Origin of the sequence: Corynebacterium riegelii, from assembly GCF_001263755.1 — a bacterium.
Lineage (GTDB): Bacteria > Actinomycetota > Actinomycetes > Mycobacteriales > Mycobacteriaceae > Corynebacterium > Corynebacterium riegelii.
Genome location: NZ_CP012342.1, coordinates 1515846 through 1573516 on the forward strand (window position 1 = coordinate 1515846; position 57671 = coordinate 1573516).

Annotated in this window: 46 protein-coding genes and 2 pseudogenes (2 of these 48 cut by a window edge); 23 read left to right on the forward strand and 25 right to left on the reverse strand. The window is 62.0% G+C overall.

Annotated features, from left to right (window positions below; translation table 11 throughout):
• From AK829_RS07380 to acpS, 3 genes are all read right to left on the reverse strand, one after another.
• Nucleotides 1-275, reverse strand: partial view of a YhjD/YihY/BrkB family envelope integrity protein gene (locus AK829_RS07380; protein WP_052205276.1) — the 5' end (the start) only. Its footprint begins 811 nt before the window's first position; the window shows 275 of its 1086 coding nt (coding positions 1-275); it begins with the start codon at nucleotides 273-275; the stop codon falls past the left edge of the window.
• A 127-nt stretch (nucleotides 276-402) separates the two neighbouring features.
• Complete coding sequence (trpS, locus tag AK829_RS07385; protein ID WP_052205277.1) at nucleotides 403-1410, reverse strand: tryptophan--tRNA ligase; 1008 nt, start codon at nucleotides 1408-1410, stop codon at nucleotides 403-405.
• Nucleotides 1411-1749: 339 nt separating this feature from the next.
• Nucleotides 1750-2148, reverse strand: coding sequence for a holo-ACP synthase AcpS (gene acpS / locus AK829_RS07390; protein ID WP_052206445.1), 399 nt, complete (start codon nucleotides 2146-2148; stop codon nucleotides 1750-1752).
• 109 nt (nucleotides 2149-2257) lie between these two features.
• On the opposite strand from acpS, the gene AK829_RS07395 reads away from it, so the two are divergent.
• From AK829_RS07395 to AK829_RS07420, 7 genes are all read left to right on the forward strand, one after another.
• The gene (locus tag AK829_RS07395) at nucleotides 2258-3889 is read left to right on the forward strand and encodes an acyl-CoA carboxylase subunit beta (protein ID WP_052205278.1); all 1632 of its coding nucleotides are present in this window, start codon (nucleotides 2258-2260) and stop codon (nucleotides 3887-3889) included.
• 31 nt (nucleotides 3890-3920) lie between these two features.
• Nucleotides 3921-12974 (forward strand): type I polyketide synthase, encoded by a 9054-nt coding sequence (locus tag AK829_RS07400; RefSeq protein ID WP_052205279.1) that lies wholly within the window; start codon nucleotides 3921-3923, stop codon nucleotides 12972-12974.
• A gap of 34 nt (nucleotides 12975-13008) precedes the next feature.
• Nucleotides 13009-13182, forward strand: coding sequence for a hypothetical protein (locus tag AK829_RS12490; RefSeq protein ID WP_157045323.1), 174 nt, complete (start codon nucleotides 13009-13011; stop codon nucleotides 13180-13182).
• A 16-nt stretch (nucleotides 13183-13198) separates the two neighbouring features.
• The gene (locus AK829_RS07405) at nucleotides 13199-14989 is read left to right on the forward strand and encodes an acetyl/propionyl/methylcrotonyl-CoA carboxylase subunit alpha (protein ID WP_052205280.1); all 1791 of its coding nucleotides are present in this window, start codon (nucleotides 13199-13201) and stop codon (nucleotides 14987-14989) included.
• An 83-nt stretch (nucleotides 14990-15072) separates the two neighbouring features.
• Nucleotides 15073-15426 carry a GntR family transcriptional regulator gene (locus AK829_RS07410; RefSeq protein WP_052205281.1) on the forward strand — a complete coding sequence of 118 codons (354 nt, stop codon included), beginning with the start codon at nucleotides 15073-15075 and terminating at the stop codon, nucleotides 15424-15426.
• Complete coding sequence (locus AK829_RS07415; RefSeq protein WP_052205282.1) at nucleotides 15423-16097, forward strand: ATP-binding cassette domain-containing protein; 675 nt, start codon at nucleotides 15423-15425, stop codon at nucleotides 16095-16097. Before AK829_RS07410 ends, AK829_RS07415 begins: the two co-directional genes overlap by 4 nt.
• Nucleotides 16094-16777: a hypothetical protein gene (locus AK829_RS07420; RefSeq protein WP_052205283.1), complete on the forward strand. Its 684-nt coding sequence runs from the start codon at nucleotides 16094-16096 to the stop codon at nucleotides 16775-16777. The genes AK829_RS07415 and AK829_RS07420 overlap by 4 nt, the downstream gene beginning before the upstream one ends.
• Here the strand turns inward: AK829_RS07420 and bsaP are convergent.
• The 3 genes from bsaP to AK829_RS07435 all read right to left on the reverse strand — a co-directional run bounded on the left by bsaP (nucleotide 16774) and on the right by AK829_RS07435 (nucleotide 19399).
• Nucleotides 16774-16977 carry a biotin synthase auxiliary protein BsaP gene (bsaP, locus tag AK829_RS07425; RefSeq protein WP_052205284.1) on the reverse strand — a complete coding sequence of 68 codons (204 nt, stop codon included), beginning with the start codon at nucleotides 16975-16977 and terminating at the stop codon, nucleotides 16774-16776. The two genes, AK829_RS07420 and bsaP, sit on opposite strands and share 4 nt — an antisense overlap.
• A gap of 12 nt (nucleotides 16978-16989) precedes the next feature.
• On the reverse strand, nucleotides 16990-18084 hold the full coding sequence (gene bioB / locus AK829_RS07430; protein ID WP_052205285.1) for a biotin synthase BioB: 1095 nt from the start codon (nucleotides 18082-18084) through the stop codon (nucleotides 16990-16992).
• 412 nt (nucleotides 18085-18496) lie between these two features.
• Nucleotides 18497-19399 (reverse strand): exodeoxyribonuclease III, encoded by a 903-nt coding sequence (locus tag AK829_RS07435; RefSeq protein WP_052206446.1) that lies wholly within the window; start codon nucleotides 19397-19399, stop codon nucleotides 18497-18499.
• Between the two features lie 81 nt (nucleotides 19400-19480).
• Here AK829_RS07435 and AK829_RS07440 point away from each other — a divergent pair, with 81 nt between their 5' ends.
• Nucleotides 19481-21658: an NADP-dependent isocitrate dehydrogenase gene (locus tag AK829_RS07440; protein WP_052205286.1), complete on the forward strand. Its 2178-nt coding sequence runs from the start codon at nucleotides 19481-19483 to the stop codon at nucleotides 21656-21658.
• A 287-nt stretch (nucleotides 21659-21945) separates the two neighbouring features.
• On the opposite strand, the gene AK829_RS07445 is transcribed toward AK829_RS07440, so the two are convergent.
• Both AK829_RS07445 and ppc read right to left on the reverse strand, forming a co-directional pair.
• Nucleotides 21946-22881, reverse strand: coding sequence for a hypothetical protein (locus AK829_RS07445; RefSeq protein WP_052205287.1), 936 nt, complete (start codon nucleotides 22879-22881; stop codon nucleotides 21946-21948).
• Between the two features lie 62 nt (nucleotides 22882-22943).
• A complete protein-coding gene (ppc, locus tag AK829_RS07450; protein ID WP_052205288.1) occupies nucleotides 22944-25592 on the reverse strand; it encodes a phosphoenolpyruvate carboxylase in 2649 nt (882 codons plus the stop codon).
• Between the two features lie 204 nt (nucleotides 25593-25796).
• Here ppc and AK829_RS07455 point away from each other — a divergent pair, with 204 nt between their 5' ends.
• Nucleotides 25797-27128, forward strand: a complete 1332-nt coding sequence (locus tag AK829_RS07455; protein ID WP_052205289.1) for an O-acetylhomoserine/O-acetylserine sulfhydrylase — start codon at nucleotides 25797-25799, stop codon at nucleotides 27126-27128.
• Nucleotides 27129-28265 carry a homoserine O-acetyltransferase MetX gene (metX, locus tag AK829_RS07460; RefSeq protein ID WP_052205290.1) on the forward strand — a complete coding sequence of 379 codons (1137 nt, stop codon included), beginning with the start codon at nucleotides 27129-27131 and terminating at the stop codon, nucleotides 28263-28265.
• Between the two features lie 14 nt (nucleotides 28266-28279).
• On the opposite strand, the gene AK829_RS07465 is transcribed toward metX, so the two are convergent.
• Nucleotides 28280-28600, reverse strand: a complete 321-nt coding sequence (locus AK829_RS07465) for a DUF3017 domain-containing protein (RefSeq protein ID WP_232305692.1) — start codon at nucleotides 28598-28600, stop codon at nucleotides 28280-28282.
• Between the two features lie 7 nt (nucleotides 28601-28607).
• On the reverse strand, nucleotides 28608-29465 hold the full coding sequence (locus tag AK829_RS07470) for a bifunctional methylenetetrahydrofolate dehydrogenase/methenyltetrahydrofolate cyclohydrolase (protein WP_052205291.1): 858 nt from the start codon (nucleotides 29463-29465) through the stop codon (nucleotides 28608-28610).
• A 35-nt stretch (nucleotides 29466-29500) separates the two neighbouring features.
• Between AK829_RS07470 and AK829_RS07475 the strand changes: the two genes are divergently transcribed.
• The 4 genes from AK829_RS07475 (at nucleotide 29501) to AK829_RS12780 (ending at nucleotide 31922) form a co-directional block, all read left to right on the forward strand.
• Nucleotides 29501-29974, forward strand: coding sequence for a tRNA (cytidine(34)-2'-O)-methyltransferase (locus tag AK829_RS07475; RefSeq protein ID WP_052206448.1), 474 nt, complete (start codon nucleotides 29501-29503; stop codon nucleotides 29972-29974).
• Nucleotides 29975-30270: 296 nt separating this feature from the next.
• On the forward strand, nucleotides 30271-31038 hold the full coding sequence (locus tag AK829_RS07480; protein WP_052205292.1) for a halocin C8-like domain-containing protein: 768 nt from the start codon (nucleotides 30271-30273) through the stop codon (nucleotides 31036-31038).
• Nucleotides 31039-31093: 55 nt separating this feature from the next.
• On the forward strand, nucleotides 31094-31417 hold the full coding sequence (locus AK829_RS07485) for a hypothetical protein (protein WP_052205293.1): 324 nt from the start codon (nucleotides 31094-31096) through the stop codon (nucleotides 31415-31417).
• Nucleotides 31418-31793: 376 nt separating this feature from the next.
• Nucleotides 31794-31922, forward strand: coding sequence for an ATP-binding protein (locus AK829_RS12780; protein ID WP_232305693.1), 129 nt, complete (start codon nucleotides 31794-31796; stop codon nucleotides 31920-31922).
• Nucleotides 31923-32082: 160 nt separating this feature from the next.
• Here the strand turns inward: AK829_RS12780 and AK829_RS12225 are convergent, their stop codons facing one another.
• The 4 genes from AK829_RS12225 to AK829_RS07500 are packed head-to-tail and all read right to left on the reverse strand — an operon-like array spanning nucleotide 32083 to nucleotide 34983.
• Nucleotides 32083-32349, reverse strand: a complete 267-nt coding sequence (locus AK829_RS12225) for an AbrB/MazE/SpoVT family DNA-binding domain-containing protein (RefSeq protein ID WP_083439787.1) — start codon at nucleotides 32347-32349, stop codon at nucleotides 32083-32085.
• 9 nt (nucleotides 32350-32358) lie between these two features.
• On the reverse strand, nucleotides 32359-33009 hold the full coding sequence (locus AK829_RS07490; RefSeq protein ID WP_083439788.1) for an MOSC domain-containing protein: 651 nt from the start codon (nucleotides 33007-33009) through the stop codon (nucleotides 32359-32361).
• Entirely contained in the window at nucleotides 32927-34405 is a 1479-nt protein-coding gene (locus tag AK829_RS07495; RefSeq protein WP_157045325.1) for a PH domain-containing protein, read from the reverse strand. Before AK829_RS07495 ends, AK829_RS07490 begins: the two co-directional genes overlap by 83 nt.
• The gene (locus AK829_RS07500; RefSeq protein ID WP_232305694.1) at nucleotides 34402-34983 is read right to left on the reverse strand and encodes a PH domain-containing protein; all 582 of its coding nucleotides are present in this window, start codon (nucleotides 34981-34983) and stop codon (nucleotides 34402-34404) included. The genes AK829_RS07495 and AK829_RS07500 overlap by 4 nt, the downstream gene beginning before the upstream one ends.
• Nucleotides 34984-35203: 220 nt before the next feature.
• Between AK829_RS07500 and AK829_RS07505 the strand changes: the two genes are divergently transcribed.
• Together AK829_RS07505 and AK829_RS12500 are read left to right on the forward strand one after the other, a co-directional pair.
• Nucleotides 35204-36430 carry an IS1249 family transposase gene (locus tag AK829_RS07505; protein WP_083439789.1) on the forward strand — a complete coding sequence of 409 codons (1227 nt, stop codon included), beginning with the start codon at nucleotides 35204-35206 and terminating at the stop codon, nucleotides 36428-36430.
• A gap of 114 nt (nucleotides 36431-36544) precedes the next feature.
• Complete coding sequence (locus AK829_RS12500) at nucleotides 36545-37504, forward strand: hypothetical protein (protein WP_157045326.1); 960 nt, start codon at nucleotides 36545-36547, stop codon at nucleotides 37502-37504.
• Nucleotides 37505-37552: 48 nt separating this feature from the next.
• Here AK829_RS12500 and AK829_RS07510 read toward each other — a convergent pair whose 3' ends face one another.
• Complete coding sequence (locus AK829_RS07510) at nucleotides 37553-40714, reverse strand: error-prone DNA polymerase (RefSeq protein WP_052205297.1); 3162 nt, start codon at nucleotides 40712-40714, stop codon at nucleotides 37553-37555.
• Between the two features lie 169 nt (nucleotides 40715-40883).
• Between AK829_RS07510 and AK829_RS07515 the strand changes: the two genes are divergently transcribed.
• The 4 genes from AK829_RS07515 to AK829_RS07530 are packed head-to-tail and all read left to right on the forward strand — an operon-like array spanning nucleotide 40884 to nucleotide 44325.
• Entirely contained in the window at nucleotides 40884-41780 is an 897-nt protein-coding gene (locus AK829_RS07515) for a MetQ/NlpA family ABC transporter substrate-binding protein (protein WP_052205298.1), read from the forward strand.
• A 12-nt stretch (nucleotides 41781-41792) separates the two neighbouring features.
• Nucleotides 41793-42824, forward strand: coding sequence for a methionine ABC transporter ATP-binding protein (locus AK829_RS07520; RefSeq protein WP_052205299.1), 1032 nt, complete (start codon nucleotides 41793-41795; stop codon nucleotides 42822-42824).
• On the forward strand, nucleotides 42821-43525 hold the full coding sequence (locus AK829_RS07525; RefSeq protein ID WP_052205300.1) for a methionine ABC transporter permease: 705 nt from the start codon (nucleotides 42821-42823) through the stop codon (nucleotides 43523-43525). Before AK829_RS07520 ends, AK829_RS07525 begins: the two co-directional genes overlap by 4 nt.
• Nucleotides 43526-43542: 17 nt before the next feature.
• Complete coding sequence (locus AK829_RS07530) at nucleotides 43543-44325, forward strand: HAD family hydrolase (RefSeq protein ID WP_232305695.1); 783 nt, start codon at nucleotides 43543-43545, stop codon at nucleotides 44323-44325.
• Here the strand turns inward: AK829_RS07530 and AK829_RS07535 are convergent.
• Nucleotides 44309-45199 carry a sucrase ferredoxin gene (locus AK829_RS07535; RefSeq protein ID WP_052205302.1) on the reverse strand — a complete coding sequence of 297 codons (891 nt, stop codon included), beginning with the start codon at nucleotides 45197-45199 and terminating at the stop codon, nucleotides 44309-44311. The genes AK829_RS07530 and AK829_RS07535 overlap by 17 nt on opposite strands.
• 93 nt (nucleotides 45200-45292) lie before the next feature.
• Between AK829_RS07535 and AK829_RS07540 the strand changes: the two genes are divergently transcribed.
• On the forward strand, nucleotides 45293-45940 hold the full coding sequence (locus AK829_RS07540) for an AMIN-like domain-containing (lipo)protein (RefSeq protein ID WP_052205303.1): 648 nt from the start codon (nucleotides 45293-45295) through the stop codon (nucleotides 45938-45940).
• Nucleotides 45941-45955: 15 nt separating this feature from the next.
• Here AK829_RS07540 and AK829_RS07545 read toward each other — a convergent pair whose 3' ends face one another.
• From AK829_RS07545 to AK829_RS07575, 7 genes and pseudogenes are all read right to left on the reverse strand, one after another.
• Nucleotides 45956-47521, reverse strand: a complete 1566-nt coding sequence (locus AK829_RS07545; RefSeq protein WP_052205304.1) for a DNA polymerase Y family protein — start codon at nucleotides 47519-47521, stop codon at nucleotides 45956-45958.
• 3 nt (nucleotides 47522-47524) lie between these two features.
• Nucleotides 47525-48277 (reverse strand): hypothetical protein, encoded by a 753-nt coding sequence (locus AK829_RS07550; protein WP_198147755.1) that lies wholly within the window; start codon nucleotides 48275-48277, stop codon nucleotides 47525-47527.
• A 58-nt stretch (nucleotides 48278-48335) separates the two neighbouring features.
• Nucleotides 48336-49052, reverse strand: coding sequence for a GIY-YIG nuclease family protein (locus AK829_RS07555; protein ID WP_052205305.1), 717 nt, complete (start codon nucleotides 49050-49052; stop codon nucleotides 48336-48338).
• On the reverse strand, nucleotides 49004-49717 hold the full coding sequence (locus AK829_RS12785; RefSeq protein ID WP_232305696.1) for a hypothetical protein: 714 nt from the start codon (nucleotides 49715-49717) through the stop codon (nucleotides 49004-49006). The genes AK829_RS07555 and AK829_RS12785 overlap by 49 nt, the downstream gene beginning before the upstream one ends.
• 288 nt (nucleotides 49718-50005) lie before the next feature.
• Nucleotides 50006-51739: an ABC transporter ATP-binding protein gene (locus tag AK829_RS07565; protein WP_052205307.1), complete on the reverse strand. Its 1734-nt coding sequence runs from the start codon at nucleotides 51737-51739 to the stop codon at nucleotides 50006-50008.
• The gene (locus tag AK829_RS07570) at nucleotides 51736-54282 is read right to left on the reverse strand and encodes an ABC transporter ATP-binding protein/permease (RefSeq protein WP_052205308.1); all 2547 of its coding nucleotides are present in this window, start codon (nucleotides 54280-54282) and stop codon (nucleotides 51736-51738) included. The genes AK829_RS07565 and AK829_RS07570 overlap by 4 nt, the downstream gene beginning before the upstream one ends.
• A gap of 83 nt (nucleotides 54283-54365) precedes the next feature.
• Nucleotides 54366-54764, reverse strand: a pseudogene (locus AK829_RS07575) (arsenate reductase ArsC).
• 786 nt (nucleotides 54765-55550) lie between these two features.
• On the opposite strand from AK829_RS07575, the gene AK829_RS12790 reads away from it, so the two are divergent.
• Nucleotides 55551-55727 (forward strand): hypothetical protein, encoded by a 177-nt coding sequence (locus tag AK829_RS12790; protein WP_232305697.1) that lies wholly within the window; start codon nucleotides 55551-55553, stop codon nucleotides 55725-55727.
• Here AK829_RS12790 and AK829_RS12855 read toward each other — a convergent pair.
• Complete coding sequence (locus AK829_RS12855; protein ID WP_269745042.1) at nucleotides 55724-55852, reverse strand: hypothetical protein; 129 nt, start codon at nucleotides 55850-55852, stop codon at nucleotides 55724-55726. The two genes, AK829_RS12790 and AK829_RS12855, sit on opposite strands and share 4 nt — an antisense overlap.
• Nucleotides 55853-56251: 399 nt before the next feature.
• Here AK829_RS12855 and AK829_RS07590 point away from each other — a divergent pair, with 399 nt between their 5' ends.
• Nucleotides 56252-56881 carry a DUF4062 domain-containing protein gene (locus AK829_RS07590; RefSeq protein WP_232305698.1) on the forward strand — a complete coding sequence of 210 codons (630 nt, stop codon included), beginning with the start codon at nucleotides 56252-56254 and terminating at the stop codon, nucleotides 56879-56881.
• An 80-nt stretch (nucleotides 56882-56961) separates the two neighbouring features.
• Here the strand turns inward: AK829_RS07590 and AK829_RS12230 are convergent.
• A pseudogene (locus AK829_RS12230) lies at nucleotides 56962-57671 on the reverse strand (type IIL restriction-modification enzyme MmeI) (its annotated part continues 343 nt past the right edge of the window); the annotation flags it as partial.

A 57671-nucleotide genomic window follows, 5' to 3' on the forward strand; every position in this document is an offset into this window, starting at 1 on the left:
TGCATCAAATCAGGACGAGCGTTTAAGAAAAAGCCCATACCGGCAAACAGCAGCATCAACAGCGGAAACAGCGCAAGCACAGAGAAATACGTAATGCCCGCGGCGAACTGGTTACCGCCAGCAGCGCCGAAACGCTCCTGCATGCGCATCACATGGCCAACAGCCGGAGCCTTCTCCTCAATCTCTTCAACCTTGGAGTTGTGCTCCTGCTTTTTGGCGCGCTCAATGCCGAACTCGTCGGTGTATTCCTTACGCGTCGATGTCGATGTTGCCATCGGCGTCCCTTCCATCCTTTGACGTGTTTCTTCTGGCGTGTTTCTTGCCAAAGGACGATCGTAGAGGAAAACGCCGAAGTAGATCGGGTCAGACGGTCAGCGTGCTTGCCGTGTGCTAGCTTCGGCGCTAGCTGCGGGGTGCGAGGAAACCGACCTTCTCGTAGACGCTAGCCAACAATGGCTCCGCAATCTCTCGCGCGCGTTGCGCACCGCGAGCCAAGATTGACTCAAGCTCAGCGCGGTCGCCCATCAGCTCGTCATACCGAGCACGAAGCGGCGTAGTAAACGCCTCCAACGCATCCGCCGTATCCACCTTGAGCGCACCATAGCCCTGGCCCTCATATCCTGCGACAAGGTCCTCAATGGACTTGCCGGTCAGCGCCGACTGGATGACCAAGAGATTGGACACGCCAGGCTTGTTTTCCTTGTCGTAAGCAATGACCCCGTCAGTGTCAGTCACAGCGGAGCGGATGCGCTTTGCCGACGTCTTCGGCTCATCCAACAGGTTGATCAAACCCTTCGGATTCGCGCCAGACTTGCTCATCTTGGACGTGGGATCTTGCAAGTCATAAATCTTTGCCGCACCCTCCGGAATAAAACCATCCGGCACCACGAACGTCTCGCCGTACTTGGCGTTGAAACGCTCCGCCAGAGTGCGGGTGAGTTCCAGGTGCTGACGCTGGTCCTCCCCCACCGGCACCAGCTGCGGCGAGTACAGCAGAATGTCTGCAGCCATCAGCATCGGGTACGTAAACAATCCCACCGAGGTACGGTCCTGGCCCTGCTTGACGCTCTTGTCCTTGAATTGGGTCATGCGGCTGGCCTCACCGAAACCGGTCAGGCACTGCAACACCCACGTCAACTCCGCGTGAGCCGGCACGTGCGACTGCACAAACAAGGTGGACTTCTCCGGGTCAATGCCCAGCGCAATCAACTGCGCGCAACCAGCAATGGTGCGCTGGCGAAGTTCCTCCGGATCCTGCTCCACCGTGATCGCGTGCAGGTCCGGGATGAAGTAAAACGCGTCATAGTTTTCCTGCAGGTCAATCCACTGCTTCAACGCACCCAAGTAATTGCCCAGGTGGTAGGAGTCGGCGGTGGGTTGGATTCCAGAGAGAACGCGCTGTTGAGACATGCAAGCCAGTCTATCCCTCAGCACTTGCGCGGGTGCGGCAAGGCTGAAGGTGTGGCGAGGTGACCGTGCGAGCGCTTGTGACCTGCGCTAATCCCACGAGCCCCACCGGCCCCATTGCAAACAAATCGATTTGTTACGGATGGGACTTCAAAACCGCAGAACGCTGAAAGATTTCGCATTCATTTTCAGCGCCCCGTCGGCAAGCAGCCGCCCTGAGGCACCCCGACCTGCGCTAATCCCATGAGCCCCACCAGCCCCATTGCAAACAAATCGATTTGTTACGGACGGGACTACAAAACCGCAGGACGCTGAAAGATTTCGCATTCATTTTCAGCCCAGTCATCCAGCACCCCCGCCGGCACCGCCGACTAAAACGGTGGCCGTCGCGTAATCGCCGTCGTGACTCAAAGAAACGCTGGCAACCACAGGCCCCAACCGAGCAACCTCACCATGCAGCTCAATTGCAGGGCACGAAAAGGCATCCGCCACCACTTCGATCTCCGCAAAGTCCACCTCATCAACGGCAATAACCGGCGGCTGGCCATACAAACTCTGCGACCACGCCTTGATGTACGCCTCCTTCGCGGCCCACCGTGCGGCAAGTGACGCAAAACGGTCCGCCTTTGCCGCACAGGTTCGCAGTTCGCGGTCTGTAAACACCCGCGAAAACGTGGATCCTGGCTGCTCAAGCTGGGTGGCAAAGGTTGGGATATGGACAAGGTCGGTCCCTATATGCACTGAAAACATTCCTGAATACTCGGTTCCAAAGCTCAAATTAAGCTGCTCTTTTTCTGTGAATTTGGCTACGGATTCGGAACTTACGGTTCCGTAGGTTTAGTATGCCCGTATGCCAGATACTTTTGTAGGCAAAACTACTTTGCCGGAACCGCCCCCTTTGCCAACCACGTCGCAAAGAAACGAGGAATTGTTACAGCGCCGTGCCGAAGCTCAAGAGCCGGTAGGTACAAAACCGCTGGATAAAGTACGCGCAGCTGGCCGTCTGACGGCACGTGAGCGCCTTGACTACCTGCTGGATGAAGGCTCATTTGTAGAAACCGACCAGCTGGCCCGCCACCGCACGCACGAGTTCGGTATGCAGGCCAAACGTCCAGTTACGGACGGCATTGTCACCGGATTCGGCACCATCGACGGCCGCGAAGTCTGCATTTTCTCCCAGGACGGCACCGTCTTCGGCGGCGCACTCGGTGAGGTCTACGGCGAGAAGATGACCAAGATCCAGCAGCTTGCCGTGACCACCGGCCGCCCGCTGATCGGCCTGTACGAAGGCGCCGGCGCACGTATTCAGGATGGCGCCGTCTCCCTGGACTGGATTGCAAAGACCTTCCGCCACAACGTCGAGGCCTCCGGCGTGGTGCCGCAGATCTCCGTGATCATGGGCGCCTGCGCTGGCGGCAACGCCTACTCCCCCGCCCTGACGGATTTTGTGGTCATGGTCAATGAGACCTCCAAGATGTTTGTCACCGGCCCGGACGTGATCAAGACGGTCACGGGCGAGGAGATCACGCAGGATGAGCTCGGCGGCGCATGGATTCACATGCAGCAGGCGGGCAACTGCCACTACGTTGCGGAAAATGATCAGGATGCCCTCGATTGGGTGGCGGAGCTGTTGGAATACCTGCCGTCTAATAGCCGCCAGCGTGCAACGAGCGCGCAGCCGTTCGCACTCCCGGCAGAAGAGACCGAGGACCACACAGAACTCGATTCCCTGATCCCGGATTCCGCGAACTCGCCGTATGAGGTGCGCGAGGTCATCGCGGCGCTGACGGATGACGGCGAGTTCCTGGAGATCATGGAGCAGCGCGCCGAAAACGTGGTCACCGCGTTTGGCCACATCGAGGGCCAGGCGGTTGGCTTTGTTGCCAACCAGCCGATGGTGTTGGCCGGCTGCCTAGACATTGACTCGGCGGAAAAGGCCGCACGTTTTGTCCGCACCTGTGACAGCTTCAACATCCCGATTGTCATGTTGGTGGATGTCCCTGGCTTTTTGCCGGGTTCGGCGCAAGAGCACGATGGCATTTTGCGTCGTGGAGCAAAACTGCTCTATGCCTACGGCGAGGCCAGCGTGCCCAAGATCACGGTGACCATGCGTAAGGCCTACGGCGGCGCGTACTGCGTGATGGGGTCGAAGGGCCTGGGCGCCGATGTGAACTTGGCGTGGCCTACCGCGCAGATTGCGGTGATGGGTGCGGCTGGTGCCGTGGGCTTCATCAACCGCAAGGACATCGCGGCGGCCAAGGAATCCGGCATGGGCGATGAGGAGCTTGCCCAGCTGATCAAGGGCTTTGAGCGCGAGTACGAAGACGAGATGCTCAACCCGTATAAGGCGGCCGAGCGCGGGCTGGTGGATGCGGTGATTTTGCCGAGTGAAACCCGCGCTGCGATTGCCGCGAATTTGCGCCTGTACAAGGACAAAGTTGTTGCCCGTCCCGCTCGCAAGCACGGAAACATCCCGCTGTAACCCCCGCCTAAAAACAGAAAGATTTTTCACCATGACTCTTACCCCGATTCAGTCCCTCACCTCCCCTGCGATTGTGTTCCCTGGCCAGGGCAGCCCTTGGCAGCAGGCGTTGTTTGATGTGGGGGCATCGGCACCGTTAGCACGCAAGCGCATTGAGCAGTTGCTTGGAGACGCCGCGTTGATCACCGGCCCCGTCTCCCGCCCGCTGGCTTCCGTGGTGCCGGGTGTGGCGCAGCGGATTCGTGAGGCGTTGGACAATGAGCCGCACGTGGCGGCGATTGATGCGTTTCCTGCTGTGAGCGTGCCGGCGATCCTGCTCGCACAGGTTGCGGCGGCGGAGCACGTGGCGCAGCTTGGCCTGGATTTGGATAAGGTGCACTTCGGCGGGCACTCCCAAGGCATCATCGGCGCGGTGGCGATGGACCCCAAGGAGGGTGACAAGGCTGCGGAGAAGGCGCTGGCCTTTGCGTTTATCTTGGGCGCGGCTGCCACGAATGATTACGGCGCGACGGATGCTCGCAGCCGGATGCTGTCGGTGCGTGGGCTGACCGTTGAGCAGATCGAGGAGTTCGTGCCGGCAGAAACCGGCGCAGTGCTCAGTGTGATCAACGGCCGCAGGCACGTAGCACTTTCGGGTTCGCCGGAGGCCTTGGCGAAGGCGCAGGCCGCGATTGAGGCTAAGGCGAGTGACTACAACGCGCGCCTTGAGGTGGAGTTCGGCGGTGCTGAAATCCAGCCGACGTTTGATTACCTGGATGTGGCCTACCCCTTCCACGTGGCAAGCAACGCACAGGCTGTTGAGCAGGCGGCGACGTGGTCCGAGGAGTGCGGCATCACCTTTGCAACCACCACCCCGCGCGAGCTTGCGCAGGCAATTTTGGCAGACAAGTTTGACTTCACCGCTACCGTGCGCGGCCTGGTCGCCGATGGCGCAAGCCACCTGATCGCACTGGATAAGGCCACCGCCAACATCATGAAGGCGCTGGTCAGCGGTGTGGGCGTGCCGGTGGTGGAGGCGACGCAATCAAGCAAACGCGACTCGCTCGCACGACCGGGCGAGGCGCTACCTGCCGCAGCGGACTACTCCCAATATGCCCCACGCGTGATCACTCTGCCGGACGGCAAGACGTACACGCAGACGCGTTTTTCTGCCCTGACGGGCCTGTCCCCGATCATCCTGGGCGGCATGACGCCGACCTCGGCGGATGGCGAGATCGTCGCCGCGGCCGCCAACGCTGGTTACTGGGCAGAGCTGGCCGGCGGCGGCATGTACTCGGAGGAGGAGTTTTCCAAGCACAAGGACGCCCTTGTCAGCTTCCTACAGCCGGGTCGTACCGCTCAGTTCAACACCATGTTCTTTGACCGCTTCCTGTGGAACCTGCAGTTCGGCCAGACCCGCATGGTGCCCAAGGCGCGCGCAGCGGGCGCACCGTTTAGCGGCGTATGCATCTCCGCAGGCATCCCGGAGGTTGAGGAGGCAACGGAGCTGCTCGCGCAGCTGCATGCAGACGGCTTCCCGTACATCGCTTTCAAGCCCGGCACCACGCAGCAGGTTCGCGATGCCCTGAAGATTGCCAAGGCCAACCCGGATGATTCCGTGATTTTGATGGTGGAGGACGGCCACGCGGGCGGCCACCACTCGTGGGTTGACCTGGAAGAGATGCTGCTGGAGACCTACGCGGAGATCCGTGCGCACGACAACGCGGTGCTCACCGTCGGCGGTGGCGTGTACTCGCCTGAGCGCGCAGCTGAGTTCCTCACCGGTTCCTGGTCGGAGAAGTTCGGCCTGGCAAAGATGCCGGTAGACGGCGTATTTGTGGGTACGGTCGCCATGGCTACGAAGGAAGCGAAAGCCACCGATTCCGTCAAGCAGCTGCTAGTGGATACCCCGGGTCTTCCGCCGGAGCACAACGGCGGCTGGGTCGGCCGTGGCCAGGGGGTGAGCGGTGTGGCGTCTTCCCAGTCGCACCTGCTGGCGGACCTGCACGATCTGGATAACTCCTTCGCCAAGGCTTCCCGCCTGATCGCCTCACTGGATATTGAAGAGTATGAGGCGCACCGCGAGGAGATCATCGAGGCACTGTCGAAGACCTCGAAGCCCTACTTCGGCGACGTTGAGGACATGACGTACGCGCAGTGGGTGGAGCGCTTCGTTGAGCTGGCTGCGCCGTTTGTGGACAGCAGCTGGGATAAACGTTTCGTCGCGTTGCTGCAGCGCATCGAGGCACGCCTGAACGAGGCCGATCACGGCGAGATTGCCACGCTCTTCCCGGAGGGTGAAGAGGTGGAGCCGCAGCGGGGCGTGGATAAGCTGCTGGCTCAATATCCGCAGGCGCGCACGGTGAAGGTGTCCCCGCGCGACGCTGCCTGGTGGATTGGCCTGCACTACGCCTACCCGAAGCCGATGCCGTGGGTGCCGGCGCTGGATGGGGATCTGAAGATGTGGTTTGGCAAGGACACGCTGTGGCAGGCGCAAGATGAGCGCTACACGGCTGACCAGGTCCGCATCATCCCGGGCCCGGTGGCGGTTGCCGGCATTACCAAGAAGAACGAGCCGGTTGCAGAGCTGTTGGGCAGGTTTGAGGACGCCACGACGCAGATGCTTATAAGCGCCGGTGCAACCGCCGAGCCTCGCTTCTCCCGCCTGCGTGACGCCGAAGATGAGGCAGCGTACCTGCGCTCCTGCCCAACACTTGTGTGGCACGGTCACCTGATGGCAAACCCGGCGTACGCGCTGGATGATGACGCGTTTGAGCTGACCAGCGAGCTCAACCCGTACGGTGAGCGCGAGTGGACGATTCGCATCAACGCTGACTCCGCATGGGATCACCTGCCGGAGGACCAGCGCCCGTTCTACGTGCGCGAAGTGACCATTCCGGTGGACATTCCCGCGGGTGCCGCTACGGGTGCTTCGCCTGTGGTCTCGCGTGAGCGCCTGCCGCAGAGCGTGTTCGACCTGCTGGAGGGCCTGGCCGGTGTGGGCTCGGTGTCCGAAGCTGGCGACGCGATCATTGCCATGCCGGAGCTTGAAGCACCGACCAAGGACGCACCGTTTGGTGTGGCACGATCCTCCTTTACGCTGCCACCGTCGCTGCTCACGGCGCACTCCGCAGTCACCGGTGCGGCGCTTCCGACAAGCGGAAGCGCCGGGCAAAGCGGAAGCGGCCAGAACGTTGCCGGTACGCCCGACGTGTTGGTCGGTCCTTGCTGGCCGGCGATCTACACCGCACTTGGCTCCGGCCAACTGGCGGATGGCTACCCGGTGATTGAGGGCCTGCTCAACGCCGTGCACCTCGACCACGTGATTGATCTAAGCGTGCCGTTGGCCGAGCTCGCAGATGGCCGCACGATTGACGTAGTGTCGAAGTGCACCTCCATCGCAGAATCCGTCTCTGGCCGCATTGTCACTGTGGAGCTCGAACTCAGCTCTGATGGAAAGATCGTGGCGACCCAGATGCAGCGCTTCGCCATCCGCGGCCGCGCTACCGGCACCGCAGCACCGGTACCGGCCCCCGCGTACGGCGGCGGCAAGTCCAGCGACCGCATTGAGGCAACCCCGCGTTCCTTCGTGGACCGCGCAGTGGTCCACGCACCGTCCGACATGACGCCGTTTGCGCTGGTCTCCGGCGACTACAACCCGATCCACACCTCCTACAACGCCTCTGCGTTGGTGAACCTTAAGGCGCCGCTGGTGCACGGCATGTGGCTGTCTGCTACCGCCCAGCACCTGGCTGGCCGCCACGGCAAGGTTGTTGGCTGGTCCTACTCCATGTACGGCATGGTGCAGCTGGAAGATGAGGTGGAGATCACCGCAGAGCGCGTGGGCCGCAAGGGCATCCACCAGGCACTTGAGGTGATCTGCCGCATTAACGGCGATGTGGTTTCCCGCGGCCAGGCGCTTCTGGCGCAGCCGAAGACTGCCTACGTTTACCCGGGCCAGGGCATCCAGACCGAGGGCATGGGCAAGGGCGACCGCGAGGCGTCCGCTGCCGCACGCGAGGTGTGGCGCCGTGCGGACCGCCACACGCGCACCAACCACGGTTTCTCCATCCAGCGGATTGTGGATGAAAACCCGGCGCGCCTTATCGTCCGCGGCGAGGAGTTCAAGCACCCGGACGGCGTGCTGCACCTGACCCAGTTCACGCAGGTTGCACTCGCTGTGGTGGCATACGCACAGACGGAGCGTCTGCGTGAGGCGGACGCATTGGGCTCTGGCGCGTACTACGCGGGCCACTCGCTTGGTGAGTACACGGCGCTTGCTTCCCTGGGCAACATCTTTGAGCTGGAGGCCGTGATTGACATTGTGTACTCGCGTGGCTCTGCCATGGGCTCGCTGGTGCCGAGGGACGCTGACGGCAACTCCAACTACGGCATGGGTGCGCTGCGCCCGAACATGATTGGCGTAGGCCCCGAGGAGGTTGAGGCCTACGTTGCCCAGCTTTCGGAGGACACGGGTGAGTTCCTTGAGATTGTGAACTACAACATCAAGGGCCAGCAGTACTCCATCGCCGGCACCAAGCGTGGTCTGGCTGCGCTGAAGGAGAAGGCAAACGCGATTACCCCGCGTGCGTACGTGACGGTGCCGGGTGTGGACGTGCCGTTCCACTCGCGTGTGCTGCGCAGCGGTGTGGCGGACTTCGCCGAGAAGCTCGACGAGCTGCTGCCTGCTGAAATTGATGTGGACACGCTGGTTGACCGCTACATTCCGAACCTGGTTGCTCGCCCCTTCGAGCTGACGCAGGACTTCATCGACGCCGTCTTGGCGGAGGTGCCGTCTGAGCGCCTCCAGGGGCTGACCCCGGAGAACACGGACCGCAACACGCTTGCACGCACGCTGCTGATTGAGCTTTTGGCGTGGCAGTTTGCCTCCCCGGTGCGCTGGATTGAGACGCAGGACTTCCTGCTGCCGCGCGTGGAGCAGATCATTGAGGTTGGCCTGGCGTCCTCCCCGACGCTGACCAACTTGGCCAAGCGTGAGATGGACGTGGTGGGTATCCACGTGCCGGTGTTCAACGTGGAGTCCAGCCAGGACGCGGTCATGCTCAATGACGTGGTTGCGGCGCCTGAGCCGGAGGTTGAGGCCGAGGAGGCAGCACCGGCAGACTCCGCAGCTGAGACTGCTGAGGGCCAGGCCGCACAGGCAGCTGCTCCTTCCGCACCGGCAGCTGAAGCCCCAGCCGCTGCCCCGGCACCGGCGGCCGCCGCTTCCGGCCCGGCCGAGGACCTGGCCTTTGCCGCTGCGGACGCTATCACCGTGCTCTTTGCCGTGCAGAACAAGATCCGCCCGGAACAGATCAACGATTCTGACACGATTGAAGAGCTCACTGGTGGTGTTTCTTCCCGACGCAACCAGCTGCTCATGGACATGTCCGCAGAACTCGGCGTACCCGCCATCGATGGCGCGGCGGAAGCGGATGTGGCAACGCTGTACCAGCGCGTCAACACCGCTGCCCCGGGCTACACCCCGTTTGGCACCGTCTTGTCTGAGGCCGTGGGTACGCGTTTGCGCCAGCTGCTTGGCGGCGCTGGCCTGAAGCCGGTGTTCGTTGCAGATCACCTAGCTTCCGCGTGGGGTCTGCCGGCATCGTGGACGCCGCACGTTGAGGCGGAGATCCTGCTTGGCACGCGTACCGAGGATTCTGTCCGCGGTGGCACGCTTGCCACCCTGCCAGCAGCCGCAGGTTCCAAGGCGGAGATCAGCGCCCTGATTGATCAGGCTGTGCAAAATGTTGCGGCACGGCATGGGGTGGCGGTGAGCCAGGCGCAGGCAGGCGGCAGCTCCAGCGGCGGCGTGGTTGATTCCGCAGCCCTGGATGCCTACAAGGATGAGGTCACCGACACCCTGGTGGCAACGGCGCGCACGCTGCTTGCCAAGCTGGGTGTTGAGGACGAGGCTGCAGAGATCATCGCGCCGGACAACACGATTGTGGAGACCATCGAGGCAGAGCTTGGCTCAAGCTGGGTCAAGCAGGTCACCCCGGTGTTTGATGAGCGCAAGGCTGTGCTTTTCGACGACCGCTGGGCCCAAGCCCGCGAAGACCTCGTACGCGTGGCCCTTGGCCAGTGCGAGCTGGACCCGGCGCGCTTTGCTGGCACCGGCGAAACCATCGCTCAGCAGGCCGAGTGGTACGCGCAGAACACCGGCGCGAACCGTGCAGACGTGCTGCGTGCAATCGCCGAAGCCGCACAGGGAAAGGCCGATGAGCCCTATGCCAACGACGTGGCGCTGGTAACCGGTGCCGCGCCGGGCTCGATCGCAACCGCCCTGGTGGAGCGACTGCTGGCTGGCGGTGCGACCGTGATCATGACCGCCTCCAACGTTGGGCAGGCGCGCAAGGAGTTTGCGCGCAAGCTCTACGCCGAGCACGCCTCGGTGGGCGCGAGCCTGTGGCTGGTGCCGGCGAACCTGTCGTCCTACCGCGACATTGACGCGCTGATCGCCTGGATTGGCGCGGAGCAGAAGGAGACGGTGGGCAAGGACGTCAAGGTGATCAAGCCTGCGCTCACCCCGACGCTTGCGTTCCCGTTCGCCGCACCGTCCGTGTCTGGCTCGCTGGCAGAGGTCGGCGGCAACGCGGAGACCCAGGCGCGTCTTTTGCTGTGGTCGGTGGAGCGCACCATCGCTGGTCTGTCTGAGCTGGCGCAGCGCGGTGACCACTACCCGGCGACGCGTACGCACGTGGTGCTACCGGGTTCGCCGAACCGCGGCACCTTTGGTGGCGACGGCGCCTACGGCGAGGTCAAGGCCGCACTCGATGCGATTGTGAACAAGTGGTCCGCCGAAACCGGCTGGCCAGATGGCGTCACCCTGGCTCAGGCGCGTATCGGCTGGGTTGCCGGCACCCACCTGATGGGCGGCAACGACGCCCTCGTGCCGGCCGCAAAGGCTGCAGGTATTCACGTGTGGAGCCCGGAGGAGATCTCCACGCAGCTGATGGGCTTGGCATCAGCAGAGTCCCGCGAGCAGGCGAAGCAGGCTCCGCTTGACTTGGATCTGACCGGTGGTCTGGCGGACGCTGGGGTCTCCATTGCGGAGTTGGCGCGTTCGGTGCGTGGTGGGGAGGTCACGGAGGCGTCGGCAAGCGAAAGCCCCGCAACCGTCCGAGCTCTGCCGAATGTGTCGAACCCGCTGCAACCGGCACCTGCCAATGTTGGGGATGTGACCTGCTCCCTGGATGACATGGTGGTCATCGTGGGCGTGGGCGAGATCTCCAGCTGGGGCTCGGGCCGCACGCGCCGCGAAGCTGAGTACGGCATCGAGCGCACCGGGGGCGTGGAGCTGACCGCCGCGGGCGTGCTGGAGCTGGCCTGGATGATGGGCCTGATCACCTGGTCCGAGGACCCGAACCCGGGCTGGTATGACGCCGACGGTGCCGAGGTTGCGGAGGAAGACATCTACGAGCGCTTCCGCGCCGAAGTAGTGGCCCGCTGTGGCGTTCGCACCCTGACGGACAAGTACTTCCTGACGGACCAGGGCTCCGTGGACCTGGAGCAGGTCTACCTGGACCGCGACATCACGTTTAGCGTGGCAACGGAAGCCGAGGCCCGCGACCACGAGGCTGCCGATCCGGACAAGACTGTGGTCAAGCAGGTTGGCGGCGAATGGACCGTGACCCGCCTGGCTGGTGCAAACGCGTACGTGCCGAAGAAGGCGACGTTGTCTCGCACCGTTGCGGGCCAGATCCCGGATGATTTTGACCCGACCAAGTGGGGTATTCCGGCGCAGATGGCCGACGGTATGGACCGCATGGCCGCCTGGAACCTGGTCACTGCTGTGGACGCGTTCATCACCGCGGGCTTTACCCCGGGCGAGCTGATGCAGGCGGTGCACCCCTCCTTTGTGGCAACCACCCAGGGCACGGGTATCGGTGGCATGGAGTCACTGCACAAGGTGTTCGTCTCCCGCTTCATTGGTGAGGAACGTCAGAGCGACATCCTGCAGGAAGCACTGCCCAACGTGGTGGCTGCGCACACCATGCAGGCTCTGGTTGGCGGCTACGGCTCCATGATTCACCCGGTCGGCGCGTGTGCCACTGCCGCGGTGAGTGTTGAGGAGGCTGTGGACAAGATCGCGCTGGGCAAGGCGGACTTTGTCATCGCTGGTGGTATTGATGACGTGCAGGTGGAGTCCCTCCAGGGCTTCGGCGACATGAACGCCACCGCCGAGACCGCCAAGATGACCGCCCAGGGCATTGATGATCGCTTCATCTCGCGTGCGAATGACCGTCGTCGCGGCGGCTTCCTTGAGGCCGAAGGTGGCGGCACCCTGCTGCTTGCCCGCGGCTCCCTTGCCGCCAAGCTGGGTCTGCCGGTGCATGCGGTAGTGGCGTACGCCTCCAGCTTTGGCGACGGCGCGCACACCTCCATCCCGGCGCCTGGCCTGGGTGTGCTGGCTGCCGCATGTGGCGGCGAGTCCTCCCGCTTGGCTCGTAATTTGGCTTCGCTGGGCCTTTCGCCTGACGACGTCAACGTGTTGTCCAAGCACGACACCTCCACCAATGCCAACGACCCGAATGAGTCCGAGCTGCACTCGCTTCTGTGGCCGGCCATTGGGCGTAACGAGCATGCGCCGATGTACGTGATCTCCCAGAAGACGCTGACGGGCCACGCCAAGGCTGGCGCTGCCCTGTTCCAGATCGGCGGGCTGATTGACGTGCTGGCAAGCGGTGCGCTGCCGCCGAACGCGGCGCTGGACTGCGTGGATCCGCTGATCGCACCGAAGGCGAAGAACCTGGTGTGGCTGCGCTCCCCGCTTGCGCTGGGTGCAGGCCAGGTGAAGGCGGCGGCGCTGACCTCGCTTGGCTTCGGCCACGTCGGCGCGCTGGTTGTGCTCGGCCACCCAGGCGTGTTCGAGGCCGCGCTGGTGCGTGAGGGTATCGACGCAGATGCCTGGCGCGCCCAAGCCACCAAGCGCCGTGTGGACGGCGCTGGCCGCCTGGAGGCCGGCATGCTCGGCCGCGCGGAGCTCTTCGCCCCGGTGGAGAACCGTCGCTTTGCTGGCGCGAACGACCACGACGATGAGATTGCCCTGTTGCTCAACCCCGACGCCCGTCTCAACGCTGACGGCACCTACCCAACTGTTTAAGGCCCTGTTTCAAGGCCGGTAAAGGAGAGACACCATGACACCGTTGTTTCACACCAATGACGCTTCGCTTTCCAATGACGAGCTGGCGGCGCTGAGCGCTGTCATTGCAGACGCGCAGACCCGCTACCTCGCCGAAGCTAGTGGCAGTGCCGATGAGGGCTACGGCGCTGGTTTTGGCTCTGGTTTCGGAAACGTCACGCACTACTAAAGAAAGGAGCGCACGTATGAAGCATGACTTCCCATTCAACAAAGTGCTGATTGCTAACCGCGGCGAGATCGCGGTGCGCATCATCCGCGCGGCGCGTGACGTCGGGCTTTCCTCCGTGGCTATCTACGCGGACCCGGATAAGGGCGCCCCGTTTACGGAGATGGCCGATGAGGCCGTGGCTATCGGCGGCGAGACGTCCGCGCAGAGCTACCTGGATATTGAGAAGGTGCTGCAGGCGTGCCGGGATACCGGTGCGGATGCGGTCCACCCGGGCTATGGGTTTTTGAGTGAGAACGCCGAGTTTGCCCGGCGCGTGATTGCAGAGGGTTTGACCTGGATCGGCCCGCCGCCGCGCGCGATTGAGAACTTGGGTGACAAGGTCACGGCGCGCACACTGGCGGAAGCGGTGGATGCGCCGCTTGCCCCGGGTACCAAGGACCCGGTGGCCAGTGCCGATGACGTGGTTGCCTTTGCGGATGAGCACGGCCTGCCGGTGGCTATCAAGGCGGCGTTTGGCGGCGGTGGTCGCGGCATGAAGGTTGCCCGCACCCGCGGCGAGATCCGTGAGCTCTACGAGTCCGCTACCCGCGAGGCCCAGGCCGCGTTTGGGCGTGGCGAGTGCTTCGTGGAGCGCTACCTGGACCGCGCCCGCCACGTTGAGGCCCAGGTGTTGGTTGATCAGCACGGCAACGTCATTGTTGGCGGCACCCGCGACTGCTCGCTGCAGCGCCGTTTCCAGAAGCTCATCGAGGAGGCTCCGGCACCATTTCTTACCGACGAGCAGCGCGAACGCATCCACTCCTCCGCCAAGGCGATTGCCAAGAAAGCCGGCTACGTGGGCGTGGGTACGGTGGAGTACCTCGTGGGCGAGGACGGGCTGATTTCCTTCCTGGAGGTCAACACCCGCCTGCAGGTGGAGCACCCCGTAACCGAGGAGACCACCGGCGTGGACATGGTCATTGAGCAGTTCCGCATCGCCGCCGGCGAGCCTTTGCGTTACCAGGAGGACCTGGAGCCTACTGGCCACGCCCTCGAATTCCGTATCAACGCCGAAGATGCTGGCACAAACTTCATGCCAGCGCCCGGCACGGTCACCCGGTACCTGGAGCCTTCGGGCCCGGGCGTGCGCGTGGATTCCGGCATCCGGGAAGGCACCGTCATCGGTGGCCAGTTCGACTCCATGCTGGCCAAGCTCATCGTCCGCGGCAACACCCGCGAGGAGGCAATTGCGCGCGCCAAGCGTGCTTTGGCGGAGTTCAAGATCGAAGGTGTGCCCACGGTCATTCCGTTCCATAAGCGCATGCTTGCCGACGCCGCGTTTACCGCCCCAGACGACAAATTCACCGTCTACACCCGCTGGATTGAAGAGGAGTGGGACCCGGACGTCGCACCGTTTGAGTCCGACGATGCCAACTCTGGTGACGGCGACGAGCACCGCCGCCGTACGGTCTCCGTCGGGGTGAATGGGCGCTCGATCGAGATCACGTTGCCAGAATCGCTCCTGTTGGGTGCTGTGGCGCAACGCCGCCGCGACCGCAAGCGTCGCGGGCGTGGTGGCTCCGGTGGCGCTAAGGGAGGAGCGAACGCGGATGCGCTGGCAGCGCCAATGCAGGGCACCGTGGTCAAGGTCGAGGTTGCCGAAGGCGACCGCGTTGAGGCCGGCGACGTTGTGGTGATCCTGGAGGCCATGAAGATGGAAAACCCGGTCAAGGCCCACAAGGACGGCATTGTGAAGAACCTCGCCGTGGAGGCCGGCAGCCACGTGGATAAGGGCGCAGCGCTGCTAGAAATCGTCGCTGACGAGTAGTTTTCACTCGCTCCCCGATCTCACCCGGCGCGTCAAAAATTGGGGGTTGACGCGCCGGGCTTTCCCGTCCTATGGTTACCCACATGAGTGGTAAACCCATATACCAACAGATTGCCGATGAGTTACGCGACCTCATCGGCGCTGGCTCCCTCGCCCCCGGCGACCGGGTGCCGTCCACCAACGAGTTATCCGCCTATCACTCCGTCAACCCAACAACGTCTGCCAAGGCGCTCACCGAACTGTTCAACGAGGGCCTGCTGGAAAAACGCCGCGGACTCGGCATGTTTGTGCTGGCAAGTGCGCGTGAGCAGGTGTTACGTACGCGTCGTGAAGCATTTGCCCGCGACTTTGTCCAACCGTTTGTCCATGAGGCCAACCAGCTCGGCATCACCACCGAGGAGCTGACCGCAATGATTGAAAAGGAGCGCACCCAATGAATCCCGGTTTCTATGCGCTGGTCGGCCCGAACGCCGCCGGCAAAACCCATTACCTGCACACGCTCATGGGGCCGCACGCCGCATTTGTCCCGGCCGGCGCGGACGCGAAGTTTGCGGGCACGACCGTGGACGACCACCTGCGCGCAGTCGCGGCGATTTACCCGCACGTGGAGCTCGACTTCCCCAACGCCCGCATCAGGGACCTCTCCGTTGGGCAGCGTCGCCTCCTCACCATTGAGGTAGCCCTGGCCATTGGCAAGGACCTGTTGCTTCTGGACGAACCTTTTGACGGCATCGACACCACCACCCGCAAGCAGGTCCGCCAGCGGCTGATCGACTACATCGCGGACAACCCGCAGCGAAGCGTAGTGATGGCATCACATCGCCCCGAGGACTTCGCGGGTCTCGCCACCCACGTCATCCAGGTCTTTGATCAGGAGGTGTCGGAGCCCTTGCTTATCGACGCCACACGTCACCACTTCCCCACCATCACCGGCCCCACCAACGCAATCGCTGATTTGGCGGCACACCACCGAACGCTCGAGCAGTCCACACTGGGCCCGATGGCGAAAGCGGTGTTTGCAGAGCCCGTGGAGACCGACCTGACCTGCACCTACCCCGACGACACCGAACTTATTGATCTGCTTGCAACCGAAAGGATGCCGCGATGAAACTCTTCCTCAGCCCCTTCAAACCAGCGATGTATTTGGGCATCTTTCTCGTCCTCTGCATTGCCGTCCCCTTTGGACGATTGGAGTTTGGTGACGGCGGCCTGTGGACCATGGCGGGCGCTGCCACACTGTGGATACTCTTCGCAATCGGAGGATCGAACTGGCCAGCAATGAACCAGCTGGGAGCAAGCTTCAACCGATGGATGAATTCGGCAGCGCTAACGGCTCTCGTGGCGGCGGTCATACTCACGCCACTTACCGCAGCGTCGGCGGTGTACCACCAAGCACATAGCCCGTACTACAAGTGGTATGACCCGTTCATTGTTACCAACGGAGAACCGATGCCCTGGACCAACTTCAGCGGCGAACCGTATTTCGTTGAAGATGCTGCGCAGGACCTGACATCCGTCGCGTCAACTGTGCTACTCCACTTCGTCATCTTCCTTACGATGGCGCTGACCGGTGTAGCAATCGGTCTTGCGCGAGGCACACGCATGCAGTGGTTCATGCTCGGCAGCATGTTCGTGGGTGGTTTCACCGGGTTCGTAGTGGGTATCCGCAGATCGGAGATGAATCCCTTCGACCCCAACATCTCCGTCTTCTTCGTAGCGACGGCGGGGCTAGTAGTTTTGGCAGCCAGCGCAATTGTGTTCGCTAGAACCCGCCGCTTCGTACCCTAACGCTCCAACCACTCGGAGCGCAGCAGGCCATGGCGGGAGCACGCGGCCTCCCACGCCATCGGACTGATTTTTACCACCATGCGACGCTCACACAACGGGCAGATGCGCGGCGCATCATAAGGCCGCGCGGGGTCCAGTGGCCAAGCGATTTCGCCCGACAGTACAGCGTCGGCGAGTTCCGTTGAATCCGGAATTTTCATTACAGGGACTTCTTAGAGGGACTTCAACGTGTCGTACAGAGCGCCGTGGCCGGAATTCTGCTTCTGCCCAACCGGAGTGATGTTCAGGCTCAAGCCTGGTTTCGCCCCGCCTTCCATGACACGGTCCACCGCGTCGCGATCCTTCTCCATCGGACGCCCAAACGTGGTCAAGTAGTTGCCGCCAATGATGGCGTTGGCGCCGCCGAGTAGGCCCTGCTCGGTGCCGTCGTCACCCAGCGCAAGCTCCGTGCCACCCGCGAAGCGCAACTGCGTCGACGGCATGGCCAGGCGGAACGCCGCCACCGCACGCAGTGCTTCACCCTGCGGCACCAGCGGACGATCCGCAAACGGAGTACCCGGGCGCGGGTCTAAGAAGTTCATCGGCACCTCATGCGGGCGGATCTCCGCCAGCTGCGCGGCAAACTCGGCTCGCTGCTCCAGCGTCTCGCCCAGGCCGATGATGCCGCCGCAGCAGGTCTCCATACCTTCAGCCAGAACGTACTCCAGCGTGTTCTTGCGCTCCTCCCAGGTATGCGTGGTCACCACATTCGGGAAGAAGGACCTCGCCGTTTCAAAGTTGTGGTTGTAGCGGGTCACGCCCATCTGCGCCAAGCGCTGCGCCTGCTCACGAGTCAAAATGCCAAGTGAGGCAGAAATCGAAATGTCCACTTCCTCCTGGATGGCGGTAACGGCCTCGGCCACCTGCTCCAGCAGCGCATCCGTCGGACCCTTCACGGCGGCAACGATGCAAAACTCGCTCGCCCCCATCTTCTCCGACTGCTTCGCAGCCTCCACCAACTCAGCAATGTTCAGCGTGACGGCACGCACCGGGGACTCAAAAAGGCCGGACTGTGAGCAGAAGCTGCAGTCTTCGGGGCAGCCGCCCGTCTTCAAGGAGATGATGCCCTCCAACGAGACGTCCACACCGCAATGCTTAATACGCACCTGGTGGGCGAGGTCGAGGAGTTCTTGCAGACGCTCATCTTCAATCTGCAGAATCTGCAGAATTTCGTCCTGATTCAGGCCCTCGCCACGCTCAAGGCACTTCTCGCGTGCGATGTCGAGGATGTCTTTCGTTTCCGTTTCGGCTGTGATTGTCGCAGTCATGCACACGAAGTGTAGCGCTTCACTTGAACGGCGTTCAGTAAATCGCGAAATTCAAGGTGCTGCGCGAGCGTGCCCCTAGCAGATAATGATTTTGGCCCTACGTTTCTCCAGGTCAGTTGTCTTGACTCATCGTGACTTTTGCAATGTCTGCTAGGGCCCTTCCCCGTAGGCCATGCGAGACAGGCGAGTCTGGGACAAATGTCGTCTAGCAGGGAGAGGTCTCCTGCTAGACGACATTAAAAACCACCCTCCAAACACCCAGGTCGATTGTTGAGATATTTGGCGGATTCTTCGTTATCGTCTAGCAGCACACACGGAGCGCTAGACGATAAATGTAAAAATGCAGGTCACAGCAATCAAACCAGTTCGGCGGAGGTCTGCGCAGCGAGGCAAAGCGAGGCCCCGCTGAGACTTAGCGGTACTCCACCACAACTGGCGAGTGGTCGGACCAGCGCTCTTCTACCGTCGCAACCCGGTCCACCCAGGCGCGCTGGGCGCGTTCGAGCATGTTGGCGGTGGCGGCTTGGACGTCGATACGCCAGCCGGCGTTGTTGTTAAACGCCTGGCCGCGGAAGGTCCACCACGAGTACCCCGCATCATCTGGGTTTAAGCGGCGCGCCACGTCGAACCATTTCGGGTTCTCGCAGGCCACACGTGCTGGAAGCTCAGAGACGTACTCCACTGCACCCGCCCAGCCGGGAACCGATTTCAGGTTCAGATCCTGGGCCTCATCATCAGGGAAGGCGCCGAAGACGGAATCCATAAACGCGCGCTCGTGCGGCAAAAAGCCGGACTTTTTGTGGTTTCCCTTCCAGTTCTTCAGGTCTTCGCGTCGGTGGCAGATATTCCAGTCGCCGCCAATGACCATGTCCGGGCACTCGTTGGCCCACTGTTCAAGCAGCGGCTCGAAGGCGTCGAGGAAGCGATACTTCTCGTCCTGCTTGTCCGTGCCGGCAGATCCGGAGGGGAGGTAGAGGGAGGCGACGTAGGTGGCGTCGTCAAGCATGGCCCTGATGAAGCGACCTGAATCCTCAAACCCAGGGATACCCACCTCAACCTGAGTGAGCGGCTGGCGAGACAGGATGCCCACACCGGCGCGGCCTTTCGCAGCGGCGGGCGCGACCTCCAGGTGCCAGCCCTGCTCAAGTGCCGGGGCAAGTGCTGCGCGGGCTTGGTCCTCGGTTGCGCGGACTTCTTGCATCAGCACAACATCCGCCGGAGTCTCGTTCAACCAGGCGAGCATGCCCGGGTTGACCTCATTGCGGACTTTCGTTGCGGCGCGGATGCCGTTGACATTGACGGTAGCGATGGTCAGACTCATGGGTTTCGACCCTACAGGGCGGCACAAAACGGTACGCTTGGTATCTGAAGTCTGACATTAGATACAAGGAGCACTATGTCTACGATCATTTGGACCCGCACCGACGAAGCGCCGCTGCTGGCAACCTACTCGTTCAAGCCGATTGTGGAGGCGTTTGCTTCCCAGGCTGGCATCGATGTGGAAACCGCCGACATTTCTTTGGCAGGGCGTATTCTCGCGCAGTTCCCGGATCGTTTGAGCGATGAGCAGCGCATCCCGGATGCACTGGCTGAGCTGGGCGAATTGGCCAAGACGCCTGAGGCCAACATCATTAAGCTGCCGAACATCTCCGCCTCCCTGGTGCAGCTGAAGAAGGCTATCGCTGAGCTGCAGGCTGCTGGCTTTGACATCCCGGATTATGAGGATGCTCAGGACAAGTACGACGCTGTGAAGGGTTCTGCCGTCAACCCGGTACTGCGCGAGGGCAACTCGGATCGCCGCGCGCCGGAGGCCGTGAAGAACTACACCAAGAAGCACCCGCACTCCATGGGCGTGTGGTCGAAGGATTCCAAGACCAACGTCGCCACCATGGATGCTGGCGACTTCCGCCACAACGAGAAGTCCGTCATTATCCCGGCCGAGGACACCCTCACCATCAAGATGACCGACGGCACCGTGCTCAAGGAGGGCCTGAAGGTCCAGGCCGGCGAGGTCATCGACGCGACCTACATGTCCGCGAAGGCGCTCGACGCATTCCTGGAAGAGGCCGTCAAGCGCGCCAAGGAAGAGGGCGTGCTCTTCTCCGCGCACCTGAAGGCCACCATGATGAAGGTCTCTGACCCGATCATCTTCGGCCACGTTGTGCGCGCCTACTTCAAGCCTGTCTTTGACAAGTACGGCGAGGAGCTTTTGGCGGCTGGCCTCAACGGCGAGAACGGCCTCGGCGCCATCCTCGACGGCCTGTCCGAGCTGGAGAACGGCGAGGAGATCCGCAAGGCCTTCGAGCAGCAGCTTGCCGACGGCCCGGCGCTCGCCATGGTCAACTCCCACAAGGGCATCACCAACCTGCACGTGCCGTCTGACGTGATCATCGACGCTTCCATGCCGGCCATGATCCGCACCTCCGGCCACATGTGGAACGCCGACGACCAGGAGCAGGACACCCTGGCCGTCATCCCGGATTCCTCCTACGCCGGTGTGTACCAGACGGTTATCGACGACTGCCGCGAGAACGGCGCCTACGACCCGACCACCATGGGCACCGTCCCGAACGTCGGTCTCATGGCACAGAAGGCCGAGGAGTACGGCTCCCACGACAAGACCTTCAAGATCCCGGCCGACGGCACCGTCCAGGTGGTCAACTCCGCAGGCGACGTGCTGATCGAGCACGACGTCGAGGCCGGCGACATCTGGCGCGCCACCCAGACCAAGGACGCCCCGATCCAGGACTGGGTCAAGCTGGCCGTCAACCGCGCCCGTCTCTCCGGCATGAAGGCCATCTTCTGGCTGGACGAGGAGCGCGCGCATGACCGCAACCTCATCGACCTGGTGAACAAGTACCTGGCTGACCACGACACCGAGGGCCTGGACATTTCCATCCAGTCCCCGATCGAGGCCACCAAGACTTCCGTCGAGCGCATCCGCCGCGGCGAGGACACCATCTCCGTGACCGGCAACGTGCTGCGTGACTACAACACGGACCTGTTCCCGATCCTCGAGCTGGGCACCTCCGCAAAGATGCTCTCCGTGGTCCCGCTGATGGCTGGTGGCGGCCTGTTCGAGACCGGTGCCGGCGGCTCCGCCCCGAAGCACGTGCAGCAGGTCCAGGAGGAGAACCACCTGCGCTGGGACTCGCTGGGTGAGTACCTCGCACTGGCTGAGTCCTTCCGCCACGAGAAGAACACGAACGGCAACGAGCGCGCCGGCGTCCTGGCTGCCGCGCTGGACAAGGCCACCGAAAAGCTTCTCGACGAAGGCAAGTCCCCGTCCCGCAAGGTCAATGAGATTGACGACCGCGGTTCCCACTTCTGGCTCTCCCTGTACTGGGCAGAGGCGCTGGCAGCCCAGACCGACGATGCCGAGCTGGCCTCCGCGTTCACCCCGGTTGCAAAGGAGCTGCGTGAAAACGCCGAGACCATTGACAAGGAGCTCCTGGACGCCCAGGGCAACGCTGCCGACCTCGGCGGCTACTACTGGCCGGAGGAGACCAAGGTCACTGCCGTGATGCGCCCGTCCGCAACGTTTAACAAGATCATCGACGCGCTGAAGAAGTAAGCGTTAGGTCTTCACTGTCCAGGCCCCGGTCGCTGCGTGTTTCGCGGTGGCCGGGGTTTCGGTTTGCGGATTTTCCCTGGTCGTTCAGGATGGTAACCAGCAAGTGGTAACCCAAGGATGGGCATCAGCCGAGTAGATGGGTCGACGGCACTCGCCTCTACTCGACTGATCACCATCCTCTGGTTACCATCCTCGGCGATGCGTGGGTGTGGGATGCGTGGGTGTGGGATGCGTGGGTGTGGGATGCGTGGGTGTGGGCGGGGCGTGCGGCGTCGAGAAGCGACTGCTCACTCCAGAGCAGCGCGGCGGCCAGCGATGGTCTCCCGGACCTCGCGGACGAACTCCTCGGGGTACCGACGCAAGAAATCCGGCGAGTAGCGCAGGAAAACGTACCCCCTGTTGGCAATCCGCTTCTGGCGCTCGAACTCCTCCTGCCGCGCGCGTTCGGCGTTTGGACCCTGGTATTTCACGTTGCCGTCGATCTCAATGAGCAGCCAGCCGTCGACGCAGAGATCTGCGTAGCGCCCAGCCACTTCGAACTGCGTGAACAACGGGCCGATCCCCGCCTGGATCAGCAGGGCGCGCGCGAAGGATTCGTACGGAGAGTCCGAGTCGTCGACGCAGTGGCGGATACATTCCCGGACCACCGCAATGCCCTTCAACCTACCCAGCAGCCATGCTTCTTGTTCGAGGAGCGCACGGGTAAAACCTCTGCGCCGGAGATAGTCCGCGGCGACGAGCCCCTCGATAAAACCGTGGTGGCGGGCGATGTCGGCGAAGGTCCGGAAACCGTTGGTGACGCGGTGTCCGTCGCGCAGTGATGTTTCGTCCTCGCGTAGCACCATGCGCCGAAACATTATCCCCTTCCGGTTTCGGCGAGACGGCGAGCTCCCCCTGGACAGCAGACACAGCTCGACGGGTTCATCCGCCGTGCTGATCACCCACATGCCGTGCATGCGGGCGGCGGATCGGCCGACCAACACCGCTTCTCTACTCATCCGTGCCGCGGCTTCGGTGCGCAGCCATTGACGCTCGTAGTACTTCAGCTCGCTCCAGCACGCTTCTGCGAAGATAATGCTGGTGTCGAGGACCCGATACTGCTCTTGGAGTTGTCCAAGTTCCTTGTGCGAGAGATCGCGCGTATCCACGATCCCCCGCCGCAACTCCCCCTTCCGTTCCTCCCACCGTTGCAGCTGTGCCTTGTTCTCTCTGTCAATCCCCATACCTAGTTTGACGGCGAAAACTCGGCACCGGTTCCCTAACGGCGCCGAAAAGCCGCAGAAACCTACCCCGCGTTGCGCAGCGCTGTGGCCAGCCCGTTCATGGTGACCTGGATCGTCTTGGACACGAGGAAGGTCTCGTCGCCAGCGCGGTAGCGGCGCAACAGCTCGAGCTGCACAGCGTTGAGCGGCAGCAGGTAGGGGTAGCGGCGCTTGAGCGAGCGGGCCTGGCGCTGGTTCTCGGCAACCAGGTCGGTGTGCCCGGTGATGCGGAAGTAGACCTGCTTGGTGCGCTCAAACTCTTCGGCGATGAGCGTGTAGATGCGCTCTGCTACCTCGCGGTCCTCCACCAGGTCGGCGTAGAGGCGCGCCAGTGACAGCTCCGCCTTGGCCATGACTTGGGCCATGTTGGACAGCACGGAGCGGAAGAACGGCCAGTCGCGGTAGAGTTCGCGCAGGTCCTCCCAGCGCTCTTCACTTTCGCCCGCCCAGCGCTCGACTGCGGTGCCGACGCCGAACCAGCCCGGCACGTTGGTGCGCGACTGCGCCCAGGACAGGACCCAGGGGATGGCGCGCAGATCGGAGATCGCGGTGGTTTGTTTGCGCGACGCCGGGCGGGAGCCGAGGTTGAGCTCGCCAATCTCATGCAGCGGGGTGGATTGGGTGAAGTAGTCGATAAACCCGGGGTCCCCAATCAGCTCGTTGTACTTTTCGCCGGAGTAGGCGGCAAGCGTGCGCATGATCTCGTAGGCGCGGGTCGGGTCGGCGATAGGCTCCGTGTCCAGCAGGGAGGCCTCGAGGGTGCCGGCGACGAAGGCCTCGAGGTGGCGGCGCGCGGTCTCTGGCGAGCCGTACTTGGCGGAGATGATCTCGCCCTGCTCGGTGATGCGAATCGAGCCATCGACGGCGCCCTTGGGTTGGGCGAGGATGGCGTCGTAGGTGGGCCCACCACCACGGCCGACTGCCCCGCCGCGGCCGTGCGCGAGCCGAAGCCGGATGCTGTGGCGGTTGCAGAGTTCGACGAGGGCGAGTTCGGCGTCGTAAAGCGCCCAGTTCGCCTGCAGGTAGCCGCCGTCCTTGTTGGAGTCGGAGTAGCCGAGCATGACCTCCTGGACGTCGCCGCGGGCACGAAGGTGTTCGCGGTAGAACGGCAGCGACCAAAGGTCTTCGAGGATGTCGGCGCCGTGCGCGAGGTCCTCGATAGTCTCGAAGAGCGGGACGACGTTAACGCCACTCAGGCCGACCTCTTTAAGCAGGACCATGGGCTCGAGAATGTCGGAAACCGTCCCGGTCATGGCAATGATGCACTGCGCGATCGCGCCTTGGCCTAGGTCGCGGACGGCGCGTGCGGCGGCGGTGAGGATGCCCATTTCCTTGCGCGTGTCGTCGCTAAGCTGGGCCTCGGCGCGCAGCAGCGGGCGCGGGGTGCGCAACTCCTCGACGAGCACCTCCACGCGGTCCTCCTCCACAAGCGCAGCATAGTCCGAGCACACGCCGGCAACACTCAGCACTTCGCCCACGACCTTCTCGAAGGATTCGGAGTTTTGGCGCAGGTCAAGCGTGTACAGGTGGAAACCGAAGGTGGTCACGGCGGAGCGCAGGCGGTTCAGCCGGTCGTTGGCAATAATCGCGCCGCCGTGGGCGCGCAGGGAGGCGTCGATCACATCCAAGTCGGCGAGCAGCTCGCCGGGATCCGCGTAAGGCGAGCCCGAACCCGCCGAGCCGGCGAGCACATCACGCGTAGCGGCGACGCGGTGGCGGATGCCATAGATGGCGCGGCGGTAGGGCTCATCGACGCGGGACTCGGCGGTGTTGTTTGCGGCGTCCGCAAGCTTGGAAAGCTCCTCCGAGCAAGTGGAGTAGCGGTCTGAAAGGGACAGCTCGCGCTCCAACTCCCCCAGCTCATCGATGTAGTGGGTAAGCACGGTGTCGGCAGCCTGGCGGGTGGCGTACGTGAGCGTTTCGGCGTTGACGTAGGGGTTGCCGTCGTGGTCGCCGCCGATCCAGGAACCGGGGCGCATCACGGGGGTGAGGGCAAGGTCGCGGTCAAAGGTGTCGCGAAGCTCGTAGCGGATTGCGCGGTTAATCGCCGGGATCTGCTCAAGCAGGGAGAGTTTGTAGTAGCGCAGGCCCACGTCGATTTCGTCCTCAAGACGCGGGCGCGCGATGCGGATTAACGCGGTCTGCCACATCAGGGTCATGCGCAGCTCCATCTCGCGCTCGATGGCGGCTGGGTCCGCACCGGCGTGGAGTTCACTCAGCAGGCGCTTGATGTGGGTCTGAGTGTCAAAGACCGTGCGACGGCGTGTCTCTGTTGGGTGTGCGGTGAGCACTGGGGAGACTTGCGCGCCGGCGATGAGCTCGGCGACCTTGTCGGCGTCCACGCCGTTTTCCTTCAGGTGCGCGAAGCTGGTGCGCAGCGAAACCGGTGCGGCCGCCTTCTCGTCGTCCAGATCCTCAACCAGGTTGGTCAGCAGCGCGAAGTGGCTAAAGGCGCGCGCGACAAGGTTCATCTTGGTGATGTCCATGTCGCGGAAGACAGCCAGCAGGTCCTCCGGGGCGGCGTCACCGTGGGCGATGTCGAAAGCGAGGCGGCGGGTGGATTCGACCAAGTCGAAGATCTCTTGGCCTTCCTGCTGAGCAAGCACGCGGCCGAGCACCCGGCCTAGGATTCGGATATCTTCACGGACGTGATCGGCGGGCTGGTCAGACACGGAGGCTTCTTTCAACTCAGGCGCGATAAAGGCGGGCGGACAATGCGTTCTAGTTAACGTATCCCAGCCCACATCGACTGTCTCGGGAACGGAGGGTGCACTATCGCGAGCTGGGGTATTCGCATGATTTTTATTCACCCCCTCAACTCGCAAGACAGACAGCTTGGTACACATTGCCAGACAAAGCGGGCTACATTGTCCTGCATGACAACGAAGCAAGGCTACGACAATTCCAACGCAAACGAGTGGTCTTTTGGCACCCGCGCTATCCACGCCGGCCAGCAGCTGGACCAAGACTTCGCGGCACGCAACCAGCCGATTTACATGACCACCAGCTATGTCTTCGACGACGCACAGCATGCGGAGAACCGTTTTAACCTCTCGGACGCGGGCCCGATCTACACCCGCATTACCAACCCGACCCAGCAGGCGCTGGAAGACCGCCTGGCTTCTCTTGAGGGCGGCGTTGCGGCAACCGCTTTCGGCTCCGGCATGGCTGCCGAAACCGCGGCAATTCTTACCCTTGCCCAGGCGGGCGACCACATTGTCACTTCTCCGCGCCTCTACGGCGGCACGGAAACCTTGTTCCAGCACACGCTGCCGAAGCTGGGCATTGCATTCACGTTTGTAGACAACCCGGATGACCCGGAAAGCTGGCAGGCCGCCGTGCAGCCGAACACGAAGGCGTTTTACGGCGAAACCTTCGGCAACCCGATCGCAGACGTGCTGGACATCCCGGCTATTGCGGATGTCGCGCACAACAACCAGGTGCCGCTAATTGTGGATAACACCATGGCCACCGCCGCGGTCGTGCGCCCGCTTGAGCTGGGAGCAGACATTGTGGTGCTGTCCACCACGAAGTTCTACACCGGCAACGGCGCCGCCATCGGTGGCGCGATTGTAGACGGCGGCAAGTTCGACTGGACCGTCCAGCGCGACGGCAAGGACGTCTTCCCGCTGTTCACCACCCCGGATCCCGCGTACCACGGCCTGAAGTACGCCGACCTCGGCGCTCCGGCGTTCGCACTGCGCGCCCGCGCCGGCATCCTGCGTGACACGGGTGCTGCTATCTCCCCCTTCAACGCGTGGGTTGCGCTGCAGGGTATTGATACGTTGGCGTTGCGCGTCGAGAAGCATAATGCGAACGCGAAGAAGGTGGCGGAGTTTTTGGCTGCCCACGACAAGGTAGCCAAGGTCAACTATGCCGGCCTGGATGACTCCCCGTACAAGGCAACGAAGGAGAAGCTGGGGCTGGCATACACCGGCTCGGTGCTCAGTTTTGATGTTGCGGGTGATCCGGAGGACCGCGCGGCGGCATGGCGGTTCATTGACGCGCTGAAGCTGCACTCCAACGTGGCCAATATTGGTGACGTGCGCTCGCTGGTTGTCCACCCGGCCTCCACCACGCACTCCCAGTCGGATGCCGCAGGCCTTGCGCGCGCTGGCATTACGCAGGCAACGGTGCGTTTGTCAGTGGGCATCGAGGACGTCGCAGATATCATCGCGGACCTCGAGCGCGGCTTCGCGGCGGTCTAAATGCTCGGCCCGGAAGGCGAGATTACAACCGTCGGCATCGGGAATGTCACCACCGAAGCCGGCGCCACGATCACTGACGTGCAGATTACCTACCAGCGGTGGGGCGAGTTTCGCGGAGACCCCCACGGCAAAAACAACATCATCGTTGTTGAGCACGCACTCACCGGCGATTCTGACGCCACCGACTGGTGGAGCGAGGCCGTCGGCCCCGGCAAGGCGCTAGACACGGACAAGTGGTGCGTGATCTGCACCAATGCTCTGGGGTCCTGCTACGGCTCGACTGGCCCGGCAAGCCAGCATCCCGACGGCGGGGTGTGGGGCTCTCGCTTCCCGGCAATCTCTATCCGCGACATGGTGCATGCGGAGCAAGCGTTTTTTGAAGCGCTTGGCATCTCCCGCGTACACGCCATCGTCGGCGGTTCCATGGGCGGCGCCCGCGTCCTAGAGTGGACGCTCATGTTCCCGGAGCAGGTAGATTACGCGCTGGTGCTCGCGGTATCCGCGCGCGCGAGTGCGTGGCAGATTGGCATTCAGACTGCGCAGATCACCTCGATTACGCACGACCCTAACTGGCAGGGCGGCAACTACCACGGCACCGGCCGCTCCCCCGACGCGGGGCTTGCTGCCGCACGCCGCGTGGCGCACCTGACCTACCGCGGCGAGATGGAGATCGACGAACGCTTCGGCACCAGCGCCCAGCCCGGAGAAAACCCCCTCGGTGCTTTTCGTACCGACGACCACCGGTTTGCCGTCCAGTCCTACCTCGAGCACCAGGGCACAAAGCTGACCAAGCGTTTCGACGCCGCCTGCTACGTCACCCTCACCGAAGCCTTAAACCGCCACGACGTCGGCCGCGGGCGCGGCGGGTTGAACAAGGCTCTGGCGTCTTCAACCGTGCCAACCATGATCGTTGGCGTGGACACGGACATTTTGTACCCCTACCACCAGCAGGAACACATCTCCCGCAACCTGGGCAACCTGCTGGCCATGTCGAAGCTGTCCTCCCCCGTCGGCCACGACGCCTTCCTGGTAGAAGCGCGACAGATGGACCGCATCCTGCGGCACTTCATTGCGCTGACGGAAGAGACGCCGTCTGCACGCGACATGGCCGTCGCCCACGGCGCCTACGATATCTAGCTAGGCCCGAGCGCTTAGGACCCCAGGGCGTCCACCGACCAGGCCAGCCACATCATGGCGGCCCCGAGGGCGGTGGTAAACAGGGCGTCGAAACGCCGGGAGCGCACAGCCAGCAGGCCAATGACCTGGGAGTCGCACGTCAGGCGCACCACCGTCAGCCACAGCATCGCCGCACCTAGCGTGAAGGTGGCGCGGCGCCAGTGCTCGGTCGCTGCGAACAGCCCGGAGGCCACAAAGCCTGCGAGAAACAGCGCCGTCATTGCCCACTGCACACGCCGCGGGAGTGCCGACGGCGCGTTACCAATGTCGTGGGGGTTATCCAGCTGACTGGCCAAAACGCCACTACACCCCGGCTTGGCGCTCCGCGCGCTCCACAATGTTGCGCACCAAGAAGGTACGCGTCATCGGGCCCACTCCACCCGGGTTCGGAGAGACCCAACCGGCCTTCTCCCATACGTCCGGGTGCAGGTCACCAACAGTCTTGCCGTCCACACGGGACACGCCGACATCCACAAGCGCGGCACCTTCCTTGATCATGTCCGCGGTGATCATGTGCGGCTTACCGGCAGCCGCAATCACCACGTCTGCCCGGCGCGTCTCCGCAGCCAGGTCCTTGGTGCCGGTGTGGCAGAGCACTGCGGTGGCGTTGACGCCGCGGGTGGTCAGCATCAGCGAGATCGGGCGCCCCACGGTCACGCCGCGGCCCACCACGCACACAATCGCGCCGTTGAGGTCCACGCCGAAACGCTCCAGCAGCTTGATGGTGCCGTTCGGGGTGCACGGCAGCGGTGCCGGCTCACCCAGCACCAGCTTGCCCAGGTTCACCGGGTGCAGGCCATCCGCGTCCTTATCCGGGTCGATCAGCTCCAGGACACGGTTTTCATCCAGGTGCTTCGGCAGCGGAAGCTGGACGATGTAGCCGGTAACGGCTGGGTCGTTATTCAGCTCGCTAATAAGCTTCTCAAGCTCTTCCTGCGTGCAGTCACCCGGCAGCTCCTTCATGATGGAAGCAATGCCCAGCTCTTCGCAGTCCTTGTGCTTCATCCGCACGTAGTTCTGGCTGGCCGGGTCATCGCCCACAAGCACGGTGGCCAAGCCCGGGGTAATGCCGTGGTCGCTTTTCAGGCGCTCCACGCAGGTTTTCAGGTCCGCGAAAATCTCCTCGCGGTAGAGTTTGCCGTCCAGTTTGATCGCAGTCACGGTCCTATCCTAACCAGTGCAGGCAAGTGGCTAGGCTGAGCCAGGTGTTTCACATTATTTTTGACAACCCCGTGATCCCCGGCAACACCGGCAACGCGATCCGCCTGGCCGCAAACACGGGCGCCACCCTGCACCTAGTGGAGCCGCTCGGTTTCAACTTTGATGACAAGCATCTCAAGCGCGCCGGGCTGGACTACCACGATCTTGCGGATGTGCAGATTCATCCCGACTTGGGCTCTTGCTTATCGACGCTCAACGCACCCCACACCTACGCCTTCACCACCCAAGCCACCCGCTATTTCCACGAGGTGGAATACGTCGAAGGCGACGCACTGCTCTTCGGCACCGAACCCACCGGCCTGCCCTACGAGCACTCCCACCATCCGCTGGTGACCGACCGCGTGCGCATCCCCATGCTGCCTAGCCGCCGCTCCATGAACCTAACCAACAGCGCATCCATCGCCCTGTTTGAGGCCTGGCGCCAGCACGGCTTCGCCGGCGGCGTGTAAGCAGGCAGAAAGCGATTTGGTCAGCTTGGAATTAGCTCAACCACAGCCCCAAACCAAAGTAAGTATCCACTGCCCGCAGATCCAAGCTTGCTAACGTGACCCCATTCTCGACAGCAGTAATGGCAATCAGTCCGTCGTAAGCTGCTTAAGCATGGATCTAAGGATGTGACTGTTACCATCATGTGTTTGTTCGGGAGGGGATGAGAAGATCCTGGTTGGGTGCAGGTGTGTTCGCTACACTGCGGATTTAGTTTGTTTTGCGAATAGTGACTCACACAACTTCAATATAAGGAGAAATGTTGCTACAAGGTCAGAAGTCGATTTCCCTGCAGAAACTCTTTGCATCATTTGTCGCGGTCATTTGTGCGCTGTTTTTCGTAGAAATACCATCTGCAAACGCCGAGGAACTTATCAATACCCAATCCATTGATCTTCCTGATGACGTTAGACAGCATCTTGCTGATGACGTCGAAAAGCAGGAGGTGCTCCGAATCGCATTCCCAGGAACTTCGGAACCTGGACTCTCATCTTCTCGCTCTTCTACCGGCTTTTTTAATTTGAATAGTGAAGACCCTCTTTTGGTTGACCCCGAAAACTACATTGTAGAAAAGCGTAGTAATGATGTCTTTATCGCTTACAGCGCTGTTAAAGAGGGTGAAGAGAATGTAACTCTCGACATCCGTTCTATCAACCTCACAACAGGAACCGTGGAAGAGACTCAGCAGTACTATTTTTCTCCGAATGATGTTACAGGGGAAATGGACGCTAAGGTGGTTGCCGAAGGTGAGACACTTTGGGAAGGTGCAGTTGATCAGTCCGGAAATATTACCCGTACCCAGTACGAGCAGCCTAGTCTTCAATATGGCACTGCTTATGATGCCTGCATTCGCTCTGTCGAATCCTTGTGTGCTGTCGGTGGTGGCACCGGGGGGGGGGCGATCGCCTGTGCGCTTCTAGGAACTACCGGTATTGGAGGTCTTGCTTGCGCTGGTATCCTCGGGCTTATCGCTATGTTTGGTTGTAATGGTGCCAAAGAGCGGGTTTGCGGGGGTGCAAGGCGTTAAGAGTCCTTGGTGGTGATTTAAGCATTGCAGATGCCATAGAGGTAAGGAAGCCATTATGAAAGTTTGGCGAACAGCAACGGTCTCACTGCTTTTTGGAGTATTTCTCTACTTCGTAACTTTGGGAGAATTATGGTTTGCACTCATCCCTGTTCTTCTGCTGGTCTCGTTTATGATCGTGTCCAGGATTCCTTTCAAAGCATCGTCCAAGGCAGAAAGGGCTTCAATCCTCATGATTGCCGTTCCTTTTCTATTAATCTGGTTAGCGTATTTTAGTCCAGAAGACCTCTTTTACGCTGCGTTGCTAGGTATAGCTAGTGCAGTTCTTCTTTTTGTTCTTCTTTTTCTTCATGAGAAGAGGTCTATTCAAAACAGTGATTAAGCAAATGATTTGTGCTATCTCTAGCTTTTACTTGAGCTGTTGATGATGACGAAGCACAGTGCTAAGGTTTGCTAAAGGTTACAACACTGTGCTTTCTAATTTGGAAAGTTCCATCCGATGGATTGAGCAGCCATAAGGGAGAGCTAAAAACTGTGGCAGTGAGGAAGAAAACCGTCGCGTTTTTGCTTGCTATTACTACTGCTATGGGACTTTTGTTTAATCCGTCGCGGATTTTGGCAAGCGAACGCCCCTCATTGCAGGCAGCGAGTCCTGTTTCAGTGAACGATGATCGGATAGCCTCGCTTTGGCAGGTAATTCGTGTCATTGACAGCGATGCCCAACCACAGGTTCGTCGAAGTTGTACTGAAGCGTCCTGGTGCTTGATGACTTTCCAACAACGCCGATCGAATCTGCAACAGCACACCAGCTGCTCAACATTCTTGCTGAGCGCGAACACCGGGGATCAACGATTGTGACTTCTCAGTTCACACTCGATGAGTGGTAAAAATCCATCCCCGATGCTGTCATCGCTGAGTCGATCCTCAACCGACTTGTCGTTGGCGCTGAGATCATCACGTTGGAAGGACCGAACATGCGCCTAGAGACCAACACCCAGTAGCTGACCCTGGTCCACGCCCGAGTGTTACTCGAAACTCACCCGGGCGTTACCGGTTACTCACCACGGCGTTACTAAACCCGTGGTCATAACAAATAAGGACTGTGATTTCCTCCTCAGTCAAGGCTGTGGAACCACGTGCTACCGAGAAGCCATTCGGACCTTCTTCGATTGCGGCTGTCGGTCCACCTGGCAGGATGGTTATGCCCCCGCCATATTCCGTGATCTCGACAGTAGAACCTGGTACGAGTCCGACAGCCTCCCTTATGGCTTTGGGAATACGTACTCGCCCCTCGGAATCAATTCTCACCTTCATGGCATCACGCTACCCAAAGCGTTTGCCGTAGCGCTCCTGATACAGCGGCGGCAGGATGTTCAGTTCCCACATGCGCCGAGCCAAGTCTGCGTCCCCCATCCAGGCCGCGAAGGCTTCGCCCATGGTGAACCCGTGCTCCGGGGTGTCTAGTGCCTCGATTGCGTCGCCGGGGCGGATAACGCCTTCTTGGTTGACGCGGAAGTAGCAGCCACAGTCACCGGATTCGGCGAAGCGTCGAACCCAGCCCGGCTCCCCCATCCATGCGGCGAACGTGCGGCACGGGCTGCGCGGCACGCTGACTTCCAGCTCCACCTCACCAATACGGAAACGCTGGTTCAACAGCACGTTGGCCCACACGATGCCGGTGGTGGTGAGGTTTTCGCCGAACATGCCATCGGGCAGGCTGCGGCCGAGTTCGCGCTCCCAGCCGTCTAGGCATTCGCGCGAGTACGCGTAAATGGCCTTTTGCTGGCCGCCGTGGTGTTTCGTGTCCCCAACATGGTCGCCGACCACGCCGGAGCCGTCGCCGTAATCCGGGCCGGGGATGGTCACCACGATTTCATCCGCGACAACCTTCTCAATCCCGCTGCGCCTGTTCTGGCCACCTGGGTCCGGTTGCGGCTTCGCTATGTTCGTCGAGAGCACTGCCGGGTAATTCATTGTCATGCGGCAAGGCTACAGGCTGCATCGGTGGCAGCTCGCGTGCCCGCAGCGTGTTGACAAGCTCAATGGCATCTTCAACACGCATGTCCCTGCAAGACATGGAGAACGCACCCGGCACCAGATCCAAGTCCACACCCGCAAGTCCGAGGCGACGCTGGATCACGCCACGTTCAAAGCTGAGTTCCTGAATGTGCGGGGTCTCAACCATCTGGTACCAACGCCCGATCGTGCCTGCGGTCACGGCCACAACACCTGGACGCACCTTGACCGTTTGGCGTTTCCAGTCAATGGGCGAAACCCAACGAGCGGCGCGGGGTGAGCGGTAGTCGACGTTGCTGAGGTCGATCAACTCGTCGAAAGTCAAAGGCCCCAACGCGTCCACAACATCGCGCGCCTGCTGCCAGGTGCCAATCGGCAAAAGCTTCGAGGTGCCAGTGGATTTGTTTCCCTCCGAGCCATAGCCCGCCACCACGACGGAGACCGTCCACCAGCCGAAGAGACGCCAGAACATGGGCTGGCGCACCTGGACTGCGTGTACGCGGTCGCGCGGCACCGACTGGCTTCGCCTATTGGCCAGGCCGTAGGTGAGGTAGAACATGTTGCCGTCGGTGGAAGAGGTAAAGCGCCACGACTGGTCAATCGTGCGCCAAATCCGCGGCAAGAAACCAATGGCCACAGGCAAAATTGCGGCCATGGTCAGGTCTGTCATGATCGGCACCACCGCCCACGCGAGGGTGATCAGTGCGGACATCTGAAATGCCGTACCAACCAGGGAGCGCTGGATGGGAATCGGCGGCACCAGCTCGCGGCTGCTGTCCCCATCGTCCCCGTCTTCCCCGCTGACCTTTCTGCCAATCTTGCTATCCGGCTGCGTCGCCCTGATGTGGCGCAGGATCTCCCTGCGCACCTCCTCGGCCTCTTCAAGCGGCAGATACATAATGTCCAGGCCAGCCGAGGCACCGCCTGCAGCTTCGATGCGTACCGACGCCAACCCGGCCAACCTCGGCGCAAACGACTCCACCACGTCTACTGCTTGCATGCGGTCGTATCGCACAGTGCGGACCTCGTTGGTGAGCACGCCGCGGCGGGTTTCCACCGCTTCATCGTCGAGTTTGAAGCCGCTGCGACGCCACCAGATCTGCGAAATCCCAAAAATCACCAGCAGGGCCGCCACCAGCCCGCCGAGCGCCCATGCAACCTCAATGACGCCAACGTTTTCTTCCTTCAACCAGCGAAATACCGGTTTGGTGAAGTTGAACAGGGCGATGGTGACAAGGGCAACGCCGAACGTCCATACGCGAAGCAGCGGCGTTAAACGATGCACCGGCCGGTAGCCCTCCATACCGGCTGTCAGGGATTTCTTGGGCTTTGTGGTTGCTTCGGGGCTGGTCACAGGCCGCTCATCCGTTCACGAGCCTTCACCGCAAGGCGGTCACGCAGCGCATCCGCGTCAGCGGCGAGCAGCCCCGGCAACTCCGAATTCGACGAGTTCGACGCCGTGTGCACCTTCAGCTCTTTCAGCCCCAGCGCGCGGCCAACCGGGCCGGACTCCACGTCCACAAACTGGATACGCCCGTACGGAATCACCGTGATGGTGTGAAACCACTTACCGGTGCTCAAGATCAGCTCATCTTCCGTTTCCAGCCAGCCCATGTTGCGCACCTGGAACGGGATCAGGAAGAACTGCCAGATGAAAAAGACGCCAAAGACGCACAGTGGGATGAGGAACACCAGGCCATCCCAACGCAGCCAGCACAAGTACAAAATGCCGCACAGCAACACCATGGACATGAAGTTGCCCACCATCTTCGGCCACGCCAGCTTCGGCGACACCCGGTTCATCGACTCCACGGACGTGGGCAACGTCCGCACGGTAGTTTCTGCGGTGTGCGCGCTTTGCGTGGGTTCGGTGGGGTCTGTGGGTTCGGTGGCTGGTTGGGGGTTTGTGGTCCCAGTTGGCACGTCTGACATGGCGATTACGCTACCAGCCGCAGCGTCGAGTTCAGGAGCCGCGGAGAGCGGGTGAGGGTTAAGTGACAAAATGTGTGCTTTTTCGGCTAAGGATTCCCGGTACTGCCTGGGGATACGGCGGGATAATGCTCGATGAATCGGGATTGAAGGCCCTGGGATTGATGCTCCACCACTCCAGCCATGAGATGTGCTAGGGACACAGGCTGTTAAACCAGCCTGCATGCCAACTCAACACAGAAAGAGAAAACGCAATAGACCCCTGTGCCCGGCATGTCAGCACTCCAGCACAAAAATGGGCACCACCTCCAGCGGAAAACAGCGATGGCGCTGCACACACTGCGGGTACACCTTCACCAACCCCAACTCGGCTAAGACCAACGCATACCGGTTTGCCATCTTCATCGACTGGATCACCGGCCAGCGCCCCCTCGATGCTGTGGCTGCTGCACACAACGTCTCCAGGCGCACACTTATCCGTTGGTTTACCTATTTCTGGTTCATCATCGTCCCGTGCAAACCAGACCCGTACCGCGTCTACGACCAGCTGTTTATTGACGGCACCTACTTCCACAAAAAATGCCTGCTTGTCGCTGCAACCAGCGACCACGTCGTCGCCTGGCACTGGTGCACACGAGAAACCGCCTACGACTACGCCAAACTCTTCGACCTGATCGCCGAACCCCTCGTCGTGACCACAGACGGCTCCGGTGGCGCAAACAAGGCCATCAAACAATGCTGGCCAAACGCCTCTATCCAACGCTGCCTCGTCCACGTACGCCGCGACACCATCAAAGACACCACACGCCAACCAACACTTACCGCCCACAAAGCACTACTACGCCTCGGCAACCAGCTAACCCACATCACCACCCGTGACCAGGCAATTGACTGGGCACTTCGCCTCAACCGCTTTCACGACCACTACGGCGACTGGCTCAAAGACCGCACCTACCGCAACCAAGTCGCCGCCGAAAAGATCCCAAAACACGTTCGCGACAACCAGCAATGGTGGTACACCCACCCCAGAGCCCGCAGAGCCTACCGCCGATTCGAGCGCCTCTACCAACAAGGCCACCTCTTCGTCTGGCTCAACCCACCAAAACACACCACAACCGAGCTAAAGACCACCACAAACAGCCTGGAAGGCGGCATAAACGCACAACTGAAACACCTTGCCCGAGCCCACCGCGGCACATTTGACGAACACCAACGAATCATCATGGACTGGTGGCTCTATCTGCACACCCAGCACCACGATGACCCGCTGGCACTAGCAATCGAGCAAGACTTCGGCCGCAAAGGCTACGCACACGCCCGCCAGGCACACATGCGTCAACGCGACCAAGCCAACTCACCCGACGGCCGGCCGAAAGTCTACGACACCGGCATCGACACCGACTTCAACCCCTCCTGGGCCATCCGACACGGCTGGGCAGGACGAACATAACCCCAGCACAGCACCCCGGGCCCGGCCCATTCCAACCCCCAAAAAAGCACACATTTTGTCACTTAAGTCGACACGCCGAGAAAAGCACACATTTTGTCGCTTAACCCGCGGGTGATGGGCTTAAGAGACATTATCAAAATAAAAGCGGACACCGAAGTGCCCGCTTCAAAGGGAACTGTCAACCTAACGGTCCGTCTCCTTCTTCGCTGCCGAACCATCGACAGCGGATTGACTCATTATATCAAACATCTGACAGATATCGATGGCTACGCTGATTCTATGTCGTTAGGAGAGCCTTTAAATAAAGGGATAATTACAAACACGCTGCCACAACGTCGTTTCAGCAGTTATATTGACGCCGCCCAACAGTCGGTGGTCGATCCTGAAGCACTCTATGTTTGGGGAATTCGGATGGCGGGCGCTATCCAAGAAGCACTCGGTGTTACAGAAATCTATTTGCGGAATGCAATAGACGAGAGTTTAAAAAATTCACCTGATGGTAACCGACAATGGATTGCAAATTACCGCCTAGTCCCACACCTGAATCAACTTCTCGATTCTCGCGGCAACCCCTACTTCCGAGAAAGAACTCTGAAGGACCAAGTTCGGAGAAACCGCAGAGGATATAGCAGCTCTACCTCTAGAAACGCTATAACCCATGACGATCTTGTAGCCCAAACTTCGTTTGGATCCTGGGCATTATTACTCCCCGATCGATGGGAAAGGAATGCTCAGAGAAAGAGAGCCCGTGAGGAATTATGGAGATCGTGCTTACATAGCGCATTTCCCTGTCAGATACGCACCGCTTCACGGCGATCATCCGTCGGTGAAACTGTTGGTGAATACACACGAATCGCTGTTCACTTGAGGAATCGTGCGAATCATATTGATTCGCTTTTAAATATTGACGTGCTCGAGGCTTTCAATAAGTTTATTGTCCCTCTCATTTCCAGCATCGGTGCTGAGGAAAATGATGTCCTGATATCCGTGGAACGAATTGAAGCCACGTGGCATCTCCGCCCTTGTCAGTTGAGTACGCCAAAATATGACCTGCAACTAGCAACGCGCAGCTAAAGGATGGACGCTGGCGATTACGCTACCAGCCGCAGCGTCGAGTTCAGATCACCGGAAATCTCGCGAACCGCGCGTCAGCCACTGCCCCATCTCCAGCGGCTCTAAGCGATCGGCCACGATCGAGACCGCCCCGGAGGCGTTTTGCACAATGCCGCGCACGATCATCGCCTTTGCGGTGCGCGCCACCACGCGCTGGCGGTTCCACAACTCGACGGAGATGACCACGTTCATCAGCCCGGTCTCATCCTCCATGCCAAGAAACGTCACCCCACCGGCGGTGGATGGGTGTTGGCGGTGGGTGACTACGCCGGCGATGCGGACGCGGGTGCCGTCCTCAACCGCGCGCAACTGATCCGCGGGCACAACGCCGGCCGCACTAAGTGCGCTGCGCAGCATCTCCACCGGCATCAGACCAGGGGTGACACCGGTGGCGGCAACGTCGGCAGCCATGAGCTCGAACGCGTTCATGCCTGGCAGCGCAGGCGCGGAAATCGCGCTCACGCCCGGCAGCATGCCCTCGCGCTCAGTGGCGGCAACGCCTGCCTGCCACAGCGCCTGCCTGCGTGTCACGCCGAAACAGTCCAAAGCGCCCGCGCGCGCCAGCGCCTCAACGTGCTCCACGCTCAGCTCCGCCCGGCGCGCCAAATCCGGGATGTCTGCAAATGGGGCTGCGGCTTCTACTCGTGAAGCAGCATCCGCGCCGAGGCCGCGCACCAGCCCAAGGCCCATCCGGATTGTTGTGGAGTCCACGCACAGCGCCTCGCGCCCGGAGGCGTTCACACATACTGGCAGTACTTCTACGCCGTGGCGGCGGGCGTCTTGAATCAAGGACTGCGGCGAGTAGAACCCCATCGGCTGCGCACGAAGCAGCCCCACGCAGAACTGCGCCGGGTAGTAGTGCTTGAACCACGCGGAGAAATACACCAGGGATGCAAATGATTGGGAGTGGGATTCGGGGAACCCGTAGGCGGCAAAGGCCACGATCTTCTGCCACAACCGTTCCGCAACCTCCTCAGGGATCTGGTTGACCTCCCAGCAGCCGGTGAAGAAACGCTGCCGCATGGCCGCCATTTTCTCCGGGGAACGCTTCGAGCCCATGGCGCGTCGCACCGCATCGGCTTCGCGGCCGGAAAAGCCGGCGGCGTCCACGCAGATCTGCATCAGCTGCTCCTGAAACAGCGGAATCCCCAACGTTTTGCCCAGGGACTTCTCCAGCACCGGGTGGTCATATTCCACAGGCTCTAGCCCGTCGCGGCGCCGCAGGTACGGGTGTACGGACCCGCCCTGGATCGGCCCCGGACGAATTAGTGCGACCTCCACCACCAGGTCAAAGAAGCAACGCGGCTTCAACCTGGGCAGCGTGCTCATCTGGGCGCGCGACTCCACCTGGAATACGCCCACGGAATCGGCGCGGGCGAGCATGGAGTACACAGCGGCGTCGTCAAGCGGAAGCTCCCACAGGCGAACCTCGCGGCCGGTGGTGTCTAGGACCAGGTCCATCATGTGGTGCAGTGCTTCGAGCATGCCCAGGCCGAGCAGGTCGAACTTGACCAGGCCGGCGGACGCGCAGTCGTCTTTGTCCCACTGCACCACCGAGCGGCCTTCCATGCGCGCCCATTCGACCGGCACAACGTCTGCAATCGGGCGATCACATATCACCATGCCGCCGGAGTGAATGCCCAGGTGGCGGGGCTGGCCGCGGAACTTGTCCGCCAGGGCAACCACGTTCACCGGCGGCTCCTCAATCCCCTTGGACCAGCTGTCAGCCGCGCCCTGCGCGTAGCCTAAAGCGCGCGCGGCGTCGCGCACGGCACCTTTGCGGCGGTAGGTGATCACGTTGGCCACCTGCGCGGCGTTCTCGCGCCCGTAGCGCGCGTACACGTACTGGATGACTTCTTCGCGCCTGCCGGATTCAATGTCAATGTCAATGTCCGGAGGGCCGTCCCGATCCGGCGACAGGAAGCGCTCAAACAGCAAACCCGCTGAGACCGGCTCCACATTCGTTATGCCAAGCGCGAAACAGACCGCGGAGTTCGCCGCACTGCCGCGCCCCTGGCACAGGATGTTTTCGCGCCGGCAGAAATCCACCAGGTCATGCACGATGAGGAAGTAGCCGGGGAAGTTCAGCTCCTCGATTACGCCGAGCTCATAGTCAATTTGGGCTTTTGCTTGCCGACGCCACACCGCATCCCTCCCCACGTAACGCACCTGCGCCCCCGCGTGGGTGATTGAACGCAAAAAACTCATCTCGTTGTGACCCTCGGGGGTGGGAAACGTAGGCAGTTCCGGCGCAACCAGGTTCAGCGTGAAGGCGCACTGCGCGGCAAGTTCGGCGGCGTAGGCGATTTTTTCCTCACTGCCTGGGCACATGCGCGCGATCTGGGCGGCGCTGCGCAGCCAGTTCGCGCCCATCGGGTGCAGGTCCCCATGCGCCTGGGCGAGCGACTGCCTGCGCGCAAGTGCGCGTTTGGCGGCGGCCAGGCGTGCCGCGTCCCGGGTGGCGGCGGCAGGCGCGGCAGTAATGATGGCCGGCAGCCGTGTTTGTGCGGCTATAGCGTCAAGCAAAGCGTGATTATCGGCGTCTTCCGGGGTCATGGAGACCTCATATTCCAACACCACGTTGCCACTTCCAAAGGTGTCGACCAGGTGAGCGATATCATCCGCCCAGCGCCACCCGGCAAGCGCAACACACGTGCCCGCAAGTTCCTCCCCGATCACCTCAAGCGGCGGATAGCCCACCTTCCCCTTTTCACGCGTTGCCATATGCGCCCCCGCCATCAGGTGGGACAGGCGCTTGTACCCCTCTGGACCGCGGGCGATAACGGGCAGGATCCGCTCCTCCAGTCCCACACTCAAGGTCAGCTCGGCGCCGAAGACGGTGCCCACGCCAGCCTCGGCGGCGGCCTCCGCAAACTTCACAGCGCCATAGAATCCATCACGATCCAGCAGGCCAACTGCCTGCAATCCCAGTTCCGCAGCACGCGCTACGAGCTCTTCCGGCTCGCTCGCGCCGCCGAGAAAACTGTAGGAGCTCACGGCGTGCAGCTCCGCAAACGGCATGAGCACTTCCGGCCGATCGCGTCGCCCAGCCGACTCTGCCCCCTCAGGCTCATCAACGTGCCCCACCGGCACAGGCGCAGGTCCCGGCCGGCCGGAGAGGATCCGCTCCAGCCGCGACCAGGAAAGTGGCGCTCCCCCGTTGAATCTCATGAGGGAAACACTAGCACCATCCGCCCGTACGTTCTAACGGTAAATCTTGATCTACAGACAGCTTGGTCAACCGTTACACCCCTTAATCGGGCCAGAAATAGACTAAGCGGTACATGGGGTGCTAAGTTCACTCCTCGTACATTCCCGATGCCTATAAAGGAGAACCCTCATGCGCGCATCTCGTATCACCGCCTCCCTGGCGGCACTGACCATCGCAGCAACCAGCCTGGTTGCTTGCTCCAACGAGTCCGACTCCGCTACCGACGCAGCTGCACAGGACGGCGACAACGTAGTGGTCAAGATCGGCACCACCGACGCTGACCAGCAGGCTTGGTCCGTCTTCGCCGACCTGGCTGCTGAAGAGGGCATCACCCTGGACATCGTGCAGTTCTCTGACTACCCGCCGGTCAACGAGGCCCTGGCACAGGGCGAGCTGGACCTGAACAAGTACCAGCACATCCTCTACCTGGCTAAGTACAACGCTTCCTCCGGCAATGACCTGCGCGTGCTCGGCTCCACCGAGATCTACCCGCTGGCACTGTTCTGGAAGGACCACGACTCCCTGGACGGCATCGAGGGCTCCGAGATTGCCATCCCGAACGATGACTCCAACCAGGGCCGCGCCATCAACGTGCTGGTCCAGGCTGGCCTGCTCACCCTGAAGGAGGGCTCGGACGCGCTGGCTCCGACCCCGGCTGACATTGACGCTGCTGCGTCCAAGGTCTCCGTGGTTCCGGTTGACGCTTCCCAGACCCCGACTGCCTACAAGGAGGGCCGCCCGGCGATTATCAACAACTCCTGGCTGGACCGTGCTGGCATTGAGCCGACCGAGGCTATCTTCCAGGATGACCCGGCTTCTGAGCAGGGCGAGCCGTACATCAACGTCTTCGCGTCCCGCGCAGAAGACATTGACAACCCGACCTACCTGAAGCTGGCTGAGCTGTGGCACGACCCGGCTGTTGCTGAGGCTGTGCAGAAGGACTCCCGCAACACCGCTGTTGAGGTTGAGCGTCCGAAGGAAGAGCTCAACGAGATCCTCGACCGTCTGGTTGCAAACGAGAAGTAAGAGCTGTAATCCATGGCTAACACCGGCACCCGGGTCGAATTCCGGGACGTAGAAAAGGTATTTAAAACGGGCGGCCGCGAGGTCAGAGCGGTAGATGGGGTCACCCTTACCGTTGAGCCCGGCGAAATCCTCGGCGTCATTGGCTACTCGGGTGCCGGTAAATCAACGCTTGTGCGTTTGATTAACGGGCTTGATCAGGCGACTTCGGGGCAGCTGCTTTTAGACGGCACCGATGTGGTTGGCAAGTCCGAAAAAGACTTACGCAAGATCCGCCGCAACATTGGCATGATCTTCCAGCAGTTCAACCTGCTGTCTTCCCGCACCGCGGCGGCCAACGTGGAGTACCCGCTGCAGCTTGCGGGCATGGACAAGGCCGCGCGCAAGGCGCGTGTGGCCGAGTTGCTCGAGTTCGTCGGCCTGTCTGATCGTGGCCAGAACTATCCGGAGCAGCTCTCTGGCGGCCAGAAGCAGCGCGTTGGCATTGCCCGCGCCCTGGCCACCAACCCATCGCTGTTGCTTGCCGACGAAGCGACGTCCGCCCTTGACCCCGAAACCACCGAAGAGGTGCTGGGTCTTTTGCGTCGCGTCAACGAGGAGTTCGGCATCACCATCGTGGTGATCACCCACGAGATGGACGTGATCCGCGCTATAGCCGACAAGGTTGCGGTGATGGAACAAGGCCGCGTGGTTGAGTACGGCAGCGTCTATGAGGTGTTCTCCAACCCGCAGACCCGTGTTGCCGAGCGCTTTGTCTCTACCAGCCTGCGCAACACGCCAAATGAGGTTGAGGAAAAGCAGCTGCTCAACGCCGCACCTGGACGCCTGTTCACGGTGGACCTGACCGACAACTCCGGCTTTTTCGGCGCTGCTGAGAAGGCTCGCGCGCGTGGCGTGTCGGTGCAGCCGGTACACGCCGGTATTACCACCTTGCAGGAGCACAGCTTTGGCAAGATGACGGTGCGCCTCAACGGCGATGACGCCGCGATCAATGAGTTCCTGCACACCCTGCAAACCACCACTGATATTCAGGAGATCACCCGATGAGCGCAAACGTGAGCGCAAACGTCAACGAGTTCCTCCTAGCAGAGGCCAACTGGGAGCGCCTCGGCCCCTTGTTCGTCGAAGCGATCGGCGACACCTTGTGGATGGTCGCCATCACCATGGTTGTCGGCGGTTTCTTCGGGTTGCTTCTGGGCGTGCTGCTCTACACCACCCGCTCGGGCGGCATTTTGCAGAACCGTGTGGTGTACACGCTGATCAACGTGGCCGTGAACTTCTTTAGGCCGATCCCGTTCATCATCATGATCGCCATGCTCTACCCCATCACCCTTGCGGTGCTGGACACCACGATTGGGCGCTCCGCCGCCACGTTCGTGATGTGCTTTTCGGCCACGTTTACGGTGGCACGCATTGTGGAGCAGAACCTGGTGGCCATTGACCCGGGTGTGATCGAGGCTGCTCGTTCCATGGGCGCCGGCCCGTGGAAGATCATCCAGTCTGTGATCCTGCCGGAGGCGCTCGGCCCGCTAATTCTGGGCTACACGTTCATCTTCATCGCCGTGATCGACATGTCCGCCATGGCGGGCTACATCGGCGGCGGTGGCTTGGGTGACTTTGCCATTGTGTACGGCTACCGCCAGTTCGAGCCGGCCGTGACGTGGGCTGCGGTGATCGTGATTGTGGTTGTGGTGCAGCTGGCGCAGTTTGTGGGCAACTGGTTGTCCAAGAAGGTCATGCGCCGCTAGCCACTACCATGAGGTGCGTGAAGATTGCGGTTTTCGATTTTGACGGCACCTTGTACCACCGCCGCCCAAACGGCACCTACAGCTTCAACCAGCAGGATTTAGAAGCAATCAGCGCCTGGCGCGACAACGGAAACCTGGCAGTAGCTGCCACGGGCCGGTCGCGCTCGGCGCTTACGTTTGCCATGCCCCCGGAAGATGCGCTGGTGTTTGATTACCGCGTGTTGTCCAACGGGGCGTCTGCAACCACCGGTGACGGCGCTGATCTGATCTACGCCTACCCCATTGACACTGACATCCTGCGCGCCGCGGTCGAAGAATTCGGCGACACCGAGGGCGTTGCCATTTTCGGCACCACGGTTGGTCCGGTCGACGGCGCGTTTAGCATCAACACCAAAACCGGCGACCTGTTCACGGACCACTTTGCACGCATGGAGCTTGCAGACATCCCGGATCACACCTTTGCCGTTGTGCCGATCCGTGTGACGGACCCTGCGTTACGACGCCACGTTGCCTCCTGGGCCGACCAATTCCCCCAAGTCACCGTCGCCCAGAACCTGGACTACGTGGACATCATGGCCAACGGCCGCAACAAGGGCACAGGCGTGCTTGAGCTGCTGGAGCACCTGGGCATCAACCGTGAGGACGTGGAGATCTACACGTTTGGGGATTCCTGGAATGACCTGGACATGCACGCGATTGCGGATCAGTCCTTCAGCTTCACGCACTCGCCTGCAGACGTGAAGGAAGCCACCGACCACGTCATCGAGGGCGTGGCCGACGTGCTCAGCGGCCTGGCGTAATGTTCTCCACGACCCAGCCCTTGCCGGTCTTCGGCGCCTTGCCGCAGGAATCCACCACGCCTTCGATGTCTTTTTGGCGTAGTTTTACCTCGTATTCATCGCCAGTATCGCGGTTTTTCACGGTGACTGTTGCGGTTGGGGCGTTCCCGTTCGCGTCGATACGCACCTGCAACTGATCAATGCCCACCTTGATGCCCTGGTGGGACAGCTCAGCCGCCACGGCGATCTCCGCGGTCTGCTCCGGCGGGGTCAGCGTGCCGCGACCGCGGTTGCCGGGCACGAAGAACAAGCCGTCCTCGGCGTGGTCCAGCATCGCAGAGGTAGCCTCGCGGCTCATATGCCCGAAGCTAAACGCCCATGGCATCAGCATCATCGTCGGCGCAAACCTGTGGCCCTTGATGTGGGATGTCTCCCACACCTCATCACCACGACGCAGCTCATTGACCAGCGGACGGCCCTTCACCGCACAGCAGGTGTCACGCTTGCCGTGAGTACAGATCAAAAGCAGGGGCGTTGTGCGTAGTTTCGCCCCGTTTTTCCCCACCCCCGACAAATCCAAGTCCAGCACGTCCTCTGGCCCATCCACGTGCAATACCTCAGTTATGCCCTGGTCGGCGAAGACGAGGTAGACGTGGTGATCCGTAATCTGGCGTGCTTCGCGCGTGGAGTGGCGGATCAGCAGCAGCGTGGCGTTGTAGCGCTCCACGTGTGCTTTGAGCTTGTTGGTGAGTTCCTCACCGAACGTGCCACCGTCGAGAACGTCGCGGCTCCACGCCCCCGGCCACTCAAAGAGCACGTAGGTCGAGCCGGTCTTCGCGGTTCCGGGCAGGGCCTCAACCGCAACATCTGAGCAAGGCGGAGTTAGGGAAGTCATACCTCACACCATACTGTCTAACGTTTTTATAACCATTCCTAATTTTCACGCCTGTAGTTTTGCCCAGTACGCGGCGTTGGATAGCGTGAAAGTATGTTTGTTGCAGGGCGCGCGATTGCGGTGTTGGTGGGGACCTCGCTCATGTTGGGCGGCTGCGCTACTGCCACTCCCCCAGTCGCCGGCCATGGCCATCAAGCCTACGACGCAACAAGTACTCCCACTGCCCCAGCTACCAGTGCGGTCTTGGCGGGCATCACCCGCGACAGGGCGGACCACCGGGCAGACCACCCAGCAGACCACAGTTCAAACCTCTCCCCTGAATCCCAACGCCCATCTGAACCTGCTCAGCTTGCGATTTCCGGCGTGCGGGTGGACAGCCACAACAGTGCCGACGGTGTTGTTGACCGCATTGAGATGGACCTTGCAGGCGACGGTGAACCGGGCTGGTTTGTGGACTACACCGCAACCCCCATGAAGATCTCTGTGGGCAAGCCCCTGGCCATGGACGGCCAGGCGTTCCTCAACATCAACGTCGACGGCACCATCCACCCCGGCGAGATCGGCGTGGACACCACAGAGCTTGTACAGATGGCCAACCCGTCTGAAAACGTGGTTGCCGTAGTCAACGGCGGCACTTCCGAAGGCCGCAGCCAGATCGTGGTGGGTTTGCACAACAAGGCGCCGTATTCGGTACAGATGCTGGAAAACCCGAAGCGCCTGGTTATTGATATCCAGCGCTAATACTGCGCGGCACCGCTAGTACACGGCTTCCACGCGCCAGGCGCGCCGCGTCCACACCAGCAGCCAGCCTGTGACCTCACCGGCGCGCTCGCCTGCTGACTCACCACCGAGCTGACCGACAACCTGCATGCGCGCCGCCTTGTTGTGCTGCGCCTCTTGTCCCCACCACCCCTCATCCACCGGCCACGGGCCCGCCCACGCGGTGACTAGGTATTTCTTCTCGCCCCACTTAAGTGCGTAAGGCTTGGATGACAGGAGGGCTTCGGCGGTGACGGTGATGGGGTTGGCGGTAGCGTCGATAAGCACAATGCTCGAAGCGGGGTGATCAATGCCGCCGCCGAGGCGCGCGGGCAGCGGCGCGGGGATGGCGCCGGGCCAGGTGTGGTCGGTGGTGTCGGGTGGGGCTTCGCCGAAGGGGACCAGGCGGATGCGTTCGGCGACGCCGCGGCCGCCGACCAGACGCGGTTGGACAACGGCGTCGATGCCAAGCTGGGACTGCACCCGCTCGATTACGCGGCGCGCGCCGTCGGAGGATGCGCCTTGGGACCACAGCTCGCCCGCGATGTCCGGTTGGGCGAGTTCGAGCGGCTCCAGGATCAGCGAGGTGATCGCGCCGGCGCCGCCGGAGGTGAGCCAGCCGTCGAGCTGCCAGCGCACGCGATCTGCCGTGGCGTGCTCGGTGAGCGCTTCGCGCGTGCGCCAGATGCGTTCCACACGGGTGCCGTCTGCAAGTTCCGCGATAACTTTCAGGCGCAGGCAGTTGCGACCAGTTTCTTTGAGGCGTTCGTGCAAACTCGCGGCGAGCGCGCGGGCGGCGAAGGCGGCGGCGTCAACACGCTCGATGGGATCTTCAGGAGTGATCGCTACGGCAAGGTCCTCGGTGGGCAGCTCTGGTGCTACTCGACGATCCGGCGCAGCCACCGCCACCCGATGAATATGCATGCCGTGAGCGCCGAAGCGTGTGGTCATGGCAGCAGGTGGGATCTCAGCAAGCTGGCCGAGCGTGGCAATGCCGAGTTGGCCCAGCGTGCGCACAGTCTCTGGGTCGGCGGCAAGGGCGATCTCTGCGGTCAGGGTAGTAATCGGATGGTTGGCCAAAAACTCGCGGGATTTTGCCGGCGGCACGATCTGGGAGGTACGCGCGGCAATCATGGCGGTGGCGATCTCATCGGCGGCGCCTGCTTGGGTGTCGATGCCGCGTCTCGACGCCGCATCTATAAGCATCTCCAGCGCCACATCCTCACTGCCGTGAAACTTGGCGGCGGCCTCTAGATCCACAACCACCAAGCCCGGACGCAGTACTTCTACGCTTGCGGCGACGTCATCCAGGCTTGCGGCAAGGGAGGCGAACATGCGGCCGTCACGGTCCGGGTTATCGTCAATGACCGTCAGCTCCGGTGCTGCCGCCTGGGCGTTTCGCACCCGCATGCCGCGGCGGATACCTACGCGACGCGCCGCCTGCGAGCACACCTTAATCCGGTGCTGGCTGGCAATCGCGATAGGTTCTTCCAGCTCATCGTCATGTTCCAGCTTTGCCGCCTGCACCGGCCAATCCGGAAACCACAGTGCCGCGACCCGCATGGTTTAGGGCACCGCCCGGAGGTGGGTTGGTTGTTGTTCTTGTTGTTTCGGCTGTTTCGGCTGTTTCGGCCGTTTTTGGCCGAGCGTGACCGTGGCGCTGGCCGGGCGAGCGCCTTTACTCTCAGCGCGCACGCGCAGGTCAATGCTTTGGATACGCCCTACGCCCTCGCCGATGCCGCGGAAGCCTTCGATGTGGCCGATGATGGTGAGCGCCGGCGAGGGCACCGTGGTGTTGATAGTCAGCAGCGCGGCGTTGCCTTTACGCAGGCGTGCCAGCAAGGGACGCGCACGCACGGGCGTGAGCTCAAGCTGGGTTCTGGTGCGCAGGACAACCAGGTCGAGGCCTTCTGCAAGTACGCCCGCCACGGCGATGTCTTCAATGCCCGGTTCGGGCACTGCGATGATGCGTTCTAACCCTTCTTTGGAAATCGCTGCGTACGACAGCTCCGGCCACCCCACCACGCCAACGTGCCCGCCGGCGGCAGTGACCTGGTCGATCACTTCCACGATCAGCGCCGGGGTGTCACTGCAATGCGTCACCGCTTGCCTTGGCAGCCCGTTGTTAGGCAGGACCTGCGACAGCGCTCCGTCGATAGTAAGGGTGCCATGCTTTTCAGCAACCGGGCGCACCACCTCCCCACCCAACGCCGCCATCTGGGCGCGCAACTGCGCGATTTGTTCCGCCCGGCTTGGGCGTTCTGCTCCCGCGACCTCCTCCGGGAGCGCCGCGAGCGATCGAATAGACGTTCCACTCACAGCGTTTAGTATGCACTCCGCGTAAAACACAGGCAAGCGCCAAGGTCGAACAGGTTTTCTACACTATTTCGATCAGGTCCTGCTGCGCTGGATCATAAACATAGTTCACAATGTCACCCGACAGAATCAGGTCCACTGCATGATCAATCACCGGGAAGGGAACCAAGAACCACTCGTTCGCACTCACTGCGCCGCCCGCGGAATCCACAATGGACGCGTCCAACCGTGCGGAGGCGAACACTCGGTGAAGCAGGTGCTCCAGTGCTGAAGGCCGCAGGTTATAAGCGCGATAATCCGCGACTACCTCGACTGGCGCCATGAGGTACGTCGAGCTCTTTTCCGCGCCGCGGATACGCTTAGCCACCGGAGTGGTGGAGAACCCGATCTTGTACAGATCCTTCAATCCACGAATGTCTGGATGGTCACTGAGTGAACGCAGCACGTAAATGTGTCCGGTCTCTACATCGGCATCACCGATCTCACTGACGTCAAACCCCGTACGGGTAACAGCAAATCCGCCCTGCTCCCCCATTCGCGCCGCGAAGGACTGTCGATACATGGCGGATTCAGTGCCGTTCTCAAACACCACGCGGAGGCGCTCCTTGCGCTGATCTTTATGCTTCAGGCTCTTCATCTCAGATTCACCAACCTCCGCGATGAAGGCCATGACACCGCGCAGGATGAAGAAGGCACCGGGAATGATTGTCTGGGCACCCTCAAACTTGGTCAGAGCGTAGGTGCCCTGTTCAAGCTCTGCGTGCTTCTGTTTGAACAAAGGCTCAAACTTTTCAAAATCTTTGCACCAGAATAGACCGTGCCGCGCAGTGCGTGGGCTTTGCCCTCGACCCCGGTGTGCGGGTAGGACGTTTTTTCGTGCTGCCAGCCAAGCTGGTTGCCCGCTAGACGCAACTCCACGGCTTTTGGCACGGCGGGATCGGTGAAGTCCCGCGATAGGGATGCTGATTCTCCGCCGATCTCAAGATCGGCCCTCACATTGGTTTTAGCGACGAAGCTGGGGTCACATGACGTTTTCGTGACGGTCGCTGCCTGCCCGTCGATTATCACCTCGCTTTGAGTCTTGGCGAATAGAGCATCGAGTGGCTCGAGCTGAGCTTTGCGCTCAGGGCTCGGTGCGTACTGGCCGTTGGCTACCGACTGATACGGGTCGTCGCGATGATGGCTCTCGTCAGACGTGCAGTCGATCTCCGCTTGGATTTCCATAGCCTTGAGTTCGGCCGCACCGTCGCCGCTGATTTCACGCACGGAGGCCTCGATCCGCCAGCGGTCTGCGTCAACACTCACGAGCGGGTCACGTCCAAAGTAGTCGCCTCCCCAGGAGTGCAGGGTGTTGCCGGCTTGCCATATCACATCTTTGACGGCGCCATCGGCAACCTTGACGGTGAGCAACGACTGCGGCTGATCCGGTGTTTCGAATGACACCGTTGATTCCCCGTCGATCGTGGCGCACACGGCAGATGTCAGGGGCTTATCCGTGCTGTCAACACTGAGCTTTGCGCTGATGGAAGGAGCTGAGGTGGTCGGGGGGTGATCTCGTGGCAGGCGAGGCCTAACTCTCAGGTGCGGTCTCGTCGCCACAACCGGCGAGCGTAGCTGCAAAAACCAGAGCCATTGCTGCACAGCGTTTCTTGATGCCATCCTTTCAACCCGGCGGTGAGCTGGGTCACGTAGGCTATGGCGTTGAATCTACCGTAGGGCTTGGCGGGAGCACTAGCGCACGCGCCAAGCGCTGGCGGCCTGCTGCTGGCGCCAGTATGCGGCGAAGCGGCCATCAAGGGCGAGCAGGTCCTCGATGCTGCCGTCCTCGATGACGCGGCCGGCATCGAAGAAGATGACGCGGTCGGCCTGGCGGATGGAGGACAGGCGGTGCGCGACGATGATGCGGGTGCGGGGCGTGGTCTCCGAGCTCAGGGCAGCGGCGACGGCGCGTTCGTTTTCGGTATCGAGCGCGCTGGTGGCCTCATCGACTAGCAGCACGGGGGCGCAGCTGAGCAGGGCGCGGGCGATCGAGACGCGCTGGCGCTGCCCGCCCGATAGCAGCGTGCCACCGTCGCCGACCATTGTGGCCATGCCGTCGGCGAGTTGCGCGGCAACGGCATCCACGCGCGCGAGTGCGGTGGCGCGCTCGATCTGCTCGCCGGTGGCGTGGGGATTACCGATGGAGATGTTGTCCAGCAGTGTGCCGTCAAACAGGTACGGGTCTTGGAAGATGACGGCGATGAGGGCGCGGCGGGCGGCGGGAGTGAGCTCGGCGAGGTCCGTGCCCTGGATACGGATGCTTCCGGAGGTGGGCTGGTGGAGCCCGGCCAGCAGGAACAGCAGGGTGGATTTGCCCGAGCCAGAAGGCCCGACGATCGCGGTTGTGGTGCCCGGCTGGAAGGTGAGGTTCAGGCCGTCAAGCACGGGGCGCTCGCGCGTGGCGTCATAACCGAAGGTGACGTCGGCGACCTCGATCTGGGGAGCGGTTGAGAAGGTTGGTGTCGCGGTTCCGGGGTGCTCGCGCGGTGCGGCAAGCACGGTGTGGATGGTGCGCAGTGCGTTCGTGGTCAGTTGCAAGCCGGCGGTGATATCGGCCACGAGCGCCAGGGGCTCCAAGAAGCGGACGATGACGACGATGAGCGCGATCGCGGCGGCGGGGGAAACCTCGCCGGTGACGGCGCGGCTGACCGCGAGGGCGCTGAGCGCAATGAGGGCGAGCTGGGTCAGCAGAGTGAAAACCAGCTGCTCGGGCGCGCGGTAGGCGAGCAGTCGACTCATCGCATGAGTGCGCGCGGCAAGTGCCTGGCCGACATGGCTGCTCTCGGTATCGACGCGGCGGGCGGAGCGCAACGCCTGCTGGGTGCGGGCGAACTCCAGGAGGCGCTCGGACAGCTGGGCGTGGGCGCGATCCGCGGCGGCGTCGGCGCTGCGCGCCAGGCGCATCGAGAGGACGAGGGCGCCAAGCAGCAGCGGCAGGAACGCCAGCGCTGCAGCGCCGAGCGTCGGAGAAAACCACAGCAGGCCGATGCCGATCGCGGCCGGAAGAATAAGGGCGTTCAGCAGCGGCGTCACCAGGTAGGCGATCAACCCGACGAGTTCGGGACCGGTGGCAGCGACTGCCTGACGCGTGGTGGCCAGGTTATCGCCGGTCAGCCACTGCAATCGGATGGTGGTGATGCGCTCGGCGACGGTGTGCTGAGCGTGATCCAGCAGCACGAAGCCAACAGCGTAGGCGTGGCGGGCCGCGGCGCTATCGCACCCCCAGCCAAGCGCCGTAGCGATCGCGATCATGGCCAGAGGGCGCCAGGCATCACCCGGCTGCGAGCTGAACAGGGCCGAGATGAGCGGAATGAGGGCGAGCGCCGCTGCGGCGCGTAGCGCGATACTTAGCGCCGTGAGCGCCAGGTAGGGGGTGATATGGCGGCGCTGGGCCGGTGGCAGCAGGTTAATGAGCGTGCAGATCATGAGGTGGCCTTCGTCTCGGCGGCTGCCCAGAGTTCGGCGTAGCGACCGCCGCGTGCGAGCAGCTCCTCGTGCCGACCCTGCTCGATGATCTGGCCGCCATCGAGCACAACGATGGTATCGACGCCAGTGATGGTGTGCAGGCGGTGAGCGATGAGCAGCACGGTGCGTCCGGCGGTCAGGCGGCTGACCGCCTGCTGGACGAGGTATTCGGATTCGGGGTCGGAAAATGCCGTCGCCTCGTCCAGCACGAGGATTGGACAGTCGGCCAGCAGCGCACGGGCGATGGTGATGCGCTGGCATTCACCGCCGGATAGGGCGATGTCAGCGCCCAGGATCGTGTCATAGCCGTCCGGTAGGGCGAGGATGCGCTCGTGAATGTGAGCGGCGCGGGCAGCCTGCTCCACCTCGTGCCGACTGGCATCCGGGCGGGCGAGCGCGATGTTCTCGTGGGCGCTGGCGCGCACCAGTTGCGGATTCTGGAAGACGAAGCCAACCCGCGAATACAGCTGTGATGCCTCGAGCGTACGAAGATCGTGGCCGCCGATGCGGATTGCGCCGTCGGTCACGTCGTAGAACCGGGCAAGCAGGCTCGCCAGGGTGGATTTACCCGCACCGGACGGGCCCACGAGCGCAGTGATGGTACCGGGCGCCAGACGCAGCGAGACGCCCGACAGCACGGGGGTAGACGCGTCGTAGCCAAAGCTCACATCATCGAACTCGACGAGACCAGCGGGCCTCGGCGCGCTCGCCGCATGCTCGACCTCAGGCAGCGTGGACAGCTGCTCCTGGTCGAGCATGACCTGGATCCGGCGTGCCGCGAGCATACCGTCGCGCAGCGCCTGCAGACCGTAGCCGACGCCCAGTAGCCGCGCACCGAACGTCGTGCCAAGAAAGAGGAAGGGCAGCAGCGAGATCGGATCCATCATGCCCGCGGTGATGAGCGCGGTGCCCACCACGCAGCTGAGGAACAGGAACGTCGCGGGGCGCGTGACCAGATCGATGAAGGTTTTGCGGCCGCTGAGCGGCTGCTGCCAGGATCGCAGGAAATCGAGGTAGTCTCGCAGGCTCCGGGTGAAGGGCGCGGCGGCTGCACCCCCGAAGACGCGCACGACGGCCTGCCCCTGCAGGTAGGCGTCAGCAGCGCTGGCCATCTGCTGGCGCCACTGCGGCGCCTGCACTACGCGCGGGCCCGACTGCGTCATCATGATGTACATGCCGATCAGGTAGGCGAGCACCGGCAGCAGCAGGGTGAGCGCCACCCGCCAGTCGATCACGAACAGGTAGCCCAAGACGGCCACAGGCGCGACGATGGCGCCGACCGCATCGGGCACCGCATGCGTGATGAGGTAGTGCATCGCCAGCGGATCATCGTGCACCAGCTGCTTGATGTGCGCCGCGCTGCGGGTATCGAAAAACCCGAGGGGCACGCGTCCGAGCGTCATCAGCAGTCGGGTGCGCAGGTCCTGACTGACGCGCGCATCGACGATGTGCAGCCAGGTCATCAGCCCGGTCGTGAGTAGCGCGCCCGCGATAAGGACCAGGCCGGCCCACCAGCCCAGGCGGATGAGCGCGTCGGTGCCGGCGCCGACGAGCAGCAGCCGGGCGAGTTCGACGAGCAGGACGTAGGGGGCCAGCTGCGCGAGTGTGGCCAGCGCTTGCACGATCGCCGCCAGGATGAAGGTTGTGCGCAGCGGGGCGAGCAGGCGCCGACCGGCCTCAGCCCGCCACGTCCCGCTGATAGGCGCAGCCTCGCCGGCCGCAGGTACCTGCGCGGCGGCAGCCTCGGGCAGATCCTTGGGGCGTTTTTTGCCGAATGCCCGCCCATAACACCAGTAGGCGCGGGCTTGGATTTCGGACTTCGGGAAGCCAAAATCGTTCATCAGGCGGCGACGCACATATTTCAAGCTGTCGGACTCACACGCCACCCACGCGCTCCAGTTCGACCAGTCCCGCGCAGCCAGTCCCGCCGCCAGGCTCGCCTCATCGACGCGCGGCACCCAATGCACTCGCGCGCGCGGATGCGTGCGGATTTCCAGCATGTGGTCATCGAGCGTGTGCTCTTCCAGGTACAGTTCGACCGGCAGCTCGGATGGAAGCACCTCGAGGATTGAATTGATGGCGGGCAGCGACGCGGCATCACCAATGACGAGGTATCCGTCGGGTAGTTCCTCGGGCAGGACGAAACCCGTCGAGCCGAGCGTAGTGACCGCGATGGTATCGCCCGGCTGTGCCTGGCTTGCCCAGCTGGAGGCCGGTCCGGCAGGTTCGTGCAGCACCACGTCGATCGCGAACTCACCGGTATCCGGGTCGGCCTCGACGATGGTGTAGCCGCGCTGATGTTCCTGGTCGCTGCCGTCCGGATCGGGGAACCAGAACCGCAGCCAGGCCGTGGGCGCGAGAACGACCTCGGCAAGCAGACTTGCACTCACCAGGTGGATTCGCACGAAATGCGGGGCGAGGTAGGTCACGGCCGTGACTGTTGCGCTGTGGTCGCGCGCTCCAAATCCGCGCGTCAGCACGCCCTCAAAACCCCGTTTCGCCATGTGCATTCCCTCCTGCGCCGCGCCACAAATTAAGGTGACCCTAACCTAAGTCGAGGGCGGGGTCAAATGCGTCGGCGCGGCGCCTAGGGCTGCAGGCTCGCCACCAGCTCGCGCACCCGAGCCTGAATCTCGTCGCGGATCACGCGCACGGTGGCAAGATCCTGCCCAGCCGGATCGGCCAGCTGCCAATCCTCATAGCGCGTGCCGGGAAAAACGGACACGCATCGCCGCAGCCCATCGTGATGACGACGTCGGAGGATTGCACGTCCTCAGCCACCAGCACCCTCGGGCGCGCCGCGGCCAGATCGATCCCGACCTCCGCCATCGCCTCTCGTACCACGGGGTTGATCGAATCAGCGGGGGGCGGAGCCCGCGGAGCGGACCTCAATGCGTCCGCCGGACAGCGTCTTGGCAAAAGCCGCCGCCATCTGGGAGCGGCCTGCATTGTGAACGCACACAAACATGATCGTGGGTCGGGTCATAGCCCCATTGAACCGCAGGCGTGGGCAATGGCCAAGGCAGGGTTTAGCCTGGAAGGGTGAGCCTATGGCGCGACAAGCAGCAAGCCCGGGCGGCCGAGGTGCCGCCCTGGCTACTCGCCGTCCTTGCCATGCTTTCGGTCCAACTCTCGGGAGCCTTCGCCGTTGGCTTGATCAACGACGTCGGGCCGCGCGGGGCTGCCTGGCTGCGCGTGGCCGCCGGCGCCGTCCTCATCCTGGCAATCGCGCGCCCGCGCCTGCGCGGTATGACCTGGCGTGACGCCGGTCTCGTCACCGCCCTCGGCGTCACCACCGGCTCGCTAACTTTCTTCTTTTTGCCGCAATCCAGCGCATCTAACTCGGCACCGCCGTGGCTCTGGAATTCCTCGGCCCACTCGTCCTTGCCGCGCTCACAAGCACCTCGCGGCGCGCCCTTTCCTATCCCGCCCTCGCCATGATCGGCGTCGTCTTACTGACCCGGCCCTGAATCGGTAACGTCGACGTCGTCGGCATCCTGTTCGCCCTCGGCTCCGGGCTCGGGTGGGCGCTGTATATCGTCTTAACCCAACGCGTCGGCGATCGGTTTTCCGGCATCAGCGCCCTCGCCTACACCATCCCGATCGTCGCCATCGCCTACGCGCCCATCGGGCTACCCGAGGCGCTGCCGCACCTGTCCCTGCCGGTCATCGCCACGGCGCTCGGGCTCGCACTCCTGATGCCGGTCATCCCTCTCGCCTTCGAAATCGTCGCGCTGCGTGCCATGGCCCCGGCCGCCTTCGGCACCCTCATGTGCTGGAGCCCGCGATCAGCGTGCTTATCGGCGCGATCGTCCTCGCCCAAGTACCGCTGCCAATCCAGGTCCTTGGCATCGTGCTCGTCGTCGCCGCCAGAATCGGCTCGGAGCGCTTCGCCGCCCGCGATGTGTCGCCCACGCCCATCACGTGGCCGGAGAGCGACGAAGCCTAGGTCAGCAGGGCCCGCACCTTCGCGTCGGTCGCCTTACCCGAGATGACCGTGCCCTTTTCAAACAGCTCGATCACCCGCGGATTGATATAGGAATCGCGCGCGATCGCCGGCGTATTGTGAGCCACTCGGCCGTCGTCTTGATCGCCGCCGTCACGGCCTCGGGAGAGGTATCGCCCGCCTTGGCCGCGCGCGACAGGGCCTGCGCCGCGACGGCAGCGAACAGACAATCGCAACCAGTTCCTAGTGGTCCTAGGACTCTCCTCTCGTCACCCGGGCAGTTAGACACGTAGAATAAAGTCATGAGCTTTCCGGCAACCGTTCTGCGCGTTCTCGTCGCCTCCCCATCCGACGTACCCGATGCCCGAGATGCAGTCGAGGGCGCTCTGCACTCATGGAATCGACTCCACGCGACGACTCGGAATGTAGTCTGACTGCCGTGGCGGTGGGAGACCAATTCTGTACCGCTGCTCGGAGGTCACCCTCAGGAGATCATCAACACCCAGGGAGTCGACGGAGCCGACATCGTGGTCGCGCTCTTCGGCAGCCGACTCGGCTCACCAACACCAGATGCAGTGTCGGGAACAGTTGAAGAGATTGAGCGAGCAGTAAACAGCGGGAAACCGGTACACCTGTTTTTCTCAAGAGCCCCACTGCCTCATGACGTCGATACTGCGCAACTCGAGGGTCTCCGAAATTTCAAGAATGAAATCAAGGAGCGGGGACTGCTCGGAGAATTCGATGACATCCGCCAACTGGAGAACCAAGTCTGGGCTGCCGTCGAGCATGACCTAGTCAAAATCGATCTCTCCGTGGTCGGGGTGCGCCATGAGCCGCTCGGCGTCCGCTTCCGCGTCGAGTCAAAGAGCGAGCGACACGAAAAGGAAATTGACAAGCGCGGCAAGATCAAATACGAAACGAAGCACTGGTTTGAGGTTACCAATACTGGTGATCTCGCTGCTGAAGCGGTGACCTTCGAAGGCCAAGCCGCATCGGGCCTTATGAGACTCCTTGTGGATGATCAGCCAATCACGCTGGAACCTGGGGTCATCTGGAAAGTGCCAGTCTCGTATTCGATGGGCACCGCAGGCACAAAGCTAACCGTTCACTGGGTCGAAGATAATGAAAAACAGTCGAAGACTTTCGACGTCCAATGAAGCGCGAGGTTACGTCGGTGAACCAGTCAGGCGGCTAAATCGTAGTTCGCGCGCGTTTGTATCCGTCGTGGCATGAAAGTTTCAAAAACCTTGATGTTTGCAATGCGGTCGAGCAGTCGGTCGAGCTTCACCCGACTGTCATATGCCGCGTCGAATTCTTCCTTCAGCTCATCCAAGAACAACGGCTCAATCGTCTTCAGAATGTTCGGCACTGAGGTGTAGTGCTGTCCAAGGTTTGAACGTTGCCCTGGGGTAACGATGACTTGGAACATCGAACCGAAAATATCCGGGTTAATGTCCTGCCACTTCAACGTCCCCAGATCGATCAGAGCCTCACGCGCCTTAGCGGTGAAGCGCGGGACGGTCAGCAGAGCATTCTCACGGAAAAGACGACCATTTACGTACGGAAAATCAGCGAGATACGCCGGTTTTTCTTCTGGGGCTGCTGTATCCAATGCTGCGAAAAGCTCACGCAGGAACGTGTCCATATCTGAGCCATCACCCAAAGTTTGTGAGGCAACAGCATTAGTGAACTGATTTTCCCCAAAAATGCCCGTGTCTTCTGCGAAGAAACAAAACAACAGACGTGTGAATAAGACATTCAGACCGTGTCGCGATGCATCAACAGCCATCATGTCCGGGTTGGCAGAAGCGAGCTCATCAAAGAGCTTGCCCATCCGCTCCGCAGCTTTAACGTCGGCGTGAGATTCCGAGGTGTACTGCGTCTTCTCCATCCCCGCCCACGGCAAGAAGAAGGTGAAGTGTTGATCGATTTCACGAAGGGGAAACT

What these genes read in the sequence shown, in the direction of transcription:
- AK829_RS07445 (WP_052205287.1), bottom strand. Translation starts at nt 22,881, where the DNA reads ATGGGGATTGACAGAGAGAACAAGGCACAGCTGCAACGGTGGGAGGAA.
- AK829_RS07410 (WP_052205281.1), top strand. Translation starts at nt 15,073, where the DNA reads ATGAGTGGTAAACCCATATACCAACAGATTGCCGATGAGTTACGCGAC.
- AK829_RS07500 (WP_232305694.1), bottom strand. Translation starts at nt 34,983, where the DNA reads ATGTCAGACGTGCCAACTGGGACCACAAACCCCCAACCAGCCACCGAA.
- bsaP (WP_052205284.1), bottom strand. Translation starts at nt 16,977, where the DNA reads ATGAAAATTCCGGATTCAACGGAACTCGCCGACGCTGTACTGTCGGGC.
- AK829_RS07525 (WP_052205300.1), top strand. Translation starts at nt 42,821, where the DNA reads ATGAGCGCAAACGTGAGCGCAAACGTCAACGAGTTCCTCCTAGCAGAG.
- AK829_RS12490 (WP_157045323.1), top strand. Translation starts at nt 13,009, where the DNA reads ATGACACCGTTGTTTCACACCAATGACGCTTCGCTTTCCAATGACGAG.
- trpS (WP_052205277.1), bottom strand. Translation starts at nt 1,410, where the DNA reads ATGTCTCAACAGCGCGTTCTCTCTGGAATCCAACCCACCGCCGACTCC.
- AK829_RS07570 (WP_052205308.1), bottom strand. Translation starts at nt 54,282, where the DNA reads ATGGCGAAACGGGGTTTTGAGGGCGTGCTGACGCGCGGATTTGGAGCG.
- AK829_RS07490 (WP_083439788.1), bottom strand. Translation starts at nt 33,009, where the DNA reads ATGAATTACCCGGCAGTGCTCTCGACGAACATAGCGAAGCCGCAACCG.
- AK829_RS07480 (WP_052205292.1), top strand. Translation starts at nt 30,271, where the DNA reads ATGTTGCTACAAGGTCAGAAGTCGATTTCCCTGCAGAAACTCTTTGCA.
- AK829_RS07510 (WP_052205297.1), bottom strand. Translation starts at nt 40,714, where the DNA reads ATGAGATTCAACGGGGGAGCGCCACTTTCCTGGTCGCGGCTGGAGCGG.
- AK829_RS07540 (WP_052205303.1), top strand. Translation starts at nt 45,293, where the DNA reads ATGTTTGTTGCAGGGCGCGCGATTGCGGTGTTGGTGGGGACCTCGCTC.
- AK829_RS07535 (WP_052205302.1), bottom strand. Translation starts at nt 45,199, where the DNA reads ATGACTTCCCTAACTCCGCCTTGCTCAGATGTTGCGGTTGAGGCCCTG.
- metX (WP_052205290.1), top strand. Translation starts at nt 27,129, where the DNA reads ATGCTCGGCCCGGAAGGCGAGATTACAACCGTCGGCATCGGGAATGTC.
- AK829_RS07485 (WP_052205293.1), top strand. Translation starts at nt 31,094, where the DNA reads ATGAAAGTTTGGCGAACAGCAACGGTCTCACTGCTTTTTGGAGTATTT.
- AK829_RS07415 (WP_052205282.1), top strand. Translation starts at nt 15,423, where the DNA reads ATGAATCCCGGTTTCTATGCGCTGGTCGGCCCGAACGCCGCCGGCAAA.
- AK829_RS07405 (WP_052205280.1), top strand. Translation starts at nt 13,199, where the DNA reads ATGAAGCATGACTTCCCATTCAACAAAGTGCTGATTGCTAACCGCGGC.
- AK829_RS07395 (WP_052205278.1), top strand. Translation starts at nt 2,258, where the DNA reads ATGCCAGATACTTTTGTAGGCAAAACTACTTTGCCGGAACCGCCCCCT.
- AK829_RS07455 (WP_052205289.1), top strand. Translation starts at nt 25,797, where the DNA reads ATGACAACGAAGCAAGGCTACGACAATTCCAACGCAAACGAGTGGTCT.
- AK829_RS07545 (WP_052205304.1), bottom strand. Translation starts at nt 47,521, where the DNA reads ATGCGGGTCGCGGCACTGTGGTTTCCGGATTGGCCGGTGCAGGCGGCA.
- AK829_RS07400 (WP_052205279.1), top strand. Translation starts at nt 3,921, where the DNA reads ATGACTCTTACCCCGATTCAGTCCCTCACCTCCCCTGCGATTGTGTTC.
- AK829_RS07440 (WP_052205286.1), top strand. Translation starts at nt 19,481, where the DNA reads ATGTCTACGATCATTTGGACCCGCACCGACGAAGCGCCGCTGCTGGCA.
- AK829_RS07420 (WP_052205283.1), top strand. Translation starts at nt 16,094, where the DNA reads ATGAAACTCTTCCTCAGCCCCTTCAAACCAGCGATGTATTTGGGCATC.
- AK829_RS07520 (WP_052205299.1), top strand. Translation starts at nt 41,793, where the DNA reads ATGGCTAACACCGGCACCCGGGTCGAATTCCGGGACGTAGAAAAGGTA.
- bioB (WP_052205285.1), bottom strand. Translation starts at nt 18,084, where the DNA reads ATGACTGCGACAATCACAGCCGAAACGGAAACGAAAGACATCCTCGAC.
- AK829_RS12500 (WP_157045326.1), top strand. Translation starts at nt 36,545, where the DNA reads ATGGGCTTAAGAGACATTATCAAAATAAAAGCGGACACCGAAGTGCCC.
- AK829_RS12225 (WP_083439787.1), bottom strand. Translation starts at nt 32,349, where the DNA reads ATGAAGGTGAGAATTGATTCCGAGGGGCGAGTACGTATTCCCAAAGCC.
- AK829_RS07505 (WP_083439789.1), top strand. Translation starts at nt 35,204, where the DNA reads ATGCCAACTCAACACAGAAAGAGAAAACGCAATAGACCCCTGTGCCCG.
- AK829_RS07515 (WP_052205298.1), top strand. Translation starts at nt 40,884, where the DNA reads ATGCGCGCATCTCGTATCACCGCCTCCCTGGCGGCACTGACCATCGCA.
- AK829_RS07565 (WP_052205307.1), bottom strand. Translation starts at nt 51,739, where the DNA reads ATGATCTGCACGCTCATTAACCTGCTGCCACCGGCCCAGCGCCGCCAT.